The organism is Methylocaldum sp. RMAD-M, from assembly GCF_017832375.1.
Taxonomy (GTDB): Bacteria; Pseudomonadota; Gammaproteobacteria; order Methylococcales; family Methylococcaceae; genus Methylocaldum.
In genome coordinates this window covers 1-52,844 of sequence record NZ_JAFIBZ010000035.1, presented here as the reverse complement: position 1 = coordinate 52,844, position 52,844 = coordinate 1, and the positions used below count along the sequence as shown (strand labels likewise).

The 52,844-nt window shown below is 58.8% G+C and carries 45 protein-coding genes and 1 pseudogene; 16 read left to right on the top strand and 30 right to left on the bottom strand.

Annotation, left to right across the window (positions count from 1 at the left end; all coding sequences use genetic code 11):
• Window positions 1-79: 79 nt before the first annotated feature.
• Window positions 80-1,288 (bottom strand): tyrosine--tRNA ligase, encoded by a 1,209-nt coding sequence (tyrS, locus tag JOD69_RS21750; RefSeq protein WP_086135681.1) that lies wholly within the window; start codon window positions 1,286-1,288, stop codon window positions 80-82.
• Window positions 1,289-1,597: 309 nt separating this feature from the next.
• Here tyrS and JOD69_RS21745 point away from each other — a divergent pair, with 309 nt between their 5' ends.
• Window positions 1,598-2,866, top strand: a complete 1,269-nt coding sequence (locus tag JOD69_RS21745) for a hypothetical protein (RefSeq protein ID WP_086135682.1) — start codon at window positions 1,598-1,600, stop codon at window positions 2,864-2,866.
• A gap of 123 nt (window positions 2,867-2,989) precedes the next feature.
• Here JOD69_RS21745 and JOD69_RS21740 read toward each other — a convergent pair whose 3' ends face one another.
• The 15 genes from JOD69_RS21740 to JOD69_RS21670 all read right to left on the bottom strand — a co-directional run bounded on the left by JOD69_RS21740 (window position 2,990) and on the right by JOD69_RS21670 (window position 17,497).
• Window positions 2,990-4,027, bottom strand: a complete 1,038-nt coding sequence (locus JOD69_RS21740) for a cytochrome c peroxidase (protein ID WP_077731681.1) — start codon at window positions 4,025-4,027, stop codon at window positions 2,990-2,992.
• 415 nt (window positions 4,028-4,442) lie between these two features.
• Entirely contained in the window at window positions 4,443-5,063 is a 621-nt protein-coding gene (ureG, locus tag JOD69_RS21735) for an urease accessory protein UreG (RefSeq protein WP_086135683.1), read from the bottom strand.
• Window positions 5,064-5,073: 10 nt separating this feature from the next.
• Window positions 5,074-5,748, bottom strand: coding sequence for an urease accessory protein UreF (locus JOD69_RS21730; protein ID WP_086135684.1), 675 nt, complete (start codon window positions 5,746-5,748; stop codon window positions 5,074-5,076).
• On the bottom strand, window positions 5,738-6,178 hold the full coding sequence (gene ureE / locus JOD69_RS21725) for an urease accessory protein UreE (RefSeq protein WP_077731677.1): 441 nt from the start codon (window positions 6,176-6,178) through the stop codon (window positions 5,738-5,740). Before ureE ends, JOD69_RS21730 begins: the two co-directional genes overlap by 11 nt.
• 10 nt (window positions 6,179-6,188) lie before the next feature.
• Window positions 6,189-7,892 (bottom strand): urease subunit alpha, encoded by a 1,704-nt coding sequence (gene ureC, locus JOD69_RS21720; RefSeq protein WP_077731676.1) that lies wholly within the window; start codon window positions 7,890-7,892, stop codon window positions 6,189-6,191.
• Window positions 7,889-8,194 carry an urease subunit beta gene (locus tag JOD69_RS21715; RefSeq protein WP_086132803.1) on the bottom strand — a complete coding sequence of 102 codons (306 nt, stop codon included), beginning with the start codon at window positions 8,192-8,194 and terminating at the stop codon, window positions 7,889-7,891. Before JOD69_RS21715 ends, ureC begins: the two co-directional genes overlap by 4 nt.
• A 12-nt stretch (window positions 8,195-8,206) precedes the next feature.
• Window positions 8,207-8,509, bottom strand: coding sequence for an urease subunit gamma (ureA, locus tag JOD69_RS21710; protein WP_086132804.1), 303 nt, complete (start codon window positions 8,507-8,509; stop codon window positions 8,207-8,209).
• A 223-nt stretch (window positions 8,510-8,732) separates the two neighbouring features.
• Window positions 8,733-9,557 (bottom strand): urease accessory protein UreD, encoded by an 825-nt coding sequence (locus JOD69_RS21705; protein ID WP_205780927.1) that lies wholly within the window; start codon window positions 9,555-9,557, stop codon window positions 8,733-8,735.
• 9 nt (window positions 9,558-9,566) lie between these two features.
• Window positions 9,567-10,151 (bottom strand): HupE/UreJ family protein, encoded by a 585-nt coding sequence (locus JOD69_RS21700; RefSeq protein ID WP_086132805.1) that lies wholly within the window; start codon window positions 10,149-10,151, stop codon window positions 9,567-9,569.
• A 112-nt stretch (window positions 10,152-10,263) separates the two neighbouring features.
• Window positions 10,264-11,043, bottom strand: a complete 780-nt coding sequence (locus tag JOD69_RS21695; protein WP_077731672.1) for an ABC transporter ATP-binding protein — start codon at window positions 11,041-11,043, stop codon at window positions 10,264-10,266.
• Window positions 11,043-11,867, bottom strand: a complete 825-nt coding sequence (gene urtD / locus JOD69_RS21690; protein WP_086132806.1) for an urea ABC transporter ATP-binding protein UrtD — start codon at window positions 11,865-11,867, stop codon at window positions 11,043-11,045. Before urtD ends, JOD69_RS21695 begins: the two co-directional genes overlap by 1 nt.
• Entirely contained in the window at window positions 11,864-12,949 is a 1,086-nt protein-coding gene (gene urtC, locus JOD69_RS21685; protein ID WP_210024278.1) for an urea ABC transporter permease subunit UrtC, read from the bottom strand. Before urtC ends, urtD begins: the two co-directional genes overlap by 4 nt.
• A gap of 3 nt (window positions 12,950-12,952) precedes the next feature.
• Window positions 12,953-14,596, bottom strand: coding sequence for an urea ABC transporter permease subunit UrtB (gene urtB / locus JOD69_RS21680; protein ID WP_205780928.1), 1,644 nt, complete (start codon window positions 14,594-14,596; stop codon window positions 12,953-12,955).
• A 329-nt stretch (window positions 14,597-14,925) separates the two neighbouring features.
• A complete protein-coding gene (urtA, locus tag JOD69_RS21675; protein WP_086132808.1) occupies window positions 14,926-16,221 on the bottom strand; it encodes an urea ABC transporter substrate-binding protein in 1,296 nt (431 codons plus the stop codon).
• A 43-nt stretch (window positions 16,222-16,264) separates the two neighbouring features.
• Window positions 16,265-17,497 carry a hypothetical protein gene (locus tag JOD69_RS21670; protein ID WP_139840961.1) on the bottom strand — a complete coding sequence of 411 codons (1,233 nt, stop codon included), beginning with the start codon at window positions 17,495-17,497 and terminating at the stop codon, window positions 16,265-16,267.
• Window positions 17,498-18,190: 693 nt separating this feature from the next.
• Here JOD69_RS21670 and JOD69_RS21665 point away from each other — a divergent pair.
• The 3 genes from JOD69_RS21665 (at window position 18,191) to JOD69_RS21655 (ending at window position 23,593) form a co-directional block, all read left to right on the top strand.
• A complete protein-coding gene (locus tag JOD69_RS21665) occupies window positions 18,191-19,039 on the top strand; it encodes a hypothetical protein (RefSeq protein WP_077731667.1) in 849 nt (282 codons plus the stop codon).
• 224 nt (window positions 19,040-19,263) lie between these two features.
• Window positions 19,264-22,638 (top strand): response regulator, encoded by a 3,375-nt coding sequence (locus JOD69_RS21660; protein WP_086132809.1) that lies wholly within the window; start codon window positions 19,264-19,266, stop codon window positions 22,636-22,638.
• Between the two features lies 1 nt (window position 22,639).
• Window positions 22,640-23,593, top strand: coding sequence for a response regulator transcription factor (locus JOD69_RS21655; protein ID WP_077731663.1), 954 nt, complete (start codon window positions 22,640-22,642; stop codon window positions 23,591-23,593).
• A gap of 347 nt (window positions 23,594-23,940) precedes the next feature.
• On the opposite strand, the gene JOD69_RS21650 is transcribed toward JOD69_RS21655, so the two are convergent.
• The 7 genes from JOD69_RS21650 to JOD69_RS21620 all read right to left on the bottom strand — a co-directional run bounded on the left by JOD69_RS21650 (window position 23,941) and on the right by JOD69_RS21620 (window position 32,770).
• A complete protein-coding gene (locus JOD69_RS21650; RefSeq protein ID WP_166642696.1) occupies window positions 23,941-24,960 on the bottom strand; it encodes a trypsin-like serine protease in 1,020 nt (339 codons plus the stop codon).
• Window positions 24,961-25,462: 502 nt separating this feature from the next.
• Window positions 25,463-26,668: a zinc-dependent alcohol dehydrogenase gene (locus JOD69_RS21645; RefSeq protein ID WP_077731660.1), complete on the bottom strand. Its 1,206-nt coding sequence runs from the start codon at window positions 26,666-26,668 to the stop codon at window positions 25,463-25,465.
• A 212-nt stretch (window positions 26,669-26,880) separates the two neighbouring features.
• Complete coding sequence (locus tag JOD69_RS21640; RefSeq protein WP_077731659.1) at window positions 26,881-27,822, bottom strand: DUF6748 domain-containing protein; 942 nt, start codon at window positions 27,820-27,822, stop codon at window positions 26,881-26,883.
• Between the two features lie 435 nt (window positions 27,823-28,257).
• Window positions 28,258-28,764, bottom strand: a complete 507-nt coding sequence (locus JOD69_RS21635) for a YchJ family protein (protein ID WP_347258316.1) — start codon at window positions 28,762-28,764, stop codon at window positions 28,258-28,260.
• A gap of 338 nt (window positions 28,765-29,102) precedes the next feature.
• Window positions 29,103-30,332 carry a hypothetical protein gene (locus tag JOD69_RS21630; protein ID WP_077731656.1) on the bottom strand — a complete coding sequence of 410 codons (1,230 nt, stop codon included), beginning with the start codon at window positions 30,330-30,332 and terminating at the stop codon, window positions 29,103-29,105.
• Between the two features lie 15 nt (window positions 30,333-30,347).
• Window positions 30,348-31,325 carry an alpha-E domain-containing protein gene (locus JOD69_RS21625; RefSeq protein ID WP_077731655.1) on the bottom strand — a complete coding sequence of 326 codons (978 nt, stop codon included), beginning with the start codon at window positions 31,323-31,325 and terminating at the stop codon, window positions 30,348-30,350.
• On the bottom strand, window positions 31,310-32,770 hold the full coding sequence (locus JOD69_RS21620) for a circularly permuted type 2 ATP-grasp protein (RefSeq protein WP_086132811.1): 1,461 nt from the start codon (window positions 32,768-32,770) through the stop codon (window positions 31,310-31,312). The genes JOD69_RS21625 and JOD69_RS21620 overlap by 16 nt, the downstream gene beginning before the upstream one ends.
• 454 nt (window positions 32,771-33,224) lie before the next feature.
• On the opposite strand from JOD69_RS21620, the gene JOD69_RS21615 reads away from it, so the two are divergent.
• From JOD69_RS21615 to JOD69_RS21565, 11 genes are all read left to right on the top strand, one after another.
• Window positions 33,225-34,010 (top strand): peptidase, encoded by a 786-nt coding sequence (locus tag JOD69_RS21615; protein WP_077731653.1) that lies wholly within the window; start codon window positions 33,225-33,227, stop codon window positions 34,008-34,010.
• 646 nt (window positions 34,011-34,656) lie between these two features.
• Window positions 34,657-35,865, top strand: coding sequence for a cyclopropane-fatty-acyl-phospholipid synthase family protein (locus JOD69_RS21610; protein WP_086132812.1), 1,209 nt, complete (start codon window positions 34,657-34,659; stop codon window positions 35,863-35,865).
• A 153-nt stretch (window positions 35,866-36,018) separates the two neighbouring features.
• The gene (locus JOD69_RS21605; RefSeq protein ID WP_086132813.1) at window positions 36,019-37,299 is read left to right on the top strand and encodes an NAD(P)/FAD-dependent oxidoreductase; all 1,281 of its coding nucleotides are present in this window, start codon (window positions 36,019-36,021) and stop codon (window positions 37,297-37,299) included.
• A 23-nt stretch (window positions 37,300-37,322) separates the two neighbouring features.
• Window positions 37,323-38,393 carry a hypothetical protein gene (locus tag JOD69_RS21600; RefSeq protein WP_210024277.1) on the top strand — a complete coding sequence of 357 codons (1,071 nt, stop codon included), beginning with the start codon at window positions 37,323-37,325 and terminating at the stop codon, window positions 38,391-38,393.
• A gap of 53 nt (window positions 38,394-38,446) precedes the next feature.
• Window positions 38,447-38,716: a phosphopantetheine-binding protein gene (locus JOD69_RS21595; RefSeq protein ID WP_240502592.1), complete on the top strand. Its 270-nt coding sequence runs from the start codon at window positions 38,447-38,449 to the stop codon at window positions 38,714-38,716.
• 3 nt (window positions 38,717-38,719) lie between these two features.
• Window positions 38,720-39,361 carry a hypothetical protein gene (locus tag JOD69_RS21590; RefSeq protein WP_077731649.1) on the top strand — a complete coding sequence of 214 codons (642 nt, stop codon included), beginning with the start codon at window positions 38,720-38,722 and terminating at the stop codon, window positions 39,359-39,361.
• 40 nt (window positions 39,362-39,401) lie between these two features.
• On the top strand, window positions 39,402-39,701 hold the full coding sequence (locus JOD69_RS21585; protein ID WP_086132815.1) for a hypothetical protein: 300 nt from the start codon (window positions 39,402-39,404) through the stop codon (window positions 39,699-39,701).
• Window positions 39,698-40,693, top strand: coding sequence for a hypothetical protein (locus tag JOD69_RS21580; protein ID WP_086132816.1), 996 nt, complete (start codon window positions 39,698-39,700; stop codon window positions 40,691-40,693). Before JOD69_RS21585 ends, JOD69_RS21580 begins: the two co-directional genes overlap by 4 nt.
• Before the next feature lie 986 nt (window positions 40,694-41,679).
• Window positions 41,680-43,392 (top strand): PAS domain S-box protein, encoded by a 1,713-nt coding sequence (locus JOD69_RS21575; protein WP_077731646.1) that lies wholly within the window; start codon window positions 41,680-41,682, stop codon window positions 43,390-43,392.
• On the top strand, window positions 43,389-43,826 hold the full coding sequence (locus JOD69_RS21570) for a response regulator (RefSeq protein WP_086132817.1): 438 nt from the start codon (window positions 43,389-43,391) through the stop codon (window positions 43,824-43,826). Before JOD69_RS21575 ends, JOD69_RS21570 begins: the two co-directional genes overlap by 4 nt.
• A gap of 7 nt (window positions 43,827-43,833) precedes the next feature.
• On the top strand, window positions 43,834-46,299 hold the full coding sequence (locus JOD69_RS21565; RefSeq protein ID WP_086132818.1) for an EAL domain-containing protein: 2,466 nt from the start codon (window positions 43,834-43,836) through the stop codon (window positions 46,297-46,299).
• Window positions 46,300-46,861: 562 nt separating this feature from the next.
• Here JOD69_RS21565 and JOD69_RS21560 read toward each other — a convergent pair.
• The 5 genes from JOD69_RS21560 to JOD69_RS21540 all read right to left on the bottom strand — a co-directional run bounded on the left by JOD69_RS21560 (window position 46,862) and on the right by JOD69_RS21540 (window position 50,206).
• The gene (locus tag JOD69_RS21560) at window positions 46,862-47,086 is read right to left on the bottom strand and encodes a hypothetical protein (RefSeq protein WP_086132819.1); all 225 of its coding nucleotides are present in this window, start codon (window positions 47,084-47,086) and stop codon (window positions 46,862-46,864) included.
• 36 nt (window positions 47,087-47,122) lie between these two features.
• A complete protein-coding gene (locus JOD69_RS21555) occupies window positions 47,123-47,515 on the bottom strand; it encodes a Rieske 2Fe-2S domain-containing protein (protein WP_077731688.1) in 393 nt (130 codons plus the stop codon).
• Window positions 47,516-47,776: 261 nt separating this feature from the next.
• Window positions 47,777-48,160: a hypothetical protein gene (locus JOD69_RS21550; RefSeq protein WP_086132820.1), complete on the bottom strand. Its 384-nt coding sequence runs from the start codon at window positions 48,158-48,160 to the stop codon at window positions 47,777-47,779.
• Between the two features lie 93 nt (window positions 48,161-48,253).
• Window positions 48,254-48,880: a class I SAM-dependent methyltransferase gene (locus JOD69_RS21545; protein ID WP_086132821.1), complete on the bottom strand. Its 627-nt coding sequence runs from the start codon at window positions 48,878-48,880 to the stop codon at window positions 48,254-48,256.
• A 276-nt stretch (window positions 48,881-49,156) separates the two neighbouring features.
• A complete protein-coding gene (locus tag JOD69_RS21540; protein WP_139840962.1) occupies window positions 49,157-50,206 on the bottom strand; it encodes a hypothetical protein in 1,050 nt (349 codons plus the stop codon).
• A gap of 179 nt (window positions 50,207-50,385) precedes the next feature.
• On the opposite strand from JOD69_RS21540, the gene JOD69_RS21535 reads away from it, so the two are divergent.
• Complete coding sequence (locus JOD69_RS21535) at window positions 50,386-51,600, top strand: ankyrin repeat domain-containing protein (RefSeq protein WP_077731640.1); 1,215 nt, start codon at window positions 50,386-50,388, stop codon at window positions 51,598-51,600.
• Window positions 51,601-52,185: 585 nt separating this feature from the next.
• Here the strand turns inward: JOD69_RS21535 and JOD69_RS21530 are convergent.
• A complete protein-coding gene (locus tag JOD69_RS21530; RefSeq protein WP_077731638.1) occupies window positions 52,186-52,578 on the bottom strand; it encodes a cupin domain-containing protein in 393 nt (130 codons plus the stop codon).
• Window positions 52,579-52,707: 129 nt separating this feature from the next.
• Window positions 52,708-52,844, bottom strand: a pseudogene (locus tag JOD69_RS24930) (carbonic anhydrase); the annotation flags it as partial.

The window sequence follows — 52,844 nt, the reverse complement described above, 5'->3', positions numbered from 1 at the left end:
TCCCTCCCCGCCACCCGCGGCACTCAAAACCGCCAGCACCGGAAGAGCTGCACATTATTCCCTAACCCACCCCCCCCTGTCAACTGCTCGGGTTTAATAATTTAACTTTTGCGATTTTCCGTTTTCCTACCTGGACGATGTAAGACGCCCCTGCTTTCAAGGCGACCTGTCGGTCAGAGATCTTCTCCCCGTCAACTTTTACGCCGCCTTGAAGAATGAGGCGGTTCGATTCCGAGGTGCTAGAAGCCAGCCCCAGGTCTTTAAGAAGATTCGCTATCGGGTAGCCGGCTTCCCCCGCTGTCAGCTCCTGCTCTTCGAGATCTTCAGGAATCAAACCCTGCTTAAAGCGGGCCTCAAAATTCTCCAAAGCACTCTTGGCCGAAGTCGATCCATGAAACCTAGTCACGATTTCTTGCGCGAATCCAACTTTGTAATCGCGCGGATTCGCTCCCTCACTGCAGTGCCGTTTCCAAGTGCCGATCTCAGATAACGGGGTAAAACTCAGCAGCTCCATGTAACGCCACATCAAATCGTCGGATATCGACATCAGCTTTCCGAACATTTCATCAGATGGCTCGGCAATTCCGACGTAGTTGCCCAGCGACTTCGACATTTTCTGCACGCCATCCAATCCTTCTAGGATCGGCATCGTGATAACGACTTGAGGCTTCAGCCCGAACGCCTCCTGCAATTGGCGTCCGACTAACAGATTGAATTTTTGGTCCGTCCCACCCAATTCAACATCAGCCTTCATAGCGACCGAGTCGTACCCCTGAATGAGCGGATAGAGAAATTCATGGATCGCTATCGGCTGTCCGCTCTTATATCTATTGTTGAAGTCATCCCTCTCCAGCATTCGTGCGACAGTGTGTTTAGCGGCCAACTGAATCAACTCCGCCGAGGTCATGGCGTTCATCCAACTGGAATTGAACATAACCAGGGTCTTTTCGGGGTGCAAAATTTTATAAATTTGCTCCTCGTACGTCCGGGCATTCTCGATGACCTGGTCGCGGGTCAAAGGTTTCCGGGTAGCATTTTTTCCGGTGGGATCGCCGATCATTCCGGTAAAGTCGCCGATGAGGAATATGGCCTCATGCCCCAGATCCTGAAACTGTTTCAACTTGTTCAAAAGGACCGTGTGCCCGAGATGCAGATCCGGTGCCGTGGGATCGAAGCCGGCTTTTACGCGCAGAGGGCGCCTTTCGCCCAACTTCTTGATTAGTTCATCTTCTCTGATGATCTCCGCCGTGCCTCGTCCAATCAATGCTAATGCTTCGTCGACAGACATAGAGAAACCCTGTTGATCGTTTTGGATAAAAAACCACGAATTGTAAAACAGCGGGCAGATTTACGTCGCTCAGAATTGGTTTGAAGTGTGCACAAGCGGGATCGATGCTTCGCTTGCGGATGTCAATGAAACCCGCTCATCGTCCGTGCGATTTGGAGCATTTTTCATTAGACTTGTCGAAGTATGGGTGATTCTATACCAGTGCCAGCAACCGCCTAACAAATACAATCGATCGAGCATACAACCGTTTAGAACCTTCGCCAGCAGGTAGATAGATAATTTGACAAACCTGATTCTCTACCTCGCCTCATGACTCAAGTTCACTTTATTAGCCGTTATCTCGTCATTCCGGCGGTTTTGACGCTTCTCGTTCTGCTCGCATTGAGCATAGAAACCAAGCCATTGGTGCCGCCGAACCAAGATCCCACCTACGAGTATCTGGCCAGAACTCGTCAACTGCTCAGCACGACGGTTCAGCTCACGCAGACTGACAATCCTGAGCGATTGATCGTTCTGACGGCCAACGATCTGACCGCCGCCGCTAACTTCGCTCTACTTAAAAAGAAATTCGAAGGCCATGCCAATTGCACGATCAGAAAAAACCGATTGAAACTCATTGCAACCATTCGATTGCCGACAAATTTGATTCCGCTTTTTCTCAATTTCAGAGTCATCGCCGATGACGCCGAACCGCATGCGGTCATCAAGCAGGTCAAACTCGGCCGTTTGGCCATGCCCAGAGTGGTGGTCAAATGGCTATTGAACGGTTTCTTGAACTTTACGCCGCTATTTCGATATAGCCAGGTCGGTCATCAATTGGTCAAGGAAATCCGCATTGTCGATGGGCAGCTACAGGTGGCTGTCAACTGGAACCGCGACGCATTGAGCCAGGCAAAGGGGTTAATAACGGATTTGGCCGATAAAGAGCGATTATTGGTTTACAACGACAAGCTGGCCGAAACCATCAATCAATCACAACTGAAGCGATTCATACGACTCGGCTCTTTGATGCAACAACTATTCGCCTTGGCCAAGAGCAGATCCGAAGGTAACGGCGACCCTATCGCGGAAAACCGCGCGCTTATCTTAGTTTTGAGCGCATACGTTAACGGTAAAAACATCGTTCAGTGGCTTCCGTTAAATCACCAACCGGTAATTCCTTCCCGGCGCGAGGTTCTCCTTAACCGTCGCACGGATACCGCCCAACACTTCATGGCGTCAGCGGCGTTGGCGATGTCCGGTCACAGTACCTTGGCGAACATGATCGGCCTCGCCAAAGAAATGAATGATACCCACAGTGGCAGCGGTTTCAGTTTCACCGATTTAGCCGCCGATCATGCCGGTACACTGTTCGGCAAGACCGCAGTACGCTCGGAAGAAAAGGCACGCAGAGTACAGAATATTCTGAGCCAGAGTGCCGACGAATCTTTGTTTATGCCGAACATCAAAGACTTGCCGGAAAATTTGAGTCCCGCCGATTTCGCGCAACGTTTCAAGGACATCCAAAGTCCCGAATTCAATGCGTTGAAACAGCAGATCGAAGAGCGAATCCTGGCTTGCAGTCTCTATCAGCCGTAATCCCCCTAAGGCGCCGTAGACGAAATAATTATCCCTGTCGTGAATATAGCGATGTCCGGCGCGCGCAAATAAAAAAGCCAGCTCGAAACGAGCTGGCTTTTTGCGAAACGCCGACCGTTGCGGTTATTCGTAATTGAACGTCTTGTCCGCATAGCTCGGCAGGCGCGGCATTTCCTGTTTCGGGAACTCGCCGGTCAGAGCATTGAGGAAAGCTACAAGATCCCCGGTTTGCTCCGGCGTCAGATCTTTGTTCAACTGAAGCTTGGCCATGACTTTAACGGCGTCCTCCAAGTTCTTGACTTTGCCGTTGTGGAAGTAAGGCGCGGTCAAGGCGGCGTTGCGCAGCGTCGGCACCTTATACATGTGCTTGTCGGCTTCGTTCTTGGTCACGTCGTAACGGCCCAAATCCTTGGAAAAATCGTATTGGGCCTCGAGATAACCGTTCTGATAAGTGGGAAACTTCATGAAGAAACCCGTGCCCTCAGGCAATTGCGGGCCATTGAAAGCGGGCCCCGAATGACAGCTGCTGCAACCGACTTCGGCAAAAGTATTCATGCCCCGCACCTGCTGCGCGGTCATGGCATTCTTATCGCCGTTGACGTATCGGTCATAAGCGCTGTTCGGCGTAATCAGCGTCCGCTCGTAGGCGGCGATCGCCTTGGCGGCGTTATCGGCGGTAACGGAATCGGCACCACCGAAAGCAGCGGAAAACGCCTGTACATAACCCGGAATAGACTTCAAGCGAGCAACCACGTCGTCCCAGCTTTTCATGCCCATTTCGATCGGATTGGTAACCGGCCCCTTGGCTTGCGCTTCGAGGCTCGGTGCCCGCCCATCCCAGAATTGCACCGAATTGAAGGCAGAGTTCCAAACGGTCGGGGCGCTGCGCCCACCCACCTGTCCGCGCACGCCTACGGAGCCGCCGCGGTTATCCTCGCCGCCGCCCATCACATTGTGGCAAGAACTGCATGACACCGTGCCGCTAGAGGACAAACGGGGGTCGTGATAGAGCATTTTGCCCAATTCGACTTTAGCGGGCGTGCTCGGATTATCCGCGGGCTCCGGCGCCTTGCCCGGCAAAGCTTGCCACTCGACCGCCGCAGCAGTCATCGACGCCCCTGCCAGTGCCAGAGCACTGATTAGTAGATTCAGCTTAAACATAGAATGCTGCTCCTCTCTTCTATTTATTGGGTTCTTCGGCGACGGAAAGGCCGTCGCATCGCTCTATGGAGATAGGGGAAAACCCTTATATTGAATTACTTTGACAATTGCAACCGGAAGCACGGAACCGCACGAGCGCGAAGGCTCGAACCTTCGGAACGGTAAGAAACGGACGAGGCAGGAAATATCGCCGAGGGTTTCGCTACGCGGATCGCTTAGGCCGAAAGAAGACGGTTAGGGTAGGGTACGATCCGCGGCAACCAGCCAGAGCATTTTCGTACCTACCCTGCGGGAACTCGCGAGTAGGTCGGCAATCCTTTGCCGACCTACGAATACGTGAGTCGATTTACCCTGGCCGATGGCGCCAACGACGTCCGCCAAGCCTGTTATGCCGTATGAGCGAGATAAAAACGCACTAGTCGTGCAGCATCCCCTGGCGGACCACGAGATCCGCAACGCTCTCCAGTCCCTCGCCCGTCTTGAGATTGGTGAAGACGAATGGCCGCTCGCCGCGCATCCTCTTGGCGTCGCGCTCCATAACGTCCAAAGAAGCCCCAACATAGGGCGCGAGATCGATCTTGTTAATGACCAGGAGATCCGAGCGGGTAATGCCCGGCCCGCCCTTACGAGGAATCTTGTCCCCGGCGGCCACGTCGATGACATAAATGGTGAGATCGGCCAATTCCGGACTGAAGGTGGCGCTCAGATTGTCGCCGCCGCTTTCGACCAGCACGAAATCCAGCTCCGGGAAGCGATGGCATAGATCATCCACCGCTGCGAGGTTCATCGAAGCGTCCTCCCGGATCGCCGTATGGGGGCAGCCGCCGGTTTCCACGCCCAGAATGCGCTCTTCGGGCAACGCCTGGCTGCGGATCAGGAATTGCTGGTCTTCCCTCGTGTAGATGTCGTTGGTCACCACGCCAATCTCATAGCGCTCCCGCATCAGCTTGCACAAGGCGTCCACCAGCGCGGTCTTGCCCGAACCCACCGGACCGCCGACGCCCACTCTCAATACGTGCCGATATTGATCAGTCATTTCGTTGCTCTTATGAACGGAATAATCGCGAGTACTGCACCTCGTGACGGCTGCTGGCTAGAGCCAGGCCGAAGGCACTCCCGCCGATCTCGTCATCGCTCAGATCGAGCGCTGTCTTCACTCGCTCCGGAAGATGTTCCGCCAGTTGGCTTAGCAGCCGCTGTCCCGCCGCCTGGCCCAAGGGCACGAGCTTGACCGCGCACAAAACCTGGTTTTCCAGCCAACTCCAAAGGTAACCCAGCAATGCTTCGAACTTCGGGATCTTCCAGCTTACCGCCGCCAAGCTGAAACCCGTGGCGAGAGTGGCGGACGGGTGCCGTATCCAGGCCTCTGCCCTCTCGACGCTCAAGCCGACGAGAAGTCTCACCAAGGCCTGTCCACTCTGCCGGTCCTCCGCCCGCAACTCGCTCGTCTCTCGGCAGGCCAGAAGATGGATGCTCCAGCGCTCGACCGAGGCCACATCGCCTTCAGCCCAGGCATCGTAGAGGCGCGACAGACACGGCAAATCGGTTCTGGTTTGACAGCGTTCCAGAATGCCGGCAATCCACTCGCCCGCCTGCCGCTCATTTCCGATCCAGCCATCCTCTACCGCGCGCTCCAGGCCTTGCGAATAGCTGTACATGCCGATGGGCAGCGCCGGACTGACCAGTTGCAGCAGTCTCACCAGCCCCAGATCAGTGATCATGGTTGTGAGCCCCATGATAAGCCCCGCGTTCCGGTTCGAAAGGCATCAACGCATGCTCGATCGTGAGCCCCAATCCTCGCACCATGTCGTCCAAGACGTGATCCCGCAGATAACGCAGTTCCCCACTATCGATTTGTAAAGCGACATGCCGGTTGCCCAAGTGGTAACAGGCGCGTGCGAACGATAGGGCATCGGCGGTCCGTACCACCGATACCGGCTCCGCCGCCGCGCGCACCAACACCACGCGGCCATCATCGGCTAGCAAACGGTCGCCGTCGCGAAGAACGGTACCGCGAGGGAGAAAAACGCCTGCTTCGGCCCCGCTGTCCAGGCGTACCAGCAAACGGGATTTCTGGCGAGCCTCGTAAAGCAGGGTCAGGGTGTCGTGATGCTCCGCTCCCGGCGGGGCCAATTCTGCGAGTCTAGTCATGCCCCAAGAATCAAAACAGGAAGTACCGTTGGGCCAAGGGCAGCACGTTCGCCGGCTCGCAGGCCAGCAATACGCCGTCCGCGCGCACCGCATAGGTTTGCGGGTCGACTTCGATTCGCGGCATGTAGTCGTTGTGAACCAGCTTGCCTTTACCGATGCTTCGGGTATTCGAAACGACGCCGACGAGCTTTTGAAGTCCAAGACGTTTCGCAACCTCTGCTTCGGCCGCCGCCTTCGATAGAAAGGTCATCGAGGTGGCCTGGCAAGCGCCGCCGTAGGCGCCGAACATGGGGCGATAATGTACCGGCTGCGGCGTCGGAATCGAAGCGTTGGGATCGCCCATGGGCGCGGCGGCGATCATCCCGCCCTTGATGATGAGACTGGGCTTCACGCCGAAGAAAGCGGGCGGCCACAGCACCAGATCGGCCAGCTTGCCGACTTCCACCGAACCCACCTCGTGGGCGATGCCGTGGCTGATGGCCGGGTTGATGGTGTACTTCGCGATGTAGCGCTTCACGCGGAAATTGTCGTGCCGTGCCGGATCTTTCGGAAGACTGCCCCGCTGAATCTTCATTTTGTGGGCGGTTTGCCAGGTGCGCGTGATCACTTCTCCCACCCGTCCCATGGCCTGCGAATCGGACGAGATCATGGAGAATGCTCCGAGATCATGCAGAATGTCCTCGGCAGCGATCGTCTCCCGGCGGATGCGGGATTCCGCGAAAGCGACGTCCTCGGGAATGCTCGGGTCCAGGTGATGGCAGACCATCAGCATGTCGAGATGTTCGTCCACCGTATTGACTGTATAAGGTCGGGTGGGATTGGTGGAGGAGGGCAGCACGTTGGCTTCGCCGCAGGCTTTAATGATGTCCGGGGCATGGCCACCGCCGGCGCCTTCGGTGTGATAGGTATGAATGGTGCGCCCCTTGAACGCGGCGATCGTGTCTTCTACGAAGCCGGATTCGTTCAAGGTGTCGGTATGAATCGCCACCTGCACGTCGAAACGATCGGCAACCGAGAGGCAGCAATCGATAGCGGCCGGCGTCGTGCCCCAGTCTTCGTGCAGCTTCAATCCCATCGCCCCGGCGCGAAGCTGCTCCTCCAGCGCCTCCGGCAGACTGGCATTGCCTTTCCCGAGAAAGCCGATGTTCACCGGCAAGCCGTCCACCGACTGCAGCATGCGATGGATGTTCCAAGGTCCCGGCGTACAGGTGGTGGCGTTGGTGCCGGTTGCGGGGCCCGTGCCGCCGCCGATCATGGTGGTGATGCCGGACATCAGGGCTTCTTCGATTTGCTGCGGACAGATGAAATGGATATGCGCGTCGATGCCGCCCGCCGTGAGAATCTGGCCCTCGCCCGCGATGACTTCGGTGCCGGGCCCGACAACGATGTCGACGCCGGCCTGGGTGTCCGGATTGCCCGCCTTGCCGATCCCGGCGATCCGCCCGTTCTTGATGCCGACATCGGCTTTGACGATACCCCAATGGTCCACGATCAGCGCATTGGTGATGACCGTGTCCACCGCGGTTTCCGACGTGCATTGGCTTTGCCCCATACCGTCGCGGATCACCTTGCCGCCGCCGAACTTCACTTCGTCGCCGTAAACCGTCCGGTCTTCCTCCACCTGGATGAAAAGCTCGGTGTCCGCCAGCCGCACGCGATCTCCGGTGGTCGGGCCGAACATTTCGGCATAGGCTTGCCTCCCGATCCGGCTCATAAGGCCCCCATGATCTTCTGTTGAAACCCGTAAACGCGGCGCTTGCCCGCGAACGGCACCAGCCGCACCTCGCGCGTCTGGCCCGGCTCGAAGCGCACCGCAGTGCCCGCCGGAATGTCCAGCCGATAGCCCCGCGCCAGATCCCGATCGAAACGCAAGGCCGAATTGGCCTCGAGGAAGTGATAATGGGAGCCCACCTGGATCGGCCGATCGCCGGTATTCGCCACGACCACGGTAATAGCCTCGCGTCCCGCGTTCAGCTCGATCTCGCCGTCTTCGACGATGATTTCTCCGGGTATCATCGAGTCTCCCCCCTACAAAATCGGATTGTGAACCGTCACCAGCTTGGTGCCGTCCGGAAACGTCGCCTCCACCTGCACCTCCGGAATCATCTCCGCCACGCCATCCATAACATCGTCCCGGCTCAGCAGAGTGCGTCCGTATTCCATCAGTTCCGCGACGCTGCGCCCTTCCCTCGCGCCTTCCATGATGGCGGCGCTGAGATAGGCCACCGCTTCCGGGTAATTGAGCTTCAATCCCTTGGCCTTGCGCCGCTCGGCGAGCAGCGCGGCGGTGAAGAGGAGCAGTTTGTCTTTTTCGCGTGGGGTTAATTGCATGGCCGGTACTACATTCAAAAACGAAAATTCATGGGTAGGGTGGGTTAGACGCGCCTCCTTTGACCCTTCCCTTTACACTACCTTCGTGCGCGTCGCAACCCACCAGATTAGCCTTTGAGCTTGCCCCGAACGTCGCCGGTGGGTTACGGCACGCATCAAACTCGCGTCTCAACCGGAAAGGTAATCGGAAAGCGTGCCTAACCCACCCTACATTTAAAGGTCATCAAGTCGCCCAAATCCTCGGCAAGCATGCCTTCCGGCCGATGACGTCCGGACGAACGGCCCGCCACAACTCGACCAACAGCCGGCGCAGCGGTTCGATCTGACTATCCAGTGCCCGGCACACCAGCAAACCGTCGATCAGCGTGGCTCCGAAGCCGGCTCGATCGCCCGCGATTGCCCGCACCGACTCCAGATTTTTCGGAAGCGCGGGATAGGCGAACAAGCTTGCGGCTATCGGCTGCCCCTGCAAGCCCCAGTTCGCGTTCAAAACCTCCTCATCCACCTCGAACCGTTCGATCAGCAGCGGCCGTCCGCTCACCCGCACCGACCAGCAAAACGCAGCCCTTCCCCGATCGAACGTTTCGCCGCAGGCCGGCTTACCGAGGCAAAAGCTTTCCCAGCCGATAAACCGCGCCGTTTCCGCCAAGTCCACGTCCACCTCCGAAACGACGCGAGCCCCGCGATAGAAAATCGACTCCTGCGGAAGCCATTCGAGCGCAGCGACGTCGTTCACCGCCAAACGCACCGTCTGCCGTGCCGGCATATCCTCGCTCCGATAGAACTTTCCCGCAGCGGGCGTGGTGATCAGAGCCCTACTCTCCTTTCCGGCCGTTGCCCGAATGTCCAGACGATCGCCCCCGACGACGCCGCCCGGCGGATGCAGAAGATACACGTGGCAAACCTCTCCTTCCGGATAAAACGGCCTTTGCACCGCAAGCGGGCCGCGGTGCCGCCGCTCCGCCAGGACGGTCCTGTCGCCTCGGGATTCGAAACCGAGCTTGAGTTCCGCCGCCCAACCGGGGCCTCCCAATTCTTGGGCCAACAAGCGAGCCGCCTAGCTTCCCGCCAGAAGGTAGACCCCCACCCCCGCGCAAAACGCTCCGAGCGCCTTACGCAGCAAATCGAGCCTGCCGACGGCCGCACCGAGCAGCATACCCAATCCGTGCAAGACTGCGGTCGCGATCAAAAATCCCCCGGCGTAGTGAAACGCGCCCATGTCCCGCCCGATCTCCTCGGCATGGACATAGCCGTGGAAAAGCGCGAACCCCGCCGCCAAAGCGCCCGCGAGACCGTAGCCCGCGCGCCAGTTGACGACGAGAACCAGCCCCATCACGGCGACCGAAAGCGCCACCGCCATCTCGGCGGACGGCAAAACCAAACCGAAATGCTGTAGACCCGCCCCGACCACCATCACGGTAACGAAGGATAGCGGTACGAGCAACAAGGCGCGACCGCCCAACGCGGCAGCCCAAACACCGACTGCGAGCATGGTCAGCAGATGGTCCGGTCCCATGAAGGGATGCGCGAATCCGGCAGTAAACCCGTGTATCGAATCCGCGCCGGTGTGGGCGAACACGCCTTCGGGCAGTGTGCCCAAGCTCACGATAACCGCCAGGCTGTGGAAAAACCGCTTACTCATAAATTCTCCCAAAAATCGAAATCGGTAATGGATCTACCAAGGCCCTTCCCAGTAGGTCCCAAAAACCCTTCGACAAGCTCAGGGCGAACGGGCTACTGAGATGGACTCTAAGCTACACGGTCAGATATCGCCGCACCAAATCTTCCGTCAATTCCGCCATGGCTCCGCCGGCGACGATGCGTCCCTTGTCCATGACCAGGAACCGGTCGGCCACGCGCTTTACGAAATGCTGTTTCTGTTCCACGAGGAGAACCGTTACCCCCATTTCCCGGTTGACGCGCACGATGGCATCGCGGATCTCGTCCGCCATCGACGGCTCGCGTTTCTCGAAATGGACCTCCTTCCCCCGCGCCCGGTTCAGGCGGATGATCACGTCGCCGATTTCGCTGACGATGTTGGGCTGTATGCCCTCGGTGGGTTCGTCGAGGATCAGCAGCTTGGGTCTCAGCACCAGCGCCCGGCCGATGGCGAGTTGCTGCTGCTGACCGCCGGAAAGATCGCCGCCCCGGCGGCGCAGCATGGTCTTGAGCACCGGGAAGATCTCGAAGATTTCCTCAGGGATGCGTTTGGACTTGTCGCCGCGCGCCCGGAGTCCGGTCCTGAGATTTTCCTCCACGGTCAGCATGGGAAAGATTTCCCGCCCCTGCGGGACATAGCCGATTCCGAGCTCCGCGCGGCGTTCCGCTCGGAGCGCAGTCAGCGAACGATCCTCATAGCGAATCTCGCCCGAGCGCGAGGGCAGCAGCCCCATGATGCATTTCAGCAGCGTGGTCTTGCCGACGCCGTTCCGCCCCATCAGGGCCACGCTGGACCCGGCCGGAATATCGAGACTCAGATCCCAGAGCGTGTGGCTTTCGCCGTAGTATTGATTCAGTGCGGCAACGCTCAGCATCAGGCCCCCAAATAGACTTCGATGACGCGCGGATCGTTCTGCACCTCGTCCATGCGGCCCTCGGTCAATACGGAGCCTTCGTGCAGCACGGTGACCTTGCGGGCAATCGAACGCACGAACTCCATGTCGTGCTCCACCACCACGACCGAGTGCTTCCCTTCCAGCGACAACAGCAGCTCGGCGGTCCGTTCGGTCTCCTGGTGGGTCATCCCCGCCACCGGTTCGTCGACCAAGAGCAGCTTGGGCTCCTGCATCAGCAGCATGCCGATTTCCAGCCATTGCTTCTGGCCGTGGGACAGCTCGCCGGCCCGCCGGTCGCGGTGGGCAGTCAAGCCGACGGTCTCCAGCACTTCGTGGATCGCATCCCGCTGCTCCCCGGTCAATCGCGCGAACAGGGTCGGCCACACCCGCTTGTCGGTGCGCATGGCCAGCTCCAGGTTTTCGAACACGGTTTGCTTCTCGAACACACTGGGCTTCTGGAATTTCCGGCAGATGCCGGCTTCGGCGATGGCCGGCTCGTCCAGTTCCAAAAGATCCAGGGTTTGGCCGAAATAGATCGTACCCTTGTCCGGCCGGGTCTTTCCGGTGATGACGTCCATCATCGTCGTCTTGCCGGCGCCGTTCGGCCCGATGATGCAGCGCAGTTCGCCTTCGTCGATGTACAGGGTCAGCGCGTTCAGCGCCCGGAATCCGTCGAAGCTGACCGTAACTTCTTCCAGATAGAGTATCGGCTTGTGCGCCGGCTCGATCCGGCGTTCGGCGACGGGTTCCTCATGCACCGGAGTGCCTGGAATTGCAGCCTTTGCGGCGTTTGCGGCGATCATGCGGCTTGCTCCTTTCGACGCCAAAACCCGGTCAGGCCTTCCGGCAACAATAAGGTGACCAGTACGAATATCGCCCCCAGGGCGAACAGCCACATTTCCGGCAGCACGCCGGTGAACACGGTCTTGGCGTAATTCACCAGAACCGTGCCGACCACCGCGCCGTAAAGCGTTCCGCGACCGCCGACCGCGACCCAGACGACGATCTCGAGCGAGTTCAGCGGCGAAAATTCGCTGGGATTGATGATGCCGACCTGGGGTACGTACAAGGCCCCGGCAATGCCTGCCAGAACCGCGGAAAAGACGAACACCCAGAGCTTGAACTGCTCGACCCGGTAGCCCAGAAACCGGGTCCGGTTCTCCGCATCGCGGATCGCCGCGACCACCCGTCCCAGCTTCGATTCGACCACCAGCCGGCTGGCCGCGTACGCCCCTATCAACGCAATCGCCGAGGCGGCGAACAGCGCCGCGCGCGTGCCGTCGGACTGGAGATTGAAACCCAGAATGTCCTTGAAATCGGTCAGGCCGTTATTGCCGCCGAAGCCCATCTCGTTGCGGAAGAATGCCAGCATCAGGGCGTAGGTCAGCGCTTGAGTGATGATGGAAAGATAGACGCCGGTCACCCGCGAGCGAAACGCAAGCCATCCGAACACATAGGCCAGCAGGCCCGGCGCCAAAGCCACCACGAGGAGAGAGAACCAGAAATGATCGAAGCCGTACCAGTACCAGGGCAATCCCTGCCAGTTGAGGAAGACCATGAAATCCGGCAGAACCGGATTGCCGTACACGCCGCGTTCGCCGATCTGCCGCATCAGATACATGCCCATGGCATAGCCGCCCAAGGCAAAAAAAGCGCCGTGGCCCAGGCTCAGGATGCCGCAATAGCCCCAAACCAGGTCCACGGCCAGCGCCAGCAGTGCGTAGGTCAAGTATTTGCCCACCAAGGTCACGGTGTAAGTCGAAAGGTGCAAGGGCGACGATTCTGGCAAGGCCAGATTCGCTAGCGGAACGAGCACGGTTATGACCGCCAGCACCGCCAGAAACGGAACGTCGACCGCCGATTTCCGCAATAAACTGAACGCCATGGATCAAGCCTCCGCTGCTCGGCCCTTCTGCGGAAACAAGCCGCGCGGGCGCTTCTGGATAAATAGAATGATGAACACGAGCATCAGGATTTTCGCCAGCACCGCGCCGGAGTAGGGTTCCAGCAGCTTGTTGGCGATCCCCAGCGAAAACCCGCCGATCAGGGTGCCCCACAAGTTGCCAACCCCGCCGAACACCACCACCATGAACGAATCCACGATGTACGACTGCCCGAGATTCGGTCCCACGTTGGTGAGCTGGCTGAGAGCCACGCCGGCGACTCCGGCGATGCCCGAGCCCAGCCCGAAGGTCAGCGCATCGACCCGCTCGGTCGGAATGCCCATGGCTTTGGCCATGGCGCGGTTTTGCGCGACCGCCCGCACTTCCAGTCCGATCCGGCTACGTTTCAGGACTTGCAGCAAGGCTGCGAACACCAGAAGGCAAAACATCAGGATGTAGAACCGGTTCAAGGTCAGCGACAGCGCGCCGTTGATCTCCAGCGAACCGCTCATCCAGGCCGGCGTCGCGACGCTGCGATTCAGAGGCGAAAAGATCGTGCGGACGAGCTGCTGAAGAAACAGGCTCACCCCGAACGTCGCCAGCAGGGTTTCGAGAGGACGTCCGTAGAGAAACCGGATGATGCCGCGCTCGATGGCGATGCCGACCAGCGCGGACAGCAGAAATGCCGCCGGGATGGCCACGAACAAGGAAATGTCCAGATGCCCCGGCATCAGTTGCTGGACCACGTAAGTGGTGTAAGCGCCCAGCATCATCAATTCGCCGTGGGCCATGTTGATGACGCCCATGACGCCGAAGGTGATCGCGAGACCGATGGAGGCGAGCACCAGCACCGCTCCCAGGCTCAAACCGAAAAACACTGTCTCGGCCGCACGATATACCGCCAGCTTGGATTCGATGGATTTGACGGCGACCTGCGCCGAATTTCGAACGTCCGAGTCGGGCTCAAGATATTGTCCCTCGTCGTCCTTCTCCAGCAATTGATTCAGACGGTTGAGCGCCTCCGGATTGAGGCTGCCGTGCAAGGCATTGATGGCGGCGATGCGCACGCCCTTGTCTTCGCTGGAGAGATCCGCCAAAGCCAGAGCCGTTTCGATCGCTTCCGACACCTTGGCATCGGTTTCGGTATTCAGTCGGGCCCGCAGCAGTTCGAGGTTTTCTTCGTCCAGCGATTTGCTCATGGCCTCGACCGCCTTGAGCCGCTGAACAGGGTCGTCCGCCGTCAATTCGAGCCGCCCGAGGGTTTCGCGCAAACTCGTGCGCAGCGCATTGTTGACGCCGACCTTCTTGAGATCGAACTTGCCGACTATGCCCAAAGTTTCTCCGTCGAGGACGTTCACGATAGCCAGGCCGTCCTCGGCCGGATCGCCGAAAACGACGCTGCCGTCGTCCTTGCGGTAATAAAGCCGACCGTCGAGCAGAGCCCGCAACACGGGCGCGACCCTCGGGTCCTTGGTTTCGGCGAGCCGATCGACGGCTTCGCCCAATTCAGTCAGAGGAGCCTCCTTGAGCCGGGCCAATGCGTCGACGAACGGTCCCCCCGGCTCCGCCGCCGCATTGCACAGGCCCGGCATCATCATAATCAGCATGGCGATATACCATCTGCTCATGCCGAAAATTAAAGGTCTCATCTCGTCTCCCGAATTCTTGAACAAAGTCTGGTCGCGAATGCTGCCGCGGTAGGGTGGGTTAGGCGCGTACCAGAAAACGTTTTCTGGCGGTCACCGGGCTATGAACGCGCCGTAACCCACCGATTCCGCGGCCTTATCCGGTGGGTTACGGCGCGCTGCGCGACCAGCGAACATTGCAGGCTCAGTGCAATGCGTGCCTAACCCACCCTACGACGGACCCCGAGTCAAAACCTCGTCCCCCGCTTATCCCGCATTCCTTTCGCCGCTGTCGTAGCCGGCAGGAGAGGGAGAGATTTTGCGTCGGCCTTCCCCAGAAGGAACCCCATCGATCAATACTTCTGACCCGAGCACTTCTTGGTCTTGGTGTTGTAGTTGCCGCAATTGATCGGCGGCGTCCACTGGGCAACGATCGGCTTGCTTTCCGGCAGAAAATCGGACCAAGCGTCGCCCTCGACCAAACTCTTGGTCTGCCATACCGTCTGGAACTGGCCGTCGTCCTGAATCTCTCCGATCAGCACGGGCTTGGTGATGTGGTGGTTCGGAAGCATCTTCGACACTCCGCCGGTGAGATTCGGCGCCTCGATGCCGATGATCGCCTTGCCCACCGCGTCGGTATCGGTCGTCCCGGCCTTTTCCACCGCCTTGGCCCACATGTTGAAGCCAATGTAATGCGCTTCCATCGGGTCGTTGGTTACCCGGCTCCGGTTCTTGATGAACTGGTGCCATTTGGTGATGAACGCGGCGTTCTCGGGCGTATCGACGCTCATGAAATAGTTCCAGGCAGCGAGATGGCCGACCAGAGGCTTGGTGTCGATGCCGGACAGCTCCTCTTCGCCGACCGAGAACGCGACGACCGGAATCGACTCGGCCGAAATGCCCTGGTTGCCAAGCTCCTTATAGAAAGGCACGTTGGCGTCGCCGTTGATGGTGGACACCACCGCCGTTTTCTTGCCCGCCGAACCGAACTTCTTGATGTCCGCGACGATGCTCTGCCAATCCGAATGGCCGAACGGGGTGTAATTGATCATGATGTCCTTGTCCTTCACGCCTTTCGATTTCAGGTAGGCCTCCAGAATCTTGTTGGTCGTTCTCGGATATACATAATCCGTGCCGGCCAGTACCCAGCGTTTGACCTTCAGCTCCTTCATCAGGTAATCGACGGCGGGAATCGCCTGCTGGTTGGGCGCGGCGCCGGTATAGAACACGTTCTTCGACGATTCCTCACCCTCGTACTGAACCGGATAGAAGAGAAGGCCGTTCAATTCCTCCACCACCGGCAGCACCGATTTGCGGGACACCGAGGTCCAGCAGCCGAAGATGGCGGCGACCTTGTCCTTGGTCAGAAGCTCTCGCGTTTTTTCGGCGAACAGCGGCCAGTTCGAGGCGGGATCGACGACCACCGGTTCCAGTTTTTTGCCGAGCAAACCGCCTTTCTTGTTCTGCTCGTCGATCAGCATCAGCATGGTGTCCTTCAGCGTGGTTTCGCTGATCGCCATGGTGCCGGAGAGCGAATGGAGAATGCCCACCTTGATCGTGTCTTCGGCGCGCGCCTCCGCACCAAAAAGGAGCATGGCCGCCGACAGAGCCAAACAGAACTGTCGTAAGGATCTTGCATAATCAGGCATGAATAGTTACCTCGCGAGTAATTGATGGAGTGTCTAGGAGTGATCAGATCTGCAACTGGAAGCCCAGCTTGATCGAGCTGACGTCGTCGCCCGCGGCGGTCGAGGTGTAATCCAGCCCCTTGGTGAGCAGATCGCCGTACTCGTACATCAGCATGATCTTGGCGTTGTGGCCGTCGATGATGTAATTGATGCCGGCTTCGTAAACGTCGCGGCTGGCGCTTTTGATCGGATCGACGTTGACATAGCGGACGTAAGGCTGGAATTGACCGACCCACACCTTTTGCGGAAGCAGGTACATGGCGCTTACGTCGTAGGCGTCGCCCTCGAACATGGCGAAGCCGCCGCCCGCGAGCCTGGACGCCATGCCGTAGCCCTTGATGCCGTAGTTCTTGTATTCGCCGTTGACGGTCACCACGCCCATATCGCCCAACGACTTCTCGAACAGAATGTCGACCGCGGTGCCGCGGAAATTGCCCGGATCGCTCCGCGTCCCGGCGCCGTCTTCCTGATACTGGTTGGAAACGCCCAAGGTCAGGATGTCGCCGCCCTGGCCGTAGTACGTCCCGCTGGTGTAGTAACCGGGATTCTTTTCCACGTCGAGGAAGTTATAGGCGAAGCGCTGGGCGTAGAGGATGTTGTCGTCGACGTTGGCGCCGTTGCGGAGCCCACGGAAAAAGCCCGCCGCGTATTGCAGGCGGCCGTCGAAGAACGAACCCCAGATGGTGGCACCGTCGTCGCGGCCGAAGGAGCCGGCGGACGTGCCGTCGGATCGGATCGTCGTGTTGAAGTCCGCCGGTTCGAAGGGTGTGCCGGCGCCGAAGATGTTGTACACGGCGCTGAAGAACGGTCCGTTCATTTCGCGGCGCTCGGCGGGCACCAGCATGCGGCCCATCCAGATATTGAACATGGGATCGAATTCGAATTTGCCGATGGCATCGAGAATGCGCATCTCGCCGCCATCGCCGCAGGTCTGGCAATCGGTGTTGAACTCGATCTTGAAATACTTGTGAATCTGGCCGTTCAGGTACAAACGGATATTGTCCAGATTGAAATCGTTCGACCATTTGCCCGCATTGGCGGCTTCCTCGGTAGCGGTAAAGCTCGTTCTAAGGCCGGCGCCTATGCTCACCCACTTGGTATCGTCGATTTTGAACGTCGCTCCCCCAAGCGACACGGGTGCGTACGCCGTCGTCAGCGCCGCCAAGGCGGCGGGCAAAAGCGCAATCCGCAAGCCGCGGCGATCCGCTTGCGTCGCGCATGTTGTTCGATTCTTCATGACTTGAAACCCCCTGATCGTTGAAGTCGGTCCGCGGGCGGTCCGCGCCACCGGTCGTTTCCGGTGTAGTCGCGAGCCGCCCGGATGTCCGCGCCCCGTCGGCGAAGGCCTTTCATCGGGCGCGGCAAATATCCTTATCGGTTGAATCCGAAGAGCTGTTCACGGAGTCGGCCGTTGCGGCTAACTCGTTGTCGGCACGGGGGTAATTAGATTTCCGGGGGGTATATGTCACAATCAGTCAAATGACGTATCCCGGAGCGGGGGGTATCGGCTTAGAGTCTCGGCAGCGCACTCGCGGCCGGTTACAGGCGACTTGGAGGGTGTGTAAGCAGTGGCGAACAACCCGGAACGCCAAGATCGGAAAGGGCGGCTTCGGCGCTCCAATCGCAAACGGTCATCCCAGGAGCGCTGGGATGGCCGTTTGCGATTGGGAAGGGATTCCCGACCTACAAGGTGCACGGTTGTAGGTCGGCAATCCTTTGCCGACGAAGACGCTCGGCTGGGGTGTGGCGTCGGGAAGGGGGGCTTCGGCGCTCCCGAAGACGCCGTTTGCGATTGGGAGGGATTCCCGACCTACAGGGGCTACGGTCGTAGGTCGGCAACCCTTTGCCGACGTTAGGTACCGGGCCGCTCAGAGAACTCGAACCGGCTTGGCCACCGACGCCGTAAGCACTCTTAACCTTATGAAAAAATATGCGTATTCCGTTTCTGATCGTTTCTTTTAGCCTGCTCGCCGGCTGCTCCATCGGCCTGAAACCCCAAGGCACTCCGCTCCGGCCCGAATCGGTGGGCGAGATTCTGTTCCGCGTGGCGCCGGATAATCTGGACGAGGAGCAAACCGCAGCCATGGCCGAACGGATCAGCAAGAATCTGAGTTCCTGGGGATATCCGGTGGAGCCGGATCTAGACGAGAGCGGCGAAACCGGCGCCACTCACGAGATGGAAGCACGGGTCGGCAGGATCGAGAACAAGAGCACGCCCACCGGGTTCTCGTTCAGCATCGGCAATTCCGACCCGCGCGCGCTCGATTTTCAAAAGGCGGACGTGTTGCCGGTAACCTGTACGCTCAAATCCACCGCGCGTTCGTCCGAAACCGTAAGCCTCTTCATGGATTTCATCGCCGACGAGAAAATCAAGAATCCGAACCGCATCAAGAGCGATCCGGCATTGCTGGAAACTTACGAGAATCACATCGGAACGGTCTGCTTCAATCTTCTCGACAAGCTGAAGGTGCCGAGAAAAAAAGCAGCCTCGTCGACCAGCACCAGCACCTGGATGCCCGAGATACGCATCGAAGTCACGGAAAAACCGGCGAAGTCCGAAAGCGGCGCCTCGACCGGCGCGCTTCCCGTTCTCCCCGTGGAAACGGATAGGCCCACGAATCCGGACGCGCGGAACTCCGAAGACGGCCAATCGAACCCGCCCGAAGAGCCGCCGGTAACAACTGAAACCAACACCGATACGGAGGAAGGTCGCAAGCGGATCATCATTCACAATCGCGGCAACCCGGTGATCCTCGACTTCGGCTTCGAGCGGAAATAGGCCTGACGCCGGCTTCCTGCCGCCACCCGCCCTTTTAGCGTGCAATCTTGCGGTCTTCGCCCCAAATCGGGGCGGCGACCGTTCAGCAACACCCTCTTCTTCTGCCTTCTCCCTGTAGTCAACTCAACGGCACGTGATTTGCTCACCTTGTTGAATTCGAGCGACAAATTGGAATTGCACTCGGCATAAAAACAACAAGATCAGACAAGAGGCAAACCATCGCTTTGGAAGGATTGAGCCGTCAGGCCATCGTAAAGATACGGCGCGACTATAACGCCTGGGTCGCGAACGAGACCCTGGAAGACTATGCGCTTCGGTTCGCGCCGCGGTCGTTTCGGAAGTGGTCCGAGTTCCGGGTGGCGAACACCGCCTTCGGCTCGATTTCGTTTCTGGTTCTGGAAGCCATCGGCGGTTTTCTCGCGATCAACTACGGATTCGTCAACGCCTGCTGGGCCATCATCGCGGTGGGCCTCGTCGTTTTCCTCACCGGGCTCCCGATCAGCTACTACGCCGCCAAACACAACATCGACATGGACTTGCTGACCCGCGGCGCCGGGTTCGGCTATATCGGCTCGACCCTGACCTCGCTGATCTACGCCTCCTTCACCTTCACCCTATTCGCGCTGGAAGCGTCCATCATGTCGCTGGCGCTGGAACTGTACTTCGACATTCCCATCGCCGCAGCGCATGTCGTCAGCGCCCTCTCGGTCATTCCGCTCGTCACCTTCGGCGTCACCACCATCAGCCGGCTTCAGCTCTGGACCCAACCGTTGTGGATCGTGCTGCTTGTCGCACCCTACGCGGCCGTCATCTGGCGCGAACCAGAGGCTCTGACCGAACTCGCCCTGTTCCCCGGAAGCGAGAATCGCGGCGCGCAGTTCGACTGGATACTGTTCGGAACGGCCGCGACCATGGCCTTTTCCATGGTGGCCCAAATCGGCGAGCAAGTGGACTTTCTACGGTTTCTGCCGGAAAAGAATCATCGCAACCGATATCGGTGGTGGGCGGCCACCATTATCGCCGGCCCCGGATGGATCTTTTTGGGCATGGCCCGGCAACTGGGCGGCGCTTTCCTGGCGTATCTGGCGCTCAAGCACGGCATCGCCGGCGAGCGGGCGCACGAACCCACCCAGATGTATCGGGTGGCCTACGGCTACCTGTTCGACGACGGCAGGCTGGCGCTCGCGGCAACGGTACTGTTCGTGGTCGTATCGCAACTCAAGATCAATGTCACCAATGCTTATGCGGGCTCGCTGGCCTGGTCGAATTTCTTCTCGCGGCTGACCCACAGCCATCCCGGTCGAGTGGTCTGGCTGGTCTTCAATGTGATGATCGCCCTGCTCCTCATGGAGCTCGGCGTTTTCGGCGCGCTCGAGCGGGTCCTCGGCCTGTTTTCGAACGTCGCCATCGCCTGGATCGGCGCCCTGGTGGCCGATCTGGTGATCAACAAGCCGCTGGGCCTGAGTCCGCCTTTCGTCGAATTCAAGCGAGCGTACCTGCCGGACATCAACCCGGTCGGCGTACTGTCCACGCTCGGTGCTTCGGCGATTTCGACCGCAGCCTACACGGGGTTGTTCGGGGCGCTGCCGCAAGCATTTTCGGCCTTCATCGCTTTGGCGACCGCTTTTCTGCTGACGCCGGTCATCGCTTGGCTGACCCGAGGCCGCCACTATCTGGCGAGAGACCGCAACGACTGGGGCTCGACCACGCCCCATGCCAAATGCTGCATTTGCGAAAACGATTTCGAACTGGAAGACAAGGCGTACTGCCCGGCCTATCAGGGAACGATCTGCTCGCTCTGCTGCACCCTGGATGCCCGTTGCCTGGACACCTGCAAACCGAACGCGCGGCTCAAGGACCAGCTCGAACGGGCCAGCCGCCGCTGGCTGCCCTCGTGCCTGTCGCCGCAATTCAGGCTGCGCCTGATTCAGTTCGCTCTCGTTTACCTGCTGCTCGCCGCGCTCACCGGCGTCTTCGTAGGTGTGATCTATTACCAGGATATCCTGGCAGCCGCTTCCGGGGACGAGGCTTTATCTCAAGCGCTGTTCGCCAATTTCCTCAAGGTCTATTCGGCGCTGCTGGTTTTCCTGGGCCTCGCCGCGTGGTGGATCGTGCTCAACAACGAAAGCCGTCAGGTGGCGCAGGAGGAATCCGGGAAACAAACCGCCCTGCTGCTCAAGGAAATCGAGGAACATCGCAAAACCGACAGCATGCTCCAGAAAACGAGGGAGGCCGCCGACCGCGCCAATCAGGCCAAGAGCCGCTTCGTAAGCGACATGAGCCACGAGATTCGAACGCCATTGAACAGCATACTCGGGTACGCCCAGATCCTGCGCAAAGATCCGAGCATCCCGGCCCATCGCCGGGAGGCGGTGGAGATCATTCAGCGCAGCGGGGAACACCTTTCTTCCCTGATCGAAGACATTCTCGACATCGCCCGCATCGAGGCGCGCAAGATCGAGCTGCGGCACGGGGCTATCGATTTTCCCGCGTTCATCGAGCAATTGGTGCGCATGTTCCGGCCGCAGGCGGAAGCGAAAGGACTGACCTTCCGTTGCCAGATCGTCGATGTGCTGCCGCGCCGGATTCGCGGCGACGAAAAGCGAGTGGGCCAGATTCTCATCAATCTGCTGAGCAACGCCGTGAAGTTCACCCAGGAGGGCGGAATCGTTTTCCGTGTAGGCTACAGCGGAGAAATCGCACGGTTCCAGGTGACGGACACCGGAGAAGGCATATCGCAGGACCAGATCGAAACCATCTTCCTGCCCTTCCGGCGCCTGCCCAGAGCCCGCGGCAACGCCATTCCGGGCAGCGGTCTCGGACTCACCATCAGCAAGATGCTCACGCAAATCATGGGCGGCGAACTGACGGTGGAGAGCGAGCCTCAAAAGGGTTCCACGTTTGCCGTCCGGCTTTTCCTTCCCAGCCTGCGCAGCGCGGAAGAGGTTCTGGATGAAGGCGACATCGTGGGTTACCGCGGTCCGCGCCGCAAGATCCTGGTGGTCGACGACCAACCCGAGCATCGCGGCATTCTGACCTCGGCGCTAACCCCCTTGGGGTTCGTTCTCGAGGAAGCGGGTTCCGGCGAAGAATGCCTGGCGAAGGCCAGGGAATGGAATCCGGACCTGATTCTGCTGGACATCATCATGCCCGGAACGACCGGCATCGAAGCGGCGGCCAGCCTGCGCCAGACCGGATGCAAGACCCCCATCATCGTCGTCAGCGCCAATGCCTACCAAAGCGACCGCCGTTCGGCCAGCGCCGCCGGCTGCGACGATTTCCTGGCCAAGCCGATTCAGATCGAAGAACTCCTGCGCAAACTCAAACTGCATTTGAGTCTCGACTGGCTCTATCGGGGAGAGGATACGGAGCAAATCGAAACCGCCCCCGACACCGCGCAGCCGATGTTAAGGCCGCCGCCCGACTGCCTCGAAGAACTGGCCGCATTCGCCCGCATCGGCGATCTTCGGGGCCTTGCGGACCGCCTGGACACGCTGGCCGGAAGCGATGCCGGCTACATCCCGTTCGCCGAGCATCTCCAGGCGCTTTCGCGGGAGTTCCGTCTCGGCGACATCAAGAAAACACTCAGCGAGGTCTAAGATGAGCTTAAAACGTCAATACCGCCAAGGCACGGTAATGATCGTGGACGACGTACCGGCCAATCTCGCCCTGCTTTCCGACGCCCTGGACGAAGCTGGCTATCGCGTACTGGTTGCGACCGACGGCGCTTCCGCCCTGGAGCAGCTTCGCTACGCCGAACCCGACGTCATATTGATGGACGCGGTCATGCCGGGCATGGACGGTTTCGAAACCTGCCGCCACCTAAAGGCGAATCCCGCGACCCGCTCCATTCCCATCATTTTCATGACCGGACTCGGCGAGCTGAACGATTTGCTCCGGGGTTTTCGCGAAGGCGCCGTGGATTATCTGGTCAAGCCGATCCGCCATGAGGAGGTTCTGGCCCGGGTCGAAGCACATCTGGCCCAGTCGCGGATGGTGTTCCGCGCGGAAGAAGCCCTGGAGCGCAGCGGATTCGCGACGATCAGCATCGATGCCGCCGGGCGGATCATCTGGCTGACATCCTCGGCCGTCCGCTGGCTGGCGGCGTTCTCGGGAATCAAGGTGTTCGATTTCGAGACCTCAGCCTGCTTTTTGCCCAAGACACTTCTGGATTGGGCTTTGGCCCGTATCGCTCCGGGCGGAACCACGGAACACGAGTTGTTCACGCTTCATCGCGACGGCAAGAAATTCACCGCGAAGCTCGCCCCATGCGAAAGCGGACGCGAATACCTGCTGCTATTGCAGGAATTTTCCGGCGACTGGAACTTGGAGTCCTTGCGGGACGAACTCGGACTTACCTTCCGCGAAGCGGAAATCCTCATGTGGATCGCCCGCGGCAAAACCAACCGCGAGGTCGGGACTATCCTCGGCAGCAGTCCCCGGACGGTCAACAAACATCTGGAGCACATTTTCGAAAAGCTGGGCGTCGGCACCCGCGCCGCCGCGGTCGCCGTCGTCATGCAGCGCATGAGGACGGGAGCCGAAGCGGCTTGACCGAGGCACCCGGTAGGTCGGGAATCCCTTGCCGACGCCATCTCCCGGCCGGGCGGTTTCGTCGGCAAAGGATTGCCGACCTACGACCGTACCGCCGTAGGTCGCGAATCCTTTCGCGACGCCGTGCTCCGACCGTGCGTCTGCATCGGCAAAGGATTGCCGACCTACGAAGGCTGTCGCCGATAAATTGAACTCGTTGGTCCATGGCACAGGTCTCTTTCCACGGCATCGGCGTTTCCTCCTCGCCAATACCTTAATGGATGTAAACCATGTGCCCGGTCCATTTTGTATCTGCGTACGTCCTGCGTAACAAACCGAGGTAACGAAAACAGCCAAACCACACCGCTCTATCGGGTTTCCGTGGTTCCGCTCCCGGCGAAGCCATGCGCCGACCCCGCCACCGGTATTTCGCGGATATCCGCATCCAGGCGGCGCGCCTCTTCGATCCGCGCCCTCGCCTCACGGGTGTCCAGGCGCACGCCGTACGCCACGTAGGCGAGGTCGGAAAGCGGCGCGCGGCTCCCCTGAAAGAAAGGCCATTGCTTGTTCTTGCGGTAGAAGGTTTCCACAAAACTGGTGATGGCCAAGAGCGAAGCATTCCCCTGCGGATCGGAAGCGATCCACGGACCGCCGGAATCGCCGCGCGTAGGCATGGGCTCGTCGACCGAATAAGCCCCTTGAGCATCCAATCGGTTGACCGCCAGCAGGGTGGAAAGCGAAGACACCGATGATTCCTTGGATTCGAACTGCGCCCGGAACTGCAGGTGAAGTATGGGATCCAGATCCTCGTATCGCTTCGGCACGAACTCATAGAAACTGCTCGTCAAATCGAAGACGCGCTTCTCGGCACAGCGGGGACCATCGATTTCCGTTTCCCGGTAACCATAACCGAAGCCACAGATCAGGGCCTTATCGGGAGTATTCCCGGTCGTGATCGGCAATGGCCGCAGCGCGTCCCCGACATCCGCGTCGAAAATCAGAATGGCGATATCCTCGGCGATGTTCTCCTGCACGACGCCGAAATTCGGATACACCGCCGCGCGCAGCCTGGCATTCGATACCGTTGCGGAAGGAGCGGCCTGCAAGCGGACCGCCGGCAATTTAAGCGGTCCCTCCAGACGTACGTCGCGCAGACAATGCGCAGCCGTGATCAAAGTCAGCGGGCGCGTGCCGAGTACCGCGGAACTGCAAGCACCGTTCCCACTTTTCCAGACCCGCCGGTACTCATCCCAGTGATGTAGTTCGATCGTCAGCGGCAGGGTCGATTCCCGGCCGATCGGCAACGGTTCGCCGTGGATGAGCGCAAAGACGCGCCCGGCCGACAGAACGGCCACAATAACCGCAAACGCCAGCACAACGATGTTCATGCAGACAGTCCTGTGATCTCTCCCTATTTCTCTGACAGCGCAATTCAGCACTGATTCTGCCCGGATCATCCGTTCGCATCCAATCCTCTTCCCGGGCCCGATCAGGCCGTCACATTTCAATGGTAGCGATACTGCACAGCGGGGGAAGTTTCAATGGGAAAACAAGCTTTCGAAAATGCGGTTGAGTTAAGGAAGCTCTGATTAAGTCCTTCGACAGGCGCAGGACGAACGGTAACGTATTGGTTCCGTTCGCGGTGAGCCCTTCGGCTTCGCTCAGGACAGGCCCTTCGACTCGGCTCAGGACAGGCTTGTCGAACGCTCTCCTGAGCCTGCCCTGAGCCTGTCGAAGGGGCATGAACGGATTCCACTTGTTCAGAGCTTCCTTAAAACATCAATCTCTCTATCACGAGTATGAGAGTGGACCGGCAGAGGGAATCAATTCGGATGCCTTGAGTTACGGAAGGTGTAATGCCGTATGGGATATAAAACCCGCCCGTGAACCTCAAACCAGTTCGACCTTCAGCCAGCCGGGTCGATGCTCGTCGAATGCCTGATAGGCTTCGATGACTGAAGTCAAAGGCTCGGTTTGGGTCAGGATCTCGGTCGGATCGATGACTCCGCTCCGAACCAGGTCGATCAGCATGGGGATGTACTGGCGATGATTGCAGTTCCCCATCTTCAGGGTGAGATTCTTGTTCATCGCCATGCCGATCGGGAAGAAACGGTCGGATGGCGGATAAACGCCGATGATCGACAATGTTCCGGCCTTGGCCAGAGCCTGAACGGCCCAGGTCAAAACCAGGGACGGGCTGTCGCCATGATGCCAGCGAATCCCGGCCTGCTGGGCTTCCGGCGCGATTTCGTTCAGTTCCTGGTCGAACTGGGCCTTTTGCTCATCGGCCTTTTGCGCGGCCGGCCCATGATGGGGACGCTCGGCATCCACGCCCACCGCATCGATGGCGCGGTCCACGCCAATCCCGCCGGTCAGATCGCGGATCGTCTGCACCGGATCTTCGAGATCGAAATTGATGACCTCCGCACCCTGATTGCGTGCCATCTCGAGACGAGAGGGTTCGTTGTCCACGGCCAGGACCCGGCCGGCGCCCTGAAGCTTGGCGCAAGTGATTGAGAATTGCCCGACCGGTCCGCACCCGAAGACGGCTACGGTATCGCCGGGTTTGATCTCCGCCAGTTCCGCGCCGAAGTACGCCGTCGGCAGAATGTCCGAGATGAGTATGGCCTCATCGTCGGTGATGTCGTCCGGCAGCTTGACCAGCCCGACATTGGCGAACGGGATGCGCGCCTTTTCCGCCTGCAATCCGTTCAGGCCGCCGGCGATCGCCGGACCGCCGAAAAAGGTCGTGCCGCCCAGAAGACCGTTGGGATTGGCGTTGTCGCACTGGGCGTAGTAGCCCGCTCGGCAATAGGAGCAATAGCCGCAGGCAACGGTCGACGGCACCACCACCCGATCGCCTTCCCTGAGATTCCGAACGTTCGATCCCAGAGATTCGACGACGCCGACGGCCTCGTGTCCCAGTACGGTGCCGGGTTTGAGCCCGCCCAAGGTGCCGCGCACCATGTGCAGATCGGTTCCGCAAATCGCGCTGGCGGTGATTCGCAAAATAGCGTCTGTAGGATCTTCGATATGCGGCTCGGGGATATCTTCCAGACGAATATCGCCGATTCCGTGAAAAACGACTCCCTTCATTTTTGCCTCCGGTCTTCACCTGGTGGTTTCGGGGCGCCGCGCCAAATCCCAGCGCCCGATCGGGACTCTTCCCCTGGCCTAAAAGCCTGTTTTCCCCGCGAAATACCCGCCCGTTGATTTTTGGTTTGATGCTCGCGCTTCGCCGCAGTTCCCGCCGACTTGCGCCGCCGAGACATTCGCACAGATCGGGCGGCAAATGAATCGAAACCTCCCTAACGCTTGGAAGTCGGCGCCCCGGCCGGTTTCGCGCAGGGGCCGGCGTGATCGAGCTGAACCTGGGCGCGGCGGCGTGCGCAATCGTTGCTGTAGGTTTCGCCGTCGCATCCGCAGACGGGATTGTGCTCGGTCGTGCAGATTTCGGGCGGAACCTCGCAGGTTCCCGATATGCTGGTCGAACCGCATGCATTGGGAGTTCCGATCTCGCAGTATTGGCCGGGCGGACACCGTGCCCCTGTCGTTCCGCCGCAGGCTTGGCCGGTTACCGGCGCCGGGGATTCCATCAGGTAGAATTCGCTCGCGATAAGGGACTTGCTCGTACCGGCCGGGCCGGTCACGGCCTGATGAGTGCCGGCCACCAGTATGCTCCCCTGCTTGAGAGCCTGATATCCGGCATTGACCTTCTCCGGATCGGCGGCGGATGCGAGCAGGTCGACCTCGGCAATCAGAGCCTTGGTCAGCGTATTCAGCCGCTCTTCCTCGATGTGCTCGCAGGGCTCGGTCGGACAAGGGCCATCGACATCCCTCACCCGGTACAGAGCGCCCGCGGGAGATGCCCGTGCCTGGGCCCGCCATGTTTCGTGCACGACCAGAACGCTGTCTTCTCTGTTGGAATCGGTCGCACGCCTCTCGAGAATTCCGCGCACCAGCCCGCGCCCCAAAACGAACTCCTTCTTGAAGTCCTCGTTTTGTTGCGGCACGCCTCCCGTCTCGGAAAAGTCTATCGCGCCGACATAGCATTCCCGGCGCCAAATCCCGTCGGCGCAGCGCGTTCGCGGTTTGTTGACTTCCTTAACGAAAACCTTGTCGCACGTTGGTGCAACGCACTGTCTTGGATCTTGGCGAGCAACCTTGAAGTAGCGGCCTTCGTCTCCATAGATCGGACTGCTTTCCCAGAGACCTATGATCGTCAGCCATAGAGCCAGCTCTTTGATCATTCCTGATCCTCCTTCCGTTCGATTCGATGTCCGCGATACCGATCGTATCAAGGCATCGAGGAAATATCACGAATCCGGAAGAAAGCCGCACGAAGGCACGATAAACCGGGACAAAAGAAAAGGTGTCGCCATTCCCGGCGACACCCGGTCCAGAGAGGGAGGGGAGAGAATCGGAGACGCTGAATGGTGCGGTCCGATGAGTGGATGTTGATTGGTGGCATCCTGCCGATCACTCACCGGCCGCCGAAATATAAATTGCAATTCATATGCCATGCGCAACGCCAGTTGTTGCAGCACTTGCCGAAACGCGCGTGGATAAAGGGCGTGAGATGCCGCAGGGAGATGATGGAATTGCCATAGCCTACATTTTCGCCGCGATTAGGGGCGGAAACGCTATCGGAATGGCCGTGCTGCGTCGCTAGCGCACGACGGGCGCTATGCCCCGCCCGAACGTTTGGCCGAACCGCCGCAGCATTTCTTGTATTTTTTACCGCTGCCGCAGGGGCACGGCGCATTGCGAAGGATTTCGCCCTTGTGGGCGATTTTGCCGTGATAATTGATGGTGCCGTCCAGATAGACCCATCGTCCCGCCACCCGGTGAAACCGGCTGACTTCATGGATCAGATAGGTGTCGTCTCCCAACTCGAACTGGGCCTTGAATTCCACGACGCCTCTATCGTCGTTTTCGCCGCCACCTATGGTTCCGACGATCTCTAGACGGGACCAGGTGCGGGTGTCGCCTTCGAAGTCCAAAGATGCCGGCCGCTTGCCGGGGTCCCAGCTCTCCCTGAGATAATCGGCATCGCGCAGTTGGAAAGCGGTAAACCGCGAGCGCATCAAGGCTTCAGCGGTGGGCGCAGCGGATTGTCCCGCCAGATAAGGGCCGCAACATTGATCGAAAGGCTTTTCGGAGCCGCAGGGGCAAGTCATAGGAGTATTCACAGGATTCTGCAGAGTGCGGGTTGATCGGCTGAAGGTCGACGAGCGGTGCGCCGAAGTTCGTTTCGGCTCGAATTGTCGAGGGCCGATTCTAACACGGGGACGTCATTACGGCCTGTTCCCTCACGAACGCGATAACACGAGCCCGGACAGCTTCGTCGGCAGAGGATTGTCGACCTGTAACTTGAATGATGGAAAGGCGATTCTAAAGCGGCTGAATCCAAATCGCTTTCAATCAGGCATTCATTTTCGTAGGGTGGGTTAGGCGCACATCAGCACTGACCGACCGCCGATCTGCGCGCCAGGGCAAGCGCGAAACCGGCCGCATTCTTACGCCGCGATTAAACGACCTCGGTCTCCAAAGCGCGCAAGTTTTCTTCCACCCCGGCGGCATGAGTCAGCTCGGCCACGTTGTCCTTGGTGAAGAACCCCTGGAAGTCGCCGAAGCGTTGCACGTATTCCACGATCAGGGAGGAATATTCCGAGGCGCTGGAGAAGATTTGCTTGAGCCCTTCCTCCCTGGAGCCGATGACGTCGAGCAGGAATTCCTTGCCGCAGTCCCGCAGCGTGCCCACCACGTAATCGATGTTGGCCTTCCCTTCGGTTTCGCCGTCCCGGACCGCAACCGCAAGATGATGGAGCCTCGGCCCGTAGTTGCGGACGAAGGCTTCGGTGGGCGACGGCAGCTTGAGCAGGTGGTTGACGAAATAGGGATGATTCGCGGCCGTGAACACCTTGGCGGGACATTCCAGCTCGTTCGAGTAATGCACGCTCTTGGTGACGTTGGTCGAGGAATTCTGGGAAACGATGTCGTAAGAGCCCCAGTAGTAATAACTGGTCAAGGTCAGCCATTCGAGGATGGCGGCTTCCCGGTTCTGGCTATAGATGCGGGTGGCGAGATGGTCGATGGGCAGGAGCAGCGCTTCCAGCCCCAGTTTGACCTGAGCTTCCTTCGCCTCCAGGTAGGCCCTTTGAACGTCGTCGCGAATGGTGCTCCGACTCGGGGCATAAACACGGGTGTCCGCTTCCGACCGCTCCCAATAGCCGACGATGTTGTGGGTATAGGGCGACGGCTTGACGATGGCCATGTCGTCGGGCATTTCCAGCTTCTGGATCTGATCCCGATTGAAGAAGCGGACATCCCTAGACTTCTGCAATGCCACCACTTCGTTCACATCGGTCACCCGAAACACTTCGCCCATGTAGCGCGAATTCGGCTTGTGCGCGCCGATCGGGTATAGCTCGTTGAGGCTTCGGAAAATGCCTCGCGTCTCGGGGTCCTTGACTTCGCGGATCAGAACGTCGGGAGCGTTCAGGTCGATGCGGAGCACATGGGTGTAATGGCGTTCCGATTCGATCGTCGCGAGATAATGATAAGGCGTCATCAGGCACAGCTCGCCCACATAGGGAACCGAGTGCCCAGGCTCGACCGCGATCATCATGGCATCCACCTGATGGATCAGCTCGGTAAGCCCGATCCTATCGCGCTGCTCCAGCAGTTTGACCAGGAACTCCTCGAAAAACGGCGAGTTCGCCTTGTCTCCATGACGGGGAAAATCGAGCGAAGACATCACGGTCGCTACTCCCTATTCATTGACTACCCGTACTGTCGAGGTAGTCTGTTGCTGTCGCATATAGAAATAGAAATACTGATTCGACACCGCCACATGAATGGCGCCCAAGTCGGTTTGGACCTGATCCAAGTACTCGTGCAGAACGGCAGGCGCCAAGCCTTCCCAGCGCAGGCCCGTGAGCCGCCGCCAAGTCCGGCGAGTCACTTTCATGACCTCCTTGTGGTTCGGCAGCATGGCCAGACACTCCTCGATTTCCGAGAGGCAGTGACGGACGGTCCGCGGAAAATGGGGATCGAGCAGCAGATAATTCAGCACGGCGTGGCCGCGCACATGCACGTCCACGTGGCGGCGGTACATCTGGTAAGCGCTCAAGGCCTTGAGCACGCTCATCCACAACCGCTCCTGCAAAGGCTCCAACGCGCCGCCTTGCCGCGGGAGCAGCACGGCCGCGTTGATATCCGCGATGCGCGTGGTCATGTCGGCGCGCTCGATGTTTCTCCCCAGCCTGATGAATTCATAAACCAGGTCGTGGCTCATGCAACTGATCAGCAAGCCGGCCAGCGATTGGTTGCGCTCGATGATGTGATTGAGGACTTCGTAACGCTGCGCCCGATTTTGCGCCGCGCTGGACGCGAATCCTTGGACATAGAGATAAAGCCCGTTTACCCGCTCCCAAAATTCCTTGGGAAGGATTTCCCGGAATGTGCGGCTGTTCTCGCGGGCGCGGCGGATGCTGGATACGATGGCGCTCGGGTTGCGCTCGTCCTGGATCAGGAAGCGCAGGATATTGGATTCGTTCGCCTCTCGGTAATGCTCTTCGAAGAGTTCGTCCAGACCGACCAACTTGAGCAGGATATCCCAGCCGAACGAGGCGCCTTTGGGGAGATCCAGCAGCACATCGGTCGTGGTGTTGATCAGGCGTGCGGTATTCTCGGCCCGCTCCAGATAACGGGCCATCCAATACAAGTTCTCGGCTACGCGGGATAGCATGCGTCCTCCGTGTCGACGATCCAGGTATCTTTGCTGCCCCCGCCCTGCGATGAATTCACGACCAGGGACCCCGCTTTCAGCGCCACTCGCGTCAGTCCGCCGGTGGTGGCGTAGAGCCGGCTGGATTGCAGTATGAAAGGCCGAAGATCCAGGTGGCGGGGAGCGAGGCAATCGCCGACCAGGGTCGGCGCGGTGGAGATACTCAGCGTCGGCTGCGCCATGTAATTGCGCGGATTGGCCCGGATCAGCTCGGCGAATGCCGCACGTTCCTCCGGGCTGGCCCTAGGGCCTATGATCATGCCGTAGCCGCCCGACTCGTTGGCCGGCTTGACCACCAGTTTGTCCAGGTTAGCCAGCACATAAGTCCGCTCTTTTTCGTCCATGCAGAGGTAGCTCGGCACGTTGGGAATGATCGGGTCCTGATCGAGGTAATAGCGGATGATTTTCGGCACGTAGGTGTATACGACCTTGTCGTCCGCCACACCGGAGCCGGGCGCATTGGCAATGCCGACCTTGCCGTTGCGCCAGGCGCGCATCAGGCCCGGAACGCCGAGCGCCGAGTCCGGACGGAAGGCCTCCGGATCCAGAAAATCGTCGTCGATGCGGCGGTAGATCACATCGACCCGCCTGGGGCCGGAAACGGTCTTCATGTAGACCCTGTCATCCGCATCCACCATCAGATCCGAGCCTTCCACCAGGAAGGCGCCCATCTGCTGCGCCAGATAGCTGTGTTCGAAATAAGCCGAGTTGAAAATTCCCGGAGTCAGCACGGCCACCACCGGCCTCTCGCCATCCCTCGGAGAAAGAGCCGCCAGCGCATCGTAGAGCTGAACCGGGTAGTCATCGACCGGCAAGATATCGCAACCCTGAAAAAATTCGGGAAACAGGCGCTTCGTCAATTGTCGGTTTTCCAACATATAAGACACGCCCGACGGCACCCGGAGATTGTCCTCCAGCACGTAGACCGTGCCGTCCTTGTCGCGCACCAAATCGGTACCGCACACATGGGCCCATACGCCAAAACGGGGCGTGATACCTAGGCACTGCGGGCGGAAGTTGCGCGAACCCGCGATCACTTCCAGCGGAAAAACGCCGTCCTTGACGATGCGCTGCTCGTTATAAAGATCGTTGATGAACAAATTCAGAGCCGTAAGCCGTTGCTTCAGCCCCTCCTCGATCCGCATCCATTCGCTTTTCGCCATGACCCGGGGGATGATGTCGAAAGGCCAGGCCCGGTCGATGTTCCCGGCCTCGCTGTACACGGTAAACGTGATGCCCATCGTCATGATGGCCGCATCCACCGACTGCCGGCGGGCTTCCAATTCTCCCGGCTGAAGAGAGTTCAGATAACGGAACAGAGCCCGGGCGGCGCACCGAGGCTGGCCGCCCGGTTCCAGGAGTTCGTCGTAGGCTTCGCTGTTGCGGTAGTCGTGGGAAATGTTCATGAGCGAACGATGATGTTGACGTTTCCGACGAAGCATCCTCCGTGCCAATGGCACAGACGAGCGCTACGGCGCGCCACCGGGCAAGCAAGCGTTTCGCCGTCTGCGTCGATTCCCTGACAAAGCGAATAAGGTGCACGGTTGCAAGCGCCCCGCGCTGTTGTGGTGCGTTCCGTGATCTGGCGTGGTGTTCGGGCGCTCCATCTCTACTGGAGTTGTAGTACTAACGCCTTGTCAGCCTCAGTATGACGGTTGATCGATGATCCCTGAGCAAGAATGGTTTTCGCGTGCGGAAAAAGGTCAGCAACGGGAAAGTAGGTCGGCAATCCTTTGCCGACTCAGGGTTGGGAAGGGATTCCCGATCTACTGAAGCTGTAGTACTAAACGATTTCTTCCTGAAACGTCTGACGATAGAATCGATCGAATACCCATACACTGAGTCCATTCTGACATTGCCATGACGTATTGCCTTTCGATCAACGTGGAACGCGGCCTGGTGTTCTGCTCCGATTCCCGCACCAATGCCGGAATGGACAGCATCGGCACCTATTCGAAAATGCACACTTTCGTGTGGCCGGGAGAGCGGGTTTTTGTCTTGCTCTCCGCCGGCAATCTCGCCACCACCCAGGCGGTGGTGAAAAAGATGTATCGCGATGTCGAGCAGGCCTGGGTACCCAATCTGATGACGGCGACCAACATGTGCGAAGCCGCGGATTACGTCGGCATGATCAGCACCCAGCTACAGCGCCAGCAGGCTAGCCGCGATACCGCCAACACCAGCTTCGAGGCCACCTTCATCTTCGGCGGCCAGCTGGGCCATAGCCCGCCCGAGACCTTCATGATTTACCCGCAGGGCAATTACATTCACGAATCGGGGGAACATCCCTTCCTGCAAATCGGCGAAACCAAATACGGCAAGCCCATCCTGGACCGCATCATCAAGCGGGACATCGGCCTGGAGCGGGCCGCCCGATGCGCCCTGGTCTCCATGAACTCCACCATACGCAGCAACGTGACCGTCGGCCCGCCGGTGGAATTGTTGATCTACGAGCGAGACAGCCTGACCGAAGGCCGCCGGCTGTTCCTCACCGAGGATGATCCTTTCGCCCGGCAGCTTTCCGAGAAATGGAACGAGGGGTTGATTCTCGCTCTGGAAAATCTGCCGAATTTCCCCTGGGAAAACGCCGAATCGCAAACTGCCGACTTTAAGCTCGCCCTGCTCAAGCAGCAACTCGATCTATAGAAACGAACAGGCTTTTCGCTGAACGATGCCGATTGGCGCGTACCCGGTTCCAGCGGTTCGGCATCTGTCGCTTCCCGTTTTGTCTCACTCAGATATAGGGTGGATTAGACGCGCACTGCTACGAGCCATGCCGTCGCTGCCGGACTCTCCGCGCGCCTAGAGCATTTTTCATACCGGTGTACGGATTCGTGTCGGGCGGGAAGAACGTAGGTCGGCAATCCCTTGCCGACAAAGCCCTTTGCCGAGCCGATAAGTCGGCAAGGGATTGCCGACCTACATATCGGGCTCCCTGATACCGAATCGGAAAATGCTCTAATTCACTGATTCCGCGTCCTTGCCTGGTGGGTTACGGCGCTTGGAAACACCAAAGGACACCTCGAAAAACCGTCGCGAGCGCCCCGAGTGCTAGGCGCCCGGAGCACAGGAACCGGAGTGTACATGGAGTACATGAGGATTCCGCGCACCGCGCAACGCAGCAATCGAGTCGCGCAGTAGATTTTTCGAGGTGTCCCAAAGGAACTTTTCGGTTCCCTTGCGATGCTCTCCCAACCCGCCCTACGCCGGAAACACGAATCGGAACATTGTTTTTGGCTATATCCTATCCGGGTAGGCTTTTCGTACCGCGGTGAACAAGGAGTGAAAACCGATGGCACTGGAAAAAATACTGCATCAGACCGTAACCGGACTATTGGACCGGCATATCCGGGAAGGCTCTCTCCATCTTCACGTTACAGGCGGTCCGAGCCGCCGCTTCGGAACCGGGCAGCCGGAAGCGCACTGGAATGTTCTAGACCCCTCGGCCCTGCTCCGTCTCTTGTGGGATCCGGAACTTCAATTGGGCGAAACCTATCTCGAAGGCGGTTGGAACGTGGGATCCTCCGAGGCGTTGCCGGCGTTCATGGAGGTCATGATGCGGAATTTCTCCGAACCGGGACCCGCACCCTATCTGCATGTCCGCCGATGGTTGCACCCGCTTGTTAGAACGGGTAACGCCATCGCCCGCAGTTACCGGAATGTGAGCCATCATTACAATCTCGACGAATGGCTGTTCCGACGGTTTCTGGATGAACGCCTGTTTTATTCCTGCGCTTATTTCGAAACGCCCGAGCAGACGCTCGAAGAGGCGCAACTCGCCAAATGCCGGCTCATCGCCCGAAAGCTGCGTCTACAGCCCGGAATGCAGGTCCTCGATATCGGCAGCGGCTGGGGAGGCTTAGCCGTTTACCTCGCGCAAGAAGCCGGCGTCGAAGTAACCGGCGTAACGCTCTCCAGGGAGCAACTCCGAGTGGCGCAAGCCGATGCCGAACGACTCGGACTTCAAGATCAGGTTCGCTTCCATCTTCGAGATTACCGGAAGCACACCGGAGAATATGACCGGATCGTCAGCGTCGGAATGTTCGAACATGTCGGAGCCCGACACTATCCGGCTTTCTTCCGGCAAATGGCGAAACTGCTGAAACCCGACGGCATAGCACTGCTCCATACCATCGGCGCCACCAACAAGGATGGCCCTGCCAACCCATGGATAAAGCGCCACATTTTTCCGGGCAGTTATATCCCTTTGCTTTCCGACGTGTCGCCGGCAATGCAGCGCTCGGGCCTGATTCTGACCGACCTGGAGGTGTTGCGGCTGCATTATGCATATACCCTTCGCGAATGGTTTCGGCGTTTCCAGAACCATAGAGCCGAAGTGGTCGAGCGGATGGGAGAACGCTTCGCCCGCATGTGGGAATTTTATCTGGCGGTATGCGAAGGCTCGTTCCGCTGGCGCGATATGGTGGTTTTTCAACTTCAGCTGGCGAAGCGGCATGGAGCCGTACCGATCACCCGGAACTACCTCGTGACGGATCATTGAGAAAGGCGCGTCCCTGATCGGCCGATCCCGGCCGCGCCGGCGGCCGGGCGGGTCTGCGCCGCCTGTCTTCTGCAAACGTGGCTTGGCAGCACGAATCTTGCCGATTATCCTTATCGGCCTCGGGGGCTGACTTATCAACTCAAGAATTCTCATATGAGCGAATCATGCGATGTGCTGGTCATCGGGGGAGGACCGGCCGGATCGTCGATTGCGGCGTTGCTGGCGGAAAAGAATTGGCGCGTCGTTCTGGCCGAAAAGGATCGACATCCGAGGTTTCACATCGGCGAATCCCTGCTGCCTTTGAGTCTTCCTTACCTGGAACGGCTGGGCGTGCTGAATGAGGTCGAGAAGATCGGTCTTCGCAAGTACGCCGCCGAATTCGATTCCATCTACCACGGCAAGTGCTCCGACTTTCAGTTCGGCGAGGCTCTGGACAAAACTCATCCCTATGCCTTCGAGGTCAAGCGGGCGGAGTTCGATCATATCCTCTTGAAAAACGCCGCCGCCAAGGGCGCGGACGTTCGCGAGGGCTGCCGCGTGACTTCGGTGGAATTCCACGAAGGCCGCGTGGATAAAGTCAGGGCGACCGGTGAAAACGGCGCGGAGCATGTCTGGCAACCGCGCTTCCTGGTCGATGCATCGGGCCGCGACACCTTTTTGGCCGACAGGCTCGGCACCAAGGAGCGCAACAAGAAACACAGCAGCGCGGCTGTTTTCGGCCATTTCGAAGGAGCCGAGCGCAGAAGCGGCCGGGACGAAGGCAATATCAGCATTTACTGGTTCGATCACGGCTGGTTTTGGATGATCCCGCTCAAGGGGGACCTGATGAGCGTTGGCGCCGTCTGCTGGCCTTATTATCTGAAAGGCCGCCAGACACCGGTCGAACAATTCCTGTTCGACACCATCGCCTTATGCCCGCCGGTGCAAGCTCGCCTGAAAAACGCCCGGCTGGTATCGCCCGTAACCGCGACCGGCAATTATTCGTACGCTTCCAAACGGATGAGGGGCAAGAATTACTTGTTGATCGGCGATGCTTTCGCCTTTATCGATCCGGTATTTTCCAGCGGCGTCCATCTCGCGCTGTACGGCGCGATGTCCGGCGCGGAGACCGTGGACGGCATCCTGCGCGAGCCGAAAACCGCGGAAAAACGCCTCAAGCAGTACGAAAAATCGGTGCGCCGCGGGCTGAAGACGTTTTCCTGGTTCATCTACCGCATCACCACACCCGCCATGCGGGACTTGATCATCCATCCTCACAACCGGTTCCGTATCAAGGAAGGCGTCATTTCGCTGCTTGCCGGCGACCTGTTCCGGAACACCCCGATCGCGCCCAAACTCTTGATGTTCAAGGTTATTTATTATTTGAAAAGCCTGTTCGACCCGATCAATAACTACGCGGCCCATAAGCGCAGACGCCAAAACATCGCATCCTGAAGCTCGTCTCATATACGCCCGACATGAATTTGCCAGCACGAATGGGCTCTTTCGATCCGAGCCTAGGCGTTACGCAACAGCGTTCCGCCAGGCTTGATCCGCCCGTTTATCTCACCCTGTTTCCTGCCGAAGCCCTGAGCGGTCTGACGAACACGAAGCCAGCCTCCGTGCTCGGAATCATCGGCTTCGATGGCTTTTCCGAATCCGGTACAGACACGCCGTACCCGGTCCTGACGCTGCCCATGAGCAGCTTGGACGAACAAAAGCTTTGCGAAGTCTGGCTCAGCCCACAGCCGGCACGCTACGGAGAACATCAGGGGATACGCTACGCCTGCAACGGCGATATTCTGTTCGGCTGCTTTTATTTACCCGACCAGGAGCAGGATTCGGTGGAAGCCCGGACTTACCGGACGTACTGCCGGATACTGGATCTGATCCGCGTCTCCGGCTATACCCATCTCATCCGCATGTGGAACTATCTTCCGCGGATCAACGGCGAATACCTTGGGCTCGAAAACTATCAGCGCTTTTGCCTGGGGCGGCACCAAGCCTTCGCCGAAGCCGATTATGTGTTCGACCGGGATTTGCCCGCCGCCAGCGCGATCGGGACCGGGGCAGAAGGGCTGCGGATCTATTTCATCGCCTCCCGCGCGCCAGGACGCCAGATCGAGAATCCGCGCCAGGTGAGCGCCTATCGATATCCGTTACAATACGGACCGCGCAGCCCGTCGTTTTCGCGCGCGACGCTGACGGAGTTCGGCGGTGAACGCCAGCTTTATCTGTCGGGAACCGCGAGCATCGTAGGGCACGAAACCCTGCATCCCGAGGATGCGGCCGGGCAATTGCGGGAAACGCTGAGCAACATTCAGGCCGTACTAAACGAGCTGGGCCAGTCCCGAATCAAGCTCGAAGAATTGGGGCCAGACAGCATGTTGAAAGTTTATATACGCCATCACGAACATTTCGGCATCGCGAAGCGACTGCTCGCGGAAACCCTGAATCCTTCATGCCCGGTTATCTTTCTACAAGGCGATATTTGCCGCAGAGACCTTTTGCTGGAAATCGAAGGCATTATTCGATTGCCCCGTCCGTAATCCGGTCCAAGGCGATCGGCCTTAATGATCTAACTGTCGAATATCAATAGCTTATGACCACGCAACTGACCCCGATGGAACTGGAACTGGCACGGATGATCGTCGAATCGTTGAATCTCGAAGCCATTCCCGAGCACATCGAGCCGGAAAAACCTCTGTACCGGGACGGGTTGGGACTCGATTCCATAGACCTGCTCGAACTCTCCCTGGTTATCTCCAAAAAATACGGACTTCAGATCAAATCGGACGATCCGGACGTCACTAACATTTTCTCTTCGCTCCGGGCGCTGGCCAGCACCATCGAAAAGCGGCGTTCGAAATAAGGTATGGGGATCAAACCGGCTTTAACCGTGTGCCTGGCGGCGCTCTTTCCGGTTTTTTCCTTTGCCGCCGTCCGTTCGGACATCTCGCCGGTCTGGCTTGGATTCGTCGACTTTCTTCTCTTCACGGCCATCTTGATCGCAATGCGCTTATCGGGCGAAGGCCGGTCGAGCATGATAGGCCGCCTTTGGCCTTTCGCGGTGGGCATCGGCCTCTGCGCGCCGCTCTTTTACCTGAGGCCGGACGCGATGATCTATTTTTCGCCCGTCGGCATCGGCCTGATACTCGCAAGCCTATTCCTGACGACGCTGACTCCGGGACGGGAACCGCTGATTACACGCTTTGCCCGGCTGGAGCGGCGGGGTGTGCTGCCCGACGATTTGCGGATTTACACTCGCAATCTCACCTGGGCCTGGGCGATCTTTTTCTGCCTGTTGGTTCTGGAATCGGTGTTGCTGGCCTTGTTCGCTCCGGTGGAAACCTTTCTCCTATTCACCAACACCGTGAATTATTTCTTCGTCGGCGCGTTTTTCATCACCGAGTACATCTACCGGCGCATCCGCTACCGGCATCACAGCCATCCGTCCATCCTCCACTTGATCGCGACCATCGCCCGCTCGGGCGTAATCTCGGCTCCCAAGAACTGACCGGAATTCCGCCGGGCGAACTCGAACGACAACCAGACCGATGGAGGCACACTTTACCGTTTCATCAGACCACCCTGCCCTGCCCGGTCATTTTCCGGGCAATCCGGTGGTGCCCGGCGTAGTGATTCTGGACGAGATCGCCTGTCTCTGGCTGGCGGGCCATCCAGGCTTTCGCCTCGCCGGCATTCCTGCCGCGAAATTTCTCTCGGTGCTCCGTCCGGACGAACCGTGCCGGGTGCAATTCGATGATGCGGGAGAAAAATCGGTGAAATTCGACTGCTTCTCGGGCGACCGGCGCATCGCGCAAGGGCGTCTGCTGTTCACCTCAGTCGCACCATGAGCCGCAGCTGGATTAATCAAAAAGAGCGCAGCACCGGCTTCTGGCTGCGAACGATCGTCTGGATCGCCCTGCGGCTCGGGCGGCCGATCGCCCGCGCCCTGCTCTACCCCATCACGGCGTATTTTCTGATTTTCGCCGACCGCGCGCGGCAAGCTTCCGCTGCCTATCTGACACGCATCTTCGGTAGACCACCGTCGGGCCGGGAGTTGTTCCGCCACTATCACACTTTCGCCGAAGCTCTGCTCGACAGGGTGTTCGTGTTCGCCGAGCGGGACGAATTCTTTCAAATCCGGATGCACGGATTCGATCTGCTGGAGCGGCTGATAGCGGACAAACAGGGATTCCTCCTGGTCGGCGCCCATGTCGGCAGCTTCGAAATCCTCCGCGGCCTCGGGCTGAGGCACAGGGGGCTTTCCGTCAAGGCGCTGGTTTACGGCGAAAATTCCCCCAAGATCAATGCCATTTTCAGGACGCTGAACCCGGATCTGTTCAAGGACATCATCCCCGTAGGCACGGCGAGCGCCCTTCTGGGGCTGGATGAGCACATCGCTAACGGCGGCGTGGTCGCCTTGCTCGGAGACCGCAGCGTACACGGGGAGAAGCGCGTCCTGTGCCGGTTTCTCGGCGAGGACGCCTGGTTCCCGGCGGCGCCAGTGCTGCTGGCGAACTTGTTCAAGGCTCCGGTGATTCTGTTCTTTTGTCTCCACAAAGGCGGCGCCGATTACGACGTACACTTTGAGCTGCTGGCCGAGCGCATCGAGTGTTCCCGGAAAAACCGCGACGAAAAAATCTGGGCGTTCATGCAGCACTACGCCGACCGGCTGGAACATTACTGCCGCCAGGCGCCTTACAATTGGTTCAATTTTTATGATTTTTGGGATAAGAGCGACAGCACGGACGAGCAGCGTATGTCCGATGCCTTAAGTCCCGAAATGGCCCGGAATTTTGAACCTCGTCGAGCATCCGCCAATCGTGGCTCTCCGACTTCATAATTCGATCCAGCCCCGCTCAGACGGTCGAACCGAAGATCTTGCACTAGAGCGTCTTCATCTCGCTCGTACGGCAAAACAGGCTTGGCGGAACTCGTTGGCGCCTTCGGCTCGGGTGAACCGATTCAAGCATTCGTCGGCAATCCCTTGCCGGCGAAGACGCTCGGCCGGGCCGTGGCGTCGCGAAAGGACTCCCGATCTACGGGGATGCACGATCGTAGGTCGGCAATCCCTTGCCGACAAAGACGCTCGGCCGGAGCATGGCGTCGGGAAGGGCGGCTTCGGCGCTCCAATCGCAAACGGTCATCCCAGCGCTCCTGGGATGACCGTTTGCGATTGGAAGGTCGCGACTAAAGCGACGTTTGCGATTGGGAGGGATTCCCGACCTACTCGCCAGTGCTCGTACAGTAGGTTTAAAAATGCACTAGCTGCGCAGCGCTCGCCGGTGAAATGACGGACAGCACGGCGACGCCGCGTCACTCGAACCGCCAAGCCGATGCCATATCAAATCTTCGAGCGCCTGAGGAATCTCTTCCGCGGATGATGTGCCGGCACAAAACCCTCCAGTAGAATTTTTCTCTGTCAAGATAACAATTCACGTTGCGCGAAATTTCCTACTATTTTTATAGTTCTTTAACGGAAAGCGCCGATTCGGTTTTTGTCGAGCAGACGCGAGAAGCCGGGAGCGGACAGCTTGGAAAGCCGCGGGCTGGTCGCTACGTCAAACGTGATAGCACGCCATGTTTCTCTACGGTAAGGTCGGGAATATGATTGGCGCAGCCCGTGGTAACGCTTGGTGCTGCGTTATGGGTTGGGACAACGACTGTTCGACGGCGATAGCGGAGAGAACGCTGGCGCCGACGGCACAATGAACGACTATAAAAAATAACAATGAACGATAACAATTTGGCTCTGCCGCGTGCCGCCGAAGGCTATGCTTTTCCGCAGCCGGACAACCGAAATAGGCCAGGCTTGATCCGATCAGCGATATGAACGCCGAGCCAGACGCTTCGCAGCCGTTAACTCGCATTCCAATCGACGATCCGGACTTCCGGGTCTTATTCGAATCTGCGCCGGGCCTTTATCTTGTGCTGACTCCGGACCTCCGTATCGCAGCCGTCAGCGACTCCTATGCGCGTGCCACGATGACGCAACGGAAGGAGATTATCGGCCGCGATATTTTCGAGGTCTTCCCGGACAACCCCGAGGACCCTGACGCCACTGGCGTACGCAACTTGAGAGCCTCCCTGCAGCGTGTGCTGCGGAACCGTACGGCGGATGTCATGGCGGTGCAGAAATACGATATCCGTATACCAGAGGAGGAAGGCGGCGGGTTTGCCGTGCGCTACTGGAGCCCATTCAACTCCCCCGTGCTGAGCGCGGACGGCTCGGTCGCCTACATCATCCACCGAGTGGAGGACGTCACCGAACTCGTCCGGCTCAAACAGCAGGGAATCGAGCAGAGCCGGCTCACCGAGTCGCTGCGTGAACAAGTTTTGCGGATGGAAGCGGAGATTTATGCCCGGGCCAAGGACACGGCCGAGGCGGCACAGCGCGAAAGCGAGGCGCGAGCCCAGCTGATTTTCGATACCTCGCCTTTGGCCATGCTCGTCGTCGATAGCGGCGGACAAATCGTCCAAGCGAACGGGCGTGCCGCCGAGCTCTTCCGCTGCCCGTCCGAAAAGCTGATCGGACGTCCGATGGACGTCCTTATACCCGAACGTTTTCATGTTCGTCATCAGATGCTCGCTTCGGAGTATTTCCGCCATCCGGAGCCGCGCGCCATGGGCAAGGGCCGCGATCTGCACGCTGTCCGGGCCGACGGGGAAGAGTTTCCCTGCGAGGTGAGCTTGGGGCCGGTGGCCATTGGCGGGGAGCTCCATGTGATCGTCAGTGTCGTCGATATCACCCTGCGCAAGCGGGCCGAGGAAGAAATCCGCCTCCTCAATGCCGATCTGGAGCGACGGGTCGAGGAGCGTACGGCCGAACTCCAGGCCGCCAACCAGGAGTTGGAGAGTTTCGCCTACGCCGTCTCTCACGACCTCCGCGCGCCTCTTAGGGCTATGAGCGGATTCAGCCAGGCCTTGATGGAGGATTACGGCGAGCGCCTGGAAGGCGAAGCCCGCGTCTATCTGGATCAAATCATGCTCGCCAGTCGTCGCATGGGCGAACTGATCGACGGCCTGCTCCAGCTTTCGCGCTGCACCCGCGGTGAGTTGGGGCGTGACCCGGTGGATCTTTCGGCGCTTGCGGAACGCATCCTCGCCGAGTTGACTCGTGTGGAACCGGCCCGCCGGGTGGAATGGTGCGTAGAACCGGGCCTTTTCGCTCGGGGCGATGTTCGAATGATCGAAGTGGTTCTGAGAAATCTCATCGGCAACGCCTGGAAATACACCGCCGGCACCGATACGCCGATGATCCGGGTGTATGCCGAGCAAGCCTCTGAAGGCGAGTATCGGCGATTTTATGTGGCAGACAATGGCGCCGGTTTTGACATGGCCCACGCCGGCAAACTGTTTCAGCCGTTCCAGCGGCTGCACCGGCAAGAGGAATTTCCGGGTCTGGGCATAGGCCTGGCCACGGTCCAGCGCATCGTTCATCGTCACGGTGGCACGATTGACGCCGTTTCTGCTCCGGGCCAGGGCGCTACCTTCCGTTTTTCGCTACCGGCCGTGGGCCGCGGAGACGAGGAAATTCGATGAAAGCCAAGACGATTCTGCTGGTGGAGGACAACGCTCAGGACGAAATGCTGACCCTGCGCGCGCTGCGCAGGGTCAATCTGGCCAATCAGGTGGACGTGGTACGCGATGGCCAGCAGGCGCTGGATTATGTGTTCCGGGAGGGCGAATTCGCGACACGCGAAGGTCCCGACTTGCCCACGGTGGTTTTGCTGGATCTCAACCTGCCCAGAATCGGAGGTCTGGAAGTGCTGGAACGGCTGCGTGCCGATCCGCGTACCCGTCTGGTGCCGGTGGTCATCCTCACGTCCTCCGACGAGGAGAGAGACCGCTTGGGCAGCTACGAACACGGTGCCAATAGTTTCGTCCGCAAGCCCCTGGATTTCACCGAATTCGCAGAAACGGTGGCGCGCCTCGGGGTTTACTGGCTAGCCACGAACGAACCGCCATGGGGTTGACGAGACCGTGACCGCGCCGCTAAACCTTCTGGTCATCGAAGATAGCGAGACCGACTTCCTCTTGATTCAGCGCCAGCTGCGGCTTCACGGGTTGACCGCCAGCTGTCGGCGAGTTGTGAGCTGCGGAGAACTGAACCAGGCCCTGGAGGAAGAGAGCTGGGATGCCGTGTTATCCGACTACAGCGTACCCGGCCTGGATTTCGAAGCGAGTCTCAGGCTCATACAGGAACGGCTGCCCGATTTGCCGGTGATCCTGATCTCGGGAAGTATCGGCGAAGAGAGAGCGGTCGAACTCCTGAAACAGGGCGTTTGGGACTTCGTCCTCAAGGACCGTCCGGGCCGTCTCGGGCCGGCCATAGAGCGCAGCTTGCGCGAGATGGAGGAGCGGCGTGTGCGGCATGCCGCCGAAAAGGCCCTGCGCGAGAGCGAACTGCGTTTTCGCCGGATGGCGGAAACGATAGGCGAAGTGTTCTGGCTGAGCGCGCCGGATTTCCAGTCCGTTCTTTACGTGAGCCCCGCATTCGAACAGGTCTGGGGACGACCCTGCGCCGAACTGTATGCGAATCCCAAGCTTTGGCTGGAGGCCGTGCATGCCGAGGATTCCCGGCAAGTCTTGCGTGCCTTGGAAGAGCTGGCCCATGGCCAGCGCTACGACATTCAGTACCGCATCAACCGTCCCGACGGCACGGTGCGCTGGATCAACGACCGCAGCTACGCGCTGTGCGACGATGCCGGCAAGGTCATCCTGACCTCGGGCGTGGCCTCGGACATCACGGAGCAACGCCAGGCGGAGGAGCGGCTGCGTCAGGCGGCCACCGTATTCACCAGCACTCAAGAGGGAGTGATCATTACTGACCTCGATGGCAACATCCTCACGGTCAACCCGGCTTTTACCATGATCACCGAATATACCGAGGCGGAGGTTTCGGGCAAGAACCCGCGCCTTCTGCAATCGGGCCACCATAGCCGCTCGTTCTACCAAGCCATGTGGCACGCCATCCGCACCACCGGCTCCTGGCAGGGGGAACTCTGGAATCGGCGCAAGGGCGGCGAAATCTATCCGGAGTGGCTCAACATCAGCACGGTACGCAACGAGCAAGGCGAGGCGGTCAATTACGTGGGAGTGTTTACCGACATCACCCACCTCAAGCGTTCGGAAACCCAACTGGAATACCTAGCTCATTACGACCCGCTGACCGGCTTGCCCAATCGGCTTTTGCTCCTCTCCCGCCTGAACCATGCCCTGGAGCGCGCCAGGCGTGATAGGAGTCGCGGCGCCGTACTGTTTCTCGACCTTGACCGGTTCAAGAACGTCAACGACAGCTTGGGGCACGCCACCGGCGACGAACTGTTGCAACTCGCCTCGCAGCGCATGCGCGAATGCCTGCGCGAGACCGATACCGTGGCCCGCTTGGGCGGCGACGAATTCGTCGTGGTGCTGGAAGAACTGTCCGATCCCGAGAACGCCGCGAGCGTGGCTCATCACCTGATCGACCGGCTCAGCGCGCCCTTCGTGCTGTCCGGCGGACAGGAGGTTTACATCGGCGCCAGTCTCGGTATCGGCATTTTCCCCGACGACGGCGATGATGCCGATCGGCTCATCCAATACGCGGATGCGGCGCTCTACCAGGCAAAAGACAGCGGTCGAGGGACATATCACTTCTATACCGAGTCGTTGACCACGTCCGCCAACGAGCGGCTCGCTCTGGAAACCCGGCTGCGCCACGCGCTGGACCGGGATGAATTCGTCTTGCACTATCAGCCGCTGGTGACGCTGACGGATGGCCGGATCTTCGGCGTGGAGGCCCTGTTGCGCTGGCAGATTCCCGACCAGGGTCTGCTTTCCCCCAATCGTTTCATTCCCTTGGCGGAAGAAACCGGCCTCATCGTGCCGCTGGGCGAATGGGTACTGCGCACGGCCTGCAGGTGCATGAAAGCCTGGCTGGATGCCGGTCTGCCGCTGGAAATGCTGGCGGTCAATCTCTCGCCGCGCCAGTTCCAGCAGGGCGATCTTCACGAACGCATCCGTGCCATCCTGGCCGAAACCGGCCTGCCGTCCCATCACCTCGAACTGGAAATCACCGAAACCGCCCTCATGGAGGATGGCCCGGAGAACGAGGCCAAACTGGCGGCCCTCAAGGACCTCGGCGTCCGGATTGCGATCGACGACTTCGGTACAGGCTACTCGTCGCTGGCCTATCTGAAGCGCTTCCCCATCGACAAGCTCAAAATCGACCAAAGCTTCATGCGGGACATTCCTCAAGATACGTCCAACATGGAAATCGCCGCCGCCATCATCGCCATGGCGCGGAACCTGAATCTGGAGGTGCTGGCCGAGGGAGTGGAAGCGGAAGCCCAGCTAGCTTTCCTGAAGCGCCACGGCTGCGACGTCGCCCAGGGCTATTTATTCGGCCGCCCGATGACAGCCGATACGATGCAAGCCATTTTGGAAGCGGCCATGGCGAACCGATGAATGGCATTCACTCGCTTATGGGTGCGCTGGAACTGCTCAAAAACTTGGCTAGAGCCGGTTTCTCGGTTTGGTGTAGCGCCCGCTGTTGTAGGTCGGGAATCCTTCCCAATCGCAAACGGTCGCTTTAGTCGCGACCCTTCCCGACAGCAACTGTCCGGCCAGCGGGTTTGTCGGCAACGGATTGCCGACCTACGATTCTTTCGGCTTCCATTTTAGGGGGTGGAGCGGTCTCCCATGCTATGTCGCTATATTGTGGTGAAAAATGCTCTAAAGCCGGTTTCCCGGCGAGGAAGTGTGGTTTCCAGCGAGGCCGAATTCCGGAAAAATTACGGAAACGCTAAAGAAGTTGGTTCAGTTCGTGCCCTTCGTCTGGACGCATGAGGGGAGTCGATGAGCTCACCACGAGCCGAATCAACACCTTACCGTTTGTCCCGATCCTGAAGAAGGACCTGATCAGAGCTTTCTTACCGATGCGTTCACGCCCGCAAGACCACCCGAACGCGCGGACTCTTCGCCGGGAACGTTTTCGGTGAATCGTGTCGATCGCGATCAGCCGATCGGTTCAGCAATAACGGCTGGCATATTCTTGCAGAGCGCCGGGGCCAAGACGCCGGTGCAGTTGTTCGCCCACGCCGAGCATCAGCGCGCGCCAATAAGGAGCATCGCCTTCGGTCGCTGCCGCTTTGCAGCTGCGCGCGTTGTGCAGAGCTTCGAACAATTGATCCACGCTCATCTCCGGCAGGCTCGCCAGAAAAGCGCGAAGCCGGACTTGCTGCTCCGGTGTCATCTCGGATTCCTCACAAAACCGCCGTCCGGAAATTCATCACGCGTCGAGATCCAGGCCGTCTTCTTCGGCTAGTTCCACGCCGGTGACGCAAACATCGCCGTCATCGACGATCAAAGGCACGGCTGTGAGCTGCTTGCCTTGGCAGGGTCCAATGAAACAGTGCCCGCTATCGATGTCGAACTGGGCGTGATGTTGGCCGCAGGTCAGAAAGTTGCCATCTTCATCCATGAACTGCCCCGGTACGGTATCCAGCCGGCTGCCGGCATGAGGGCAGACATTTTCAAATCCAAAAAAACGGTTGCCCTTGCGCGTAATCAGAATCGGCCAGGGTTTTACCTCGCCGGTCTCGGTTCGCACGGCCAGCCAAAAGCCCCGCGCCTGTTCTTCGTCTATTTCCGTCGTACGGCAAACTACAAATAGCTCATTCATATCGCACACCCAAGATTGAGGATCGGACCGAAGCGCCGCGCACAGGATCTCGGCGGACGTTACGCCCATGAGCCATCAAGCAATTCCGGTACCAGGATTAAACCGATACAAACTGCTCGATTTTTCACCATCTCGCGGGCCTTTGCCGATATCCGAAGAAAGAAGAGTGATGGAAACCCGACAATGTTTGTCGTGAACGTGCCGATCGGCACCGAATCGTTTGGAGAAACGGTCACAGGTCGATAGCGGCAAGAATCGGGTTCAAGCAAGGCGCGTCGCAATTACTTCCGCGCTTCCGAAATTGTTCCAGTACCACCCCGGCACATCGTTCGCGAAACAGTACAGCCGCCCTGCGGCTTCGGCGGTGTACCGACAGCTTTCCCCGATAACAAATGCCGTCTGGCCGTTCCGGTCCAAGGCTCCGCAGAGAGCGAACCATTTCTCGCGTGGAAGACGCAGCGACGACCCCAACTTGTTCTGATAAGACAAACCGGAGTACCCGGCGGGGCCGCAGGAAATGAAGAAATCCGTCCATGTTCTCCGAGCGGAAAACTGATAAATGCCACCCGCGGCGAGATCGATGCCGCTGTCGTTCCAGAACGATCTAGCGCGGACGGAAAAGGATTTCTGATCGCCGACATTCATCGTGAAATCTCCTGTCTATTGAGTTTCCCGACGTGCAAGCCAGCTCGCGCGAAGAGACCGGCCGGCGAAACTGCAGGATTCGTTTCATGGAACCTAGGACCGCCGCCACACGCTGGCCAGCCAGGGCTGCGCCGGTCGAGGCAATCCGGCGGGCCGGAAATAGTGTTCGAGCTCCACGAATCCCGCAGCGGTCATCCGCTGACGCCACCCGTCCAGGTCATAGTAAGCGCCGTAGCGTCCGCTGCTCCAGCCTTCCTCGTTGGTACCGCGCGGATTGGAGCTGAAAAGGACGCCGCCCGGTTTCAGGGCGACATGCAATTGACCGAGTACCCTCGGCAGTTCCTGGGATGGAACATGAAACAAGCTCGCATTGGCAAATACGCCATCAAAGGAACTTTTCGGAAGGTCGAGTTGCAGGAAATCCTGTTGCCACACCTCGCAACCGGTATCCTCCCTCGCCATGGCCGCAAAGCGCTCCGCCCCCTCCACGCCTACAGCTATGTGTCCGCGCCTGGCGAATTCCTTGAGATCACGCCCCGGCCCACAGCCGAAATCGAGGATTCTGAAGGGCGGGTCCCCTTCGATATGGCGCAGCAGCGCATCAATGTTCTGGCTGACGTCGTGATTCCGCGTTCCCTCCCGAAAATCTTCCGCATGCCGGTTATAGTGCGCCAGTGTCAGGGTTACGATCTTGTTCAGATCGTCGGGCAGTAGCTTCATGGTCGATCAGTGAGTGGGAATTTCCGATCCCAGTGTATAGCACTTCGGCGGTCGTCTTAAGACGCAATGTCCTTCGAGCGCGGCAGGGAGACGAACCGGCACAGTAGAAGCTTCGCTTTCTCCGGAAGTTGTCGCCGATGCTGACCCTCGGGGTCATGCGAATGCCGATTTGTACGGTGCCGGTGACGACCTCGGGCGGTTGAGGAAGCTCTCGGCGGTTGTCCCGAAATGCGGGAAGATGAGGCGAACCGGTCTTGTCCGACCAGCAGGACGGAATCAGGGGCGATAAATAATCGTGTTGTAGTAATACTTCGCGATTTCCGTCCATTTCACGTCCTCTAAAAAATCGGAAGAGTTGAGTTCCGAAAAGGTCGTAAATCCTTCTTTCTCCCGGTAAGCGCGAAATTCGTCTTCATTCAACGGCACAGCAAGCTCGGTATTGGTCACTTCGATGTACCAGCGTCCTTTCCCCGTTCTCCAAACGAGCATGACGTGCTCGATGTTCCCGCGCGCCGCATCGTTCGTCTTTAGGACGACCGCTCGAAACGGAAGATTGAGCGCTTCACCGACCGCGAGATAGAGCGTTACCAGCGTATCGCAATCCAGCGATTTTTCATCCAGTCCTTGAGACAACAGGTATTGCGGAGCCGTGTGATTTATCAGGCGAAGATACAGGATATGTTTGATGACATCGGCTAAACGCTGGACGTCCTTTTTGTCGGGATTATTGAGATTAATCCCGGAAGAAACCTCCTTTTTCACATCCTCGATAAAATTATCGATGCTTCTGTAATGGTCTGGCTCTACCTTGTAAACAGCGCTTTCGATATCGAGGCGGGCGGCCGCAACGGTCGAGTATTTTCTGTTTGGGTGTTTGGTATTGATTGTTCTTGCGAGCTCAAGAGCGAAGAGATGTTTCGATATCTTGATGTCTCTCCGATAGCTGGCAGTAACTTGCGCTTCAGGGAACGCGCCGTAATACCATCGCTCGACCATGAATGTGACGGTGGCATAAACACCGACCAAGGCGAACGCGACCAAAACAAGGAAAGCGGAGATTTTTACCCTGGCGGATAAGGTCGAAATCTTTCCGCTAAACCGGATCAATACGCGTTCAAGGAATGAGACCCGAAACAACATGGTGGATAAGCCTGGCAAATGACAAGGGACGTTTTCCTCATTATTCGCAACTTGCTCAACGAAACCCCCGGATGGCAACAGGGAGGTAACTGGCTCCAGGTGTTTCCCGCCGCGCGAGAGATACCAATCCGAACAGTGGAATTGTGCGCCGCCACTATGTCTTAGACTAGAATTTGCGGCGGACAATCAACCGAACCTTGGCCGCTTTCAGCATTGCCAAACCGGCGAGGACGCCTGTCCTGAGCCGAGTCGAAGGGCGCTTCCCGAATGTCGGTGCGTCCTACGGACTGAATTGTCGAAGATCGCTCTTTATGCCGACGCAATATATGATCGCAACAATAAACCATCGAAAGAAACGATAAGCTATGGGACTATTTAGGTTTGTCGCCGGCTTGTTCATCGTAACGGGCATCGGCCTGATTGGGCTCGCCTGCCATGAAACCTACGAATCACTGCGGGTAACGGTTCTCTCATCCTCTCTCGAGAAAACCACCGCCAAACTGCTTGGCTACCACCAAGAGATATCCAGAGTCCGAAAAACAACAGGCACCGGTTACACGACGGGCGTCTGGTTTCCGCAGCCCAAGGTCGAGTACAAGGGCAAAACTTACACCGATCCCAATATCGTTCCCATCGAATGGTATGAGCCTGGAGACCAGGTCCCTATCAGCGTCGTGGCCGATGGAAAAGGCGGCGTGTATGTCGATACCTTTTACGTACGCTATACCGCCGCCGCCATTTATTTTGTTCTCGGTTCGATCTTCTTCGGATTGACTCTTCTATGCTGGCCAATGCTGTCCGCGGCGACAGAAAACGATGTCGACCCTATTTTTGAACACGCTCCCGTTTGGTTCAAACACGTCAAATGGGCTTTTATCGGCATCTTTGGTTTTGCTGCCGTCATGGCATCGAAAGAGTATCTTCCCGGACTGATTCCGGACACCTGGAAACCGGGCAACCTCGAACGAGAATTCATTCAGGCAATGAAGAAAAGAGATTACGCGCAAGCGAAAAATCTCCTGAATAATGAAGAGCTGAACCTCGATTACCATGAATATGACAGCTATAAAAACACCCTGATAATGGCCGCATTGGAAGGCGGTCACGATGAGATCGCTCGCCGCATGATGCAAAAAAAGTTCGACATCAATGCCAGGGATTGGAGAGGCCACTCGGTCATCTATTATGCCGTTCGCTACCAAAACCCATTCGTTTTGAAGGAACTGATCGAGAGAAACGCAAGTCTCGAGTCCAAGGACGACCTGCTTCTATTGGCCATCGCCGTCAAAAGCAGAGAGGCCGTCGAAATTCTCGTCGAAGCGGGTTACCCGGTTGATAGAAAAGACCCCGAGCTCAGGGTTTTTCCGAGCGACATGGCTATCTATGCGGAAAGGCCCGACATTCTGAATTACCTCGTCTCGAAAGGGGCGCCAACCAGCGCCCCTCGAGAATTCATCGATGTTGCACGCGATCCGGCGAACGTAAGCCTGCAAGATGAGAATCTGAGGTTCGGGAAGAAGATGACCCTGAAACGATGGAAGGCGTTATGCGAGGAAGAAGCGCAAGGGCGGACGAATTAAAGGGGTCAAGCCGATCACACGCCGCGAGGTTTCAAAGGATGATAGAGCGTTTTCATCTCGCTCGTACGGCAAAACCGGCTTGGCGAAAGTCGTTGGCGCCTTCGGCTCGGGTGAATTGATTCAAGCATTCGTAGCTCGGCAATCCTTTCCCAATCGCAAACGGTCGCTTTAGTCGCGACCCTTCCGACGAAGACGCTCGGCCGGGACGTGGTGTCGGGAAGGGCGGCTTCGGCGCTCCAATCGCAAACGGCCTGGCCGGGAGCGCCGGCCACGCCCTTCCCGAAGACGCCGTTTGCGATTGGGAAGGATTCCCGACCTACTCGCGAGTGCCCGTACAGTAGGTATGAAAATGCTCTAATGGCGGCGATGGGACAGCCGGATGCGCGGCCGGATGACCTGAAACCGGTATAGCAGCAGGGAGCACGATGGATGCGGCAGGCCGGTAGATTCCGACCGTCCGCCACGTGCCAAACAACGGCTGGTTCCGAACGAAAAATAGTCACCGACAACAGGCAAGTCGGCATCTGCCGGATGAACCGAACGGGTCATCCTCCGGAATCGACACGGCGATTCATGGCCTTAATCTCACTTCACCGGCGCGAGTTCGAAAATCACGATCTCGGCGTCGCCTCCCCCAATATTCTCGACGGTCATGGCGGCCCCCGTTTCCCAGAAAACATCGCCCGGACCGTAGACGTGCGTCTCGCCGGAGTCCTCCACCTTTAACCTCCCCTTGAGTACGTAGCGCGGACCGGGACCTTCGTGGGTATGCAGGGGCGTCTTGTAGCCGGACGGGAACTGAACCCGAACGACTCGTGTTTCGACGGTATCGGCGGATAGCGGTACCGCCTTTTTCAACAACAGTTGCCGCGGCGCCATCGTCGGCGCTTCCTCGGCGTAGGCCGAGCCGATCCCGGCACCGAAAATTAATATGCCCAGCATGAGGGCGATATACGAACAGCTTGGATTTCGTTGCATGGTATTGCCTCTCGAAATTGTTCATACCAATCGTACCGACCGAATCTTGGGCGGGAAGTCGGTCGATGGATGGATACTCCGACCGACTCCACTTGGGGCTTATCCGCTTCGACTCGTCGGAACCGAAATTCAGCCGACGCGACCGGCTTTCATCGCCTCCGGTACTTCGATCAGCTTGCCCGATCTTACGTCGTAGATGAAACCGTAGATCGGAATGTTCTTCGGCACCAGGGTGTGATTACGGATGCGTCTCACGTCCTCGGCAA

Coding starts and splice junctions, on each gene's coding strand:
- JOD69_RS21715 (WP_086132803.1), bottom strand. CDS start 8,194: ATGATACCCGGAGAAATCATCGTCGAAGACGGCGAGATCGAGCTGAAC.
- JOD69_RS21570 (WP_086132817.1), top strand. CDS start 43,389: ATGAAAGCCAAGACGATTCTGCTGGTGGAGGACAACGCTCAGGACGAA.
- JOD69_RS21645 (WP_077731660.1), bottom strand. CDS start 26,668: ATGAAGGGAGTCGTTTTTCACGGAATCGGCGATATTCGTCTGGAAGAT.
- JOD69_RS21700 (WP_086132805.1), bottom strand. CDS start 10,151: ATGAGTAAGCGGTTTTTCCACAGCCTGGCGGTTATCGTGAGCTTGGGC.
- JOD69_RS21545 (WP_086132821.1), bottom strand. CDS start 48,880: ATGAAGCTACTGCCCGACGATCTGAACAAGATCGTAACCCTGACACTG.
- urtA (WP_086132808.1), bottom strand. CDS start 16,221: ATGCCTGATTATGCAAGATCCTTACGACAGTTCTGTTTGGCTCTGTCG.
- JOD69_RS21605 (WP_086132813.1), top strand. CDS start 36,019: ATGAGCGAATCATGCGATGTGCTGGTCATCGGGGGAGGACCGGCCGGA.
- JOD69_RS21730 (WP_086135684.1), bottom strand. CDS start 5,748: ATGATCACTGATCTGGGGCTGGTGAGACTGCTGCAACTGGTCAGTCCG.
- JOD69_RS21580 (WP_086132816.1), top strand. CDS start 39,698: ATGAGCCGCAGCTGGATTAATCAAAAAGAGCGCAGCACCGGCTTCTGG.
- JOD69_RS21650 (WP_166642696.1), bottom strand. CDS start 24,960: ATGAACATCGTTGTGCTGGCGTTTGCGGTTATTGTGGCCGTTCTGTCG.
- JOD69_RS21595 (WP_240502592.1), top strand. CDS start 38,447: ATGACCACGCAACTGACCCCGATGGAACTGGAACTGGCACGGATGATC.
- JOD69_RS21610 (WP_086132812.1), top strand. CDS start 34,657: ATGGCACTGGAAAAAATACTGCATCAGACCGTAACCGGACTATTGGAC.
- ureG (WP_086135683.1), bottom strand. CDS start 5,063: ATGACTGATCAATATCGGCACGTATTGAGAGTGGGCGTCGGCGGTCCG.
- JOD69_RS21535 (WP_077731640.1), top strand. CDS start 50,386: ATGGGACTATTTAGGTTTGTCGCCGGCTTGTTCATCGTAACGGGCATC.
- JOD69_RS21590 (WP_077731649.1), top strand. CDS start 38,720: ATGGGGATCAAACCGGCTTTAACCGTGTGCCTGGCGGCGCTCTTTCCG.
- JOD69_RS21600 (WP_210024277.1), top strand. CDS start 37,323: ATGAATTTGCCAGCACGAATGGGCTCTTTCGATCCGAGCCTAGGCGTT.
- tyrS (WP_086135681.1), bottom strand. CDS start 1,288: ATGTCTGTCGACGAAGCATTAGCATTGATTGGACGAGGCACGGCGGAG.
- JOD69_RS21550 (WP_086132820.1), bottom strand. CDS start 48,160: ATGAATGTCGGCGATCAGAAATCCTTTTCCGTCCGCGCTAGATCGTTC.
- ureA (WP_086132804.1), bottom strand. CDS start 8,509: ATGCAATTAACCCCACGCGAAAAAGACAAACTGCTCCTCTTCACCGCC.
- JOD69_RS21630 (WP_077731656.1), bottom strand. CDS start 30,332: ATGTCTTCGCTCGATTTTCCCCGTCATGGAGACAAGGCGAACTCGCCG.
- JOD69_RS21740 (WP_077731681.1), bottom strand. CDS start 4,027: ATGTTTAAGCTGAATCTACTAATCAGTGCTCTGGCACTGGCAGGGGCG.
- JOD69_RS21575 (WP_077731646.1), top strand. CDS start 41,680: ATGAACGCCGAGCCAGACGCTTCGCAGCCGTTAACTCGCATTCCAATC.
- ureC (WP_077731676.1), bottom strand. CDS start 7,892: ATGAGCCGGATCGGGAGGCAAGCCTATGCCGAAATGTTCGGCCCGACC.
- JOD69_RS21745 (WP_086135682.1), top strand. CDS start 1,598: ATGACTCAAGTTCACTTTATTAGCCGTTATCTCGTCATTCCGGCGGTT.
- JOD69_RS21585 (WP_086132815.1), top strand. CDS start 39,402: ATGGAGGCACACTTTACCGTTTCATCAGACCACCCTGCCCTGCCCGGT.
- JOD69_RS21615 (WP_077731653.1), top strand. CDS start 33,225: ATGACGTATTGCCTTTCGATCAACGTGGAACGCGGCCTGGTGTTCTGC.
- JOD69_RS21625 (WP_077731655.1), bottom strand. CDS start 31,325: ATGCTATCCCGCGTAGCCGAGAACTTGTATTGGATGGCCCGTTATCTG.
- urtD (WP_086132806.1), bottom strand. CDS start 11,867: ATGATCGCCGCAAACGCCGCAAAGGCTGCAATTCCAGGCACTCCGGTG.
- urtB (WP_205780928.1), bottom strand. CDS start 14,596: ATGAGACCTTTAATTTTCGGCATGAGCAGATGGTATATCGCCATGCTG.
- JOD69_RS21620 (WP_086132811.1), bottom strand. CDS start 32,770: ATGAACATTTCCCACGACTACCGCAACAGCGAAGCCTACGACGAACTC.
- JOD69_RS21640 (WP_077731659.1), bottom strand. CDS start 27,822: ATGATCAAAGAGCTGGCTCTATGGCTGACGATCATAGGTCTCTGGGAA.
- ureE (WP_077731677.1), bottom strand. CDS start 6,178: ATGACTAGACTCGCAGAATTGGCCCCGCCGGGAGCGGAGCATCACGAC.
- JOD69_RS21665 (WP_077731667.1), top strand. CDS start 18,191: ATGCGTATTCCGTTTCTGATCGTTTCTTTTAGCCTGCTCGCCGGCTGC.
- JOD69_RS21530 (WP_077731638.1), bottom strand. CDS start 52,578: ATGCAACGAAATCCAAGCTGTTCGTATATCGCCCTCATGCTGGGCATA.
- JOD69_RS21655 (WP_077731663.1), top strand. CDS start 22,640: ATGAGCTTAAAACGTCAATACCGCCAAGGCACGGTAATGATCGTGGAC.
- JOD69_RS21695 (WP_077731672.1), bottom strand. CDS start 11,043: ATGCTGAGCGTTGCCGCACTGAATCAATACTACGGCGAAAGCCACACG.
- urtC (WP_210024278.1), bottom strand. CDS start 12,949: ATGGCGTTCAGTTTATTGCGGAAATCGGCGGTCGACGTTCCGTTTCTG.
- JOD69_RS21555 (WP_077731688.1), bottom strand. CDS start 47,515: ATGAATGAGCTATTTGTAGTTTGCCGTACGACGGAAATAGACGAAGAA.
- JOD69_RS21670 (WP_139840961.1), bottom strand. CDS start 17,497: ATGAAGAATCGAACAACATGCGCGACGCAAGCGGATCGCCGCGGCTTG.
- JOD69_RS21560 (WP_086132819.1), bottom strand. CDS start 47,086: ATGACACCGGAGCAGCAAGTCCGGCTTCGCGCTTTTCTGGCGAGCCTG.